Annotated in this window: 32 protein-coding genes and 1 pseudogene (1 of these 33 cut by a window edge); 12 read left to right on the forward strand and 21 right to left on the reverse strand. The window is 67.4% G+C overall.

Features of this window, described 5'->3' with window-relative positions:
* Positions 1–225, reverse strand: partial view of a 50S ribosomal protein L10 gene (gene rplJ, locus KBZ33_RS09465; RefSeq protein WP_254952640.1) — the beginning only. 303 nt of this gene lie to the left of the window's left edge; only the first 225 of its 528 coding nucleotides appear in the window; its start codon is at positions 223–225; the stop codon falls past the left edge of the window.
* 1,106 nt (positions 226–1,331) lie between these two features.
* On the opposite strand from rplJ, the gene KBZ33_RS09470 reads away from it, so the two are divergent.
* Positions 1,332–6,395 (forward strand): DUF4347 domain-containing protein, encoded by a 5,064-nt coding sequence (locus tag KBZ33_RS09470; RefSeq protein WP_254952639.1) that lies wholly within the window; start codon positions 1,332–1,334, stop codon positions 6,393–6,395.
* 980 nt (positions 6,396–7,375) lie between these two features.
* Here the strand turns inward: KBZ33_RS09470 and rplA are convergent.
* From rplA to gloA, 6 genes are all read right to left on the reverse strand, one after another.
* Positions 7,376–8,083: a 50S ribosomal protein L1 gene (rplA, locus tag KBZ33_RS09475; protein ID WP_254952638.1), complete on the reverse strand. Its 708-nt coding sequence runs from the start codon at positions 8,081–8,083 to the stop codon at positions 7,376–7,378.
* A gap of 82 nt (positions 8,084–8,165) precedes the next feature.
* A complete protein-coding gene (gene rplK, locus KBZ33_RS09480; RefSeq protein WP_254952637.1) occupies positions 8,166–8,591 on the reverse strand; it encodes a 50S ribosomal protein L11 in 426 nt (141 codons plus the stop codon).
* A 158-nt stretch (positions 8,592–8,749) separates the two neighbouring features.
* Positions 8,750–9,484: a transcription termination/antitermination protein NusG gene (nusG, locus tag KBZ33_RS09485; RefSeq protein WP_254952635.1), complete on the reverse strand. Its 735-nt coding sequence runs from the start codon at positions 9,482–9,484 to the stop codon at positions 8,750–8,752.
* Positions 9,484–9,777, reverse strand: a complete 294-nt coding sequence (secE, locus tag KBZ33_RS09490; protein WP_396108277.1) for a preprotein translocase subunit SecE — start codon at positions 9,775–9,777, stop codon at positions 9,484–9,486. Before secE ends, nusG begins: the two co-directional genes overlap by 1 nt.
* Positions 9,778–9,826: 49 nt before the next feature.
* Positions 9,827–12,676 carry an ATP-dependent Clp protease ATP-binding subunit gene (locus KBZ33_RS09495; RefSeq protein WP_254952634.1) on the reverse strand — a complete coding sequence of 950 codons (2,850 nt, stop codon included), beginning with the start codon at positions 12,674–12,676 and terminating at the stop codon, positions 9,827–9,829.
* Positions 12,666–13,067 carry a lactoylglutathione lyase gene (gene gloA, locus KBZ33_RS09500; RefSeq protein WP_254952633.1) on the reverse strand — a complete coding sequence of 134 codons (402 nt, stop codon included), beginning with the start codon at positions 13,065–13,067 and terminating at the stop codon, positions 12,666–12,668. Before gloA ends, KBZ33_RS09495 begins: the two co-directional genes overlap by 11 nt.
* 140 nt (positions 13,068–13,207) lie before the next feature.
* On the opposite strand from gloA, the gene eno reads away from it, so the two are divergent.
* Entirely contained in the window at positions 13,208–14,503 is a 1,296-nt protein-coding gene (gene eno, locus KBZ33_RS09505; RefSeq protein ID WP_254952632.1) for a phosphopyruvate hydratase, read from the forward strand.
* Between the two features lie 11 nt (positions 14,504–14,514).
* Here the strand turns inward: eno and KBZ33_RS09510 are convergent, their stop codons facing one another.
* The 4 genes from KBZ33_RS09510 to argJ are packed head-to-tail and all read right to left on the reverse strand — an operon-like array spanning position 14,515 to position 18,445.
* Positions 14,515–16,212, reverse strand: coding sequence for an AarF/ABC1/UbiB kinase family protein (locus tag KBZ33_RS09510; RefSeq protein ID WP_254952631.1), 1,698 nt, complete (start codon positions 16,210–16,212; stop codon positions 14,515–14,517).
* Positions 16,212–16,553, reverse strand: a complete 342-nt coding sequence (locus tag KBZ33_RS09515; protein WP_254952629.1) for a hypothetical protein — start codon at positions 16,551–16,553, stop codon at positions 16,212–16,214. Before KBZ33_RS09515 ends, KBZ33_RS09510 begins: the two co-directional genes overlap by 1 nt.
* Positions 16,554–16,587: 34 nt before the next feature.
* Positions 16,588–17,169, reverse strand: coding sequence for a hypothetical protein (locus KBZ33_RS09520; protein ID WP_255011671.1), 582 nt, complete (start codon positions 17,167–17,169; stop codon positions 16,588–16,590).
* 46 nt (positions 17,170–17,215) lie between these two features.
* Positions 17,216–18,445: a bifunctional glutamate N-acetyltransferase/amino-acid acetyltransferase ArgJ gene (gene argJ / locus KBZ33_RS09525; RefSeq protein WP_254952627.1), complete on the reverse strand. Its 1,230-nt coding sequence runs from the start codon at positions 18,443–18,445 to the stop codon at positions 17,216–17,218.
* Between the two features lie 9 nt (positions 18,446–18,454).
* Here argJ and coaE point away from each other — a divergent pair, with 9 nt between their 5' ends.
* Together coaE and KBZ33_RS09535 are read left to right on the forward strand one after the other, a co-directional pair.
* Complete coding sequence (coaE, locus tag KBZ33_RS09530) at positions 18,455–19,123, forward strand: dephospho-CoA kinase (protein ID WP_254952625.1); 669 nt, start codon at positions 18,455–18,457, stop codon at positions 19,121–19,123.
* A 205-nt stretch (positions 19,124–19,328) separates the two neighbouring features.
* Positions 19,329–20,459 (forward strand): alpha/beta hydrolase, encoded by a 1,131-nt coding sequence (locus KBZ33_RS09535; RefSeq protein WP_254952624.1) that lies wholly within the window; start codon positions 19,329–19,331, stop codon positions 20,457–20,459.
* An 18-nt stretch (positions 20,460–20,477) separates the two neighbouring features.
* Here the strand turns inward: KBZ33_RS09535 and gatB are convergent, their stop codons facing one another.
* Positions 20,478–21,959, reverse strand: a complete 1,482-nt coding sequence (gene gatB, locus KBZ33_RS09540; protein ID WP_254952622.1) for an Asp-tRNA(Asn)/Glu-tRNA(Gln) amidotransferase subunit GatB — start codon at positions 21,957–21,959, stop codon at positions 20,478–20,480.
* A 110-nt stretch (positions 21,960–22,069) separates the two neighbouring features.
* Between gatB and KBZ33_RS09545 the strand changes: the two genes are divergently transcribed.
* Positions 22,070–23,245 carry an FAD-dependent oxidoreductase gene (locus tag KBZ33_RS09545; protein ID WP_254952621.1) on the forward strand — a complete coding sequence of 392 codons (1,176 nt, stop codon included), beginning with the start codon at positions 22,070–22,072 and terminating at the stop codon, positions 23,243–23,245.
* A 28-nt stretch (positions 23,246–23,273) separates the two neighbouring features.
* Here the strand turns inward: KBZ33_RS09545 and KBZ33_RS09550 are convergent.
* From KBZ33_RS09550 to ndk, 4 genes and pseudogenes are all read right to left on the reverse strand, one after another.
* Positions 23,274–23,708: pseudogene (locus KBZ33_RS09550) on the reverse strand (adenylate/guanylate cyclase domain-containing protein); the annotation flags it as partial.
* Positions 23,605–25,023 carry a CHASE2 domain-containing protein gene (locus KBZ33_RS09555; RefSeq protein WP_254952619.1) on the reverse strand — a complete coding sequence of 473 codons (1,419 nt, stop codon included), beginning with the start codon at positions 25,021–25,023 and terminating at the stop codon, positions 23,605–23,607. The gene KBZ33_RS09555 and the pseudogene KBZ33_RS09550, both read right to left, overlap by 104 nt.
* Entirely contained in the window at positions 25,023–25,709 is a 687-nt protein-coding gene (locus KBZ33_RS09560; protein ID WP_254952618.1) for a FecR family protein, read from the reverse strand. Before KBZ33_RS09560 ends, KBZ33_RS09555 begins: the two co-directional genes overlap by 1 nt.
* A gap of 34 nt (positions 25,710–25,743) precedes the next feature.
* The gene (gene ndk / locus KBZ33_RS09565) at positions 25,744–26,202 is read right to left on the reverse strand and encodes a nucleoside-diphosphate kinase (protein WP_254952617.1); all 459 of its coding nucleotides are present in this window, start codon (positions 26,200–26,202) and stop codon (positions 25,744–25,746) included.
* A 128-nt stretch (positions 26,203–26,330) separates the two neighbouring features.
* Here ndk and speA point away from each other — a divergent pair, with 128 nt between their 5' ends.
* Positions 26,331–28,319 (forward strand): biosynthetic arginine decarboxylase, encoded by a 1,989-nt coding sequence (speA, locus tag KBZ33_RS09570; RefSeq protein WP_254952616.1) that lies wholly within the window; start codon positions 26,331–26,333, stop codon positions 28,317–28,319.
* A gap of 2 nt (positions 28,320–28,321) precedes the next feature.
* Here speA and KBZ33_RS09575 read toward each other — a convergent pair whose 3' ends face one another.
* The 4 genes from KBZ33_RS09575 to KBZ33_RS09590 are packed head-to-tail and all read right to left on the reverse strand — an operon-like array spanning position 28,322 to position 32,773.
* Entirely contained in the window at positions 28,322–30,202 is a 1,881-nt protein-coding gene (locus KBZ33_RS09575; RefSeq protein ID WP_254952615.1) for an adenylate/guanylate cyclase domain-containing protein, read from the reverse strand.
* Positions 30,202–31,284: a hypothetical protein gene (locus KBZ33_RS09580; RefSeq protein ID WP_254952614.1), complete on the reverse strand. Its 1,083-nt coding sequence runs from the start codon at positions 31,282–31,284 to the stop codon at positions 30,202–30,204. The genes KBZ33_RS09575 and KBZ33_RS09580 overlap by 1 nt, the downstream gene beginning before the upstream one ends.
* A gap of 7 nt (positions 31,285–31,291) precedes the next feature.
* Positions 31,292–32,011, reverse strand: a complete 720-nt coding sequence (locus KBZ33_RS09585; protein WP_254952613.1) for an iron dicitrate transport regulator FecR — start codon at positions 32,009–32,011, stop codon at positions 31,292–31,294.
* Positions 32,012–32,068: 57 nt separating this feature from the next.
* On the reverse strand, positions 32,069–32,773 hold the full coding sequence (locus KBZ33_RS09590) for an SIMPL domain-containing protein (protein WP_254952611.1): 705 nt from the start codon (positions 32,771–32,773) through the stop codon (positions 32,069–32,071).
* 87 nt (positions 32,774–32,860) lie between these two features.
* On the opposite strand from KBZ33_RS09590, the gene KBZ33_RS09595 reads away from it, so the two are divergent.
* The 6 genes from KBZ33_RS09595 (at position 32,861) to KBZ33_RS09620 (ending at position 41,641) form a co-directional block, all read left to right on the forward strand.
* Complete coding sequence (locus tag KBZ33_RS09595; RefSeq protein WP_254952610.1) at positions 32,861–34,342, forward strand: mechanosensitive ion channel family protein; 1,482 nt, start codon at positions 32,861–32,863, stop codon at positions 34,340–34,342.
* 319 nt (positions 34,343–34,661) lie between these two features.
* On the forward strand, positions 34,662–36,182 hold the full coding sequence (locus KBZ33_RS09600; protein WP_254952609.1) for an NAD(P)/FAD-dependent oxidoreductase: 1,521 nt from the start codon (positions 34,662–34,664) through the stop codon (positions 36,180–36,182).
* Positions 36,183–36,235: 53 nt separating this feature from the next.
* Complete coding sequence (locus tag KBZ33_RS09605) at positions 36,236–37,228, forward strand: glycosyltransferase family 2 protein (RefSeq protein WP_255011676.1); 993 nt, start codon at positions 36,236–36,238, stop codon at positions 37,226–37,228.
* Complete coding sequence (locus tag KBZ33_RS09610; protein WP_254952607.1) at positions 37,225–38,445, forward strand: glycosyltransferase family 87 protein; 1,221 nt, start codon at positions 37,225–37,227, stop codon at positions 38,443–38,445. Before KBZ33_RS09605 ends, KBZ33_RS09610 begins: the two co-directional genes overlap by 4 nt.
* A 107-nt stretch (positions 38,446–38,552) precedes the next feature.
* On the forward strand, positions 38,553–40,349 hold the full coding sequence (locus KBZ33_RS09615) for an ABC transporter ATP-binding protein (protein ID WP_255011680.1): 1,797 nt from the start codon (positions 38,553–38,555) through the stop codon (positions 40,347–40,349).
* Positions 40,346–41,641: an AGE family epimerase/isomerase gene (locus KBZ33_RS09620; protein ID WP_254952604.1), complete on the forward strand. Its 1,296-nt coding sequence runs from the start codon at positions 40,346–40,348 to the stop codon at positions 41,639–41,641. The genes KBZ33_RS09615 and KBZ33_RS09620 overlap by 4 nt, the downstream gene beginning before the upstream one ends.
* 36 nt (positions 41,642–41,677) lie before the next feature.
* Here KBZ33_RS09620 and KBZ33_RS09625 read toward each other — a convergent pair whose 3' ends face one another.
* Entirely contained in the window at positions 41,678–42,250 is a 573-nt protein-coding gene (locus KBZ33_RS09625) for a hypothetical protein (RefSeq protein ID WP_255011683.1), read from the reverse strand.
* Between the last annotated feature and the right edge of the window lie 152 nt (positions 42,251–42,402).

Raw genomic sequence — 42,402 nt, forward strand, 5'->3', positions numbered from 1 at the left:
GGAATCGAGATCCGACCAGGCGCTGTCACCATCAATGGCACGGCGCATCAAGGTGTTTTTGGTCACCTTGCACACACCGTTGCTGGCCTGCAGACGGGTCCGCAGATCAGTCATCTCCTTGATGGTCAGGCCCTTGAAATCCAGGACCAGCGCCATTTCGGCTTCACCGAGGAGCCCTTTGAGCTCTTCGACGATCTGTTGCTTGTTCTCCAGCGTGCGGCCCATAGGAGGTGGATCGGATCGGGGGAACAAGCCGGGAACGCGGCCCGGACGACCCCCCCCGGAAGGGAGGCTTCGAGGCCGCTCATCGCTCCGCTCCGATCTGAGGGTCTCCGGCGGAGACCCCAGCACAGGCAAAAACCAATCGCGTGAACCTCGGCAGGACTTACGTGAGAGAACGAGCGACCGAAATCGACGACCCTGACGACCTACTGTCTTGGGTGGGGCGCGTGCCCTTCTGACCGAAGTCAGTTAATTATTGTACACGACAGGGGAGGCCCAGGGCTGGACGACAGGAACAAGCCAGTGAAAAGCCCGAGAACTTAGTCTCATGCGACCCACTCTTAATATTTTTTTGGGGCTTCCGGCTTGTGAACGACAAAGCCAGCCCGATTCAACCCAAGGCGGGCGAACCCACCTCAGGTGCGCTTCCCCCAATGGTTTCTGCTTTTGTATGCGTTCAGGGATAGGGACAGCTCGGAGCGACCATGGCAACGGCTGAACCTCTGACAGCGGCGTGATTAACGCTTGCATCTCAGGCAGACAAAGCCTGAGATGCCGAGCCCTCCTACGGGGGGTTTGCAACACCCCCACTGGTTGGCGACGGTTAATTTGCCAGCCTAGGTGGTTGACACCAAAAAGGCGTTACCACGCCTCATCGATTAACGATTGACTCTACCGAAAAAATCAGACCACCTGACGCCCACTTCCATGGGGTTGATCACCGCTGTGGCGGCCCCGATGACGAGGTACCGGCCACGCTGCGCGCCGCGGCTGGGCGCAAACATTCAATCAGGCCTGGGCATCAGAGGGGGCCCGACCGACAGACGGATCGCCCGTCAGCCGAGGAGCAGCGAAGATATGCTCCGCTGTCATTTTAAGGGTTATCTTCACCGAGCCTGGATTCAACAATCGCACGGCTCCGGTGATGGTGAGCCTGAAGCTGGGGCTGATCACCGCCCCGGAAGCTTAAGAAAGACACACGATGTTTGTAGTCCCTGCTCACTAGAATCAGTGGTTTTGGATTACCTGACGGCACATTTGCCTCTAGTATTAATTTCTGTGGTTATCACCTGTTCGATAACGCTTTCGTTTCTCCTGCCGCCCACATGATGTCGTCTTACCACTTCGAAGGCCAACTTCTGCCCGAATCCCACCCATTGACTTCGGAGGCGGAGCATGGGTTGTTCCTCTTGAGCTCGGGAAGAGCGGCAATCCTGCCAGCAGAGCCTCAGCGTGAGGTGTTTTTCGTCATGGACGATGCAGGCGGAAGCTTGATGGGTCTGGGCCAGGGGCTGAGGGAAGCGCAGCATCTCGTTCGTCAGCTCAGCGCCGAGCAGGGACTGAACGATCTAGTCAATGATCTGGAAACTCTGGCGCCGGCAGGCGGATTCAAAGCGATCCACATTCTCTCCCACGGCACCGCAGGGGCGGTGCAGCTCGGCCGGGATATCCTGACCGGAGCAAGTCTCGATCACTACGCCAGCGAACTGGCTCGTCTTGGTGAGCTGCTATCCGCCGAAGGAGATCTACTGCTCTATGGCTGTGATGTCGGTCGGGGTGAGATCGGCGCGACGCTAATCCAGGGGATCGCGAAGGTCACCGGAGCGGATGTGGCCGCTTCCAGTGACACCACCGGCTTCGCAGAAGGCCAGAGCCTCTGGAACTGGGATCTAGAAGTGAACAGCGGGAACATCGACCTTGATCGCAGCGCCACGTTCGCAAGCCTGAACTGGCAGGGCTCCCTGGCAGCACCAGCGATCTTCGCAGGTCTGAAGTTTCTGGGTGAAGTGGTCGCCGGCGCATTTGCCGGTTATGCCGTGGAACAGGTTTTCAGCTCGAATGATCAGTCAGCTTCCAATTCAATTGTCCTGGCACCCAGTTTTGTTAATCCCAAAGAAGATGGCAGCAAGCCACCGCAGGTCAACACCGGCATCAAACCGGGAACCTTTGTCACCAGCGCTCTCTACCTTGACAGCACAGGTGACTTGGTGGACATCAAGCTGACGGGTAAAGGATCTTTCAAACTCGCCCTCGCCGGGGGCCTGACCAACCTCGCCGATGCCCTCAGCCTCGAACTCAAGGGCACAGACGCTAACTCGGGCTTGTCGATCTCCGTCACCCCAATCCAGCAGTCGATCAACGCCGGCTCAATCACATCCGCCAACAGCACAACGGGCTTGGCGCAGGTGAGCGGATTGTACAACCGAATGTACAGTCCCGGCTACACCAACCTCGATCGCATCTTCACGGGCGCGAGAAACGGTGCAATCGGCGACATCGAGCTGACAGCGGCGATAGTCAACAACATCGATCTCTCCGGTCACAGCATCGGCAGCATCGAGCTGGATACGGGTTATACACCCCTTGTAGACCGAGTGAATACCACCACGCTGGGTAGCTCTAGTGGCATCACCACCACGGTCACGGGCAACACGATCACGGGCAACACCACGGGCGATGGTGAGATCGTCGACTTCGCCATTATTGATGATGATGCCAACATCTCAGCCGGAGGAGGTGGCAACGCTTACAGGCCAACCACTGGCCTCATCGACCTCGGCAATGTAACTGCCAAGAGCATCGACAGACTGATTATCAATGGCAGTATCAGTGCCCCCACCGGTGACCCCAACGACAAAAGCGGCAACACCAACGACATCCGTGGAGTGGTCAACGTCAGCGGACGGATAGGCAGCATTGAAGCCAGACGCAGCCGCCTGGATGGCACCGTCCGGGCAGGGTCGATCGGCAATGTCGTACTGGGTCGCATCGACGGCACGGTCACAACAACCGACACCTCGCAGGCCCTGAGCCTGACACTGCCGGGCAATTTCAGCGGCTTCATCAATTCTGCTGGCCATCTCAACATGGCCTACACTTTTAGGCCGATCATCGGCGATCCCGACAAAGATCAGCAAAGCGGTCCAACCATTGGCAAGATCTCTTCCAAGGGTGGAATCTCGGGCATTCTGGCCAGCGAAACAGACACCATCTTCATCCCCACTGGCTACAAAGGCGTCGTCGAAAATACAAGCCAGGCGAAAGGTATTGCCGATATCAGCGTCAACGGCCAGCTGAGCTCTCGGTGGATTTCAAAATCCAGCATCGGCAACATCAAAGCCAATACCATTACAGCAGCCGCCATTATTGAAGCCGACAAAGATATCGGCACGGTCGAGGCCCTTCGCTATGTCAAAGTTCCGAAGCTAGTTGATGCTGATATTCCGAAGCTGGAGCCTGTCGAGCTGGATGGCACCTTTATTTCGCACAAAGGTAGTATTGGCAACATTCGCTCAGCCGCGGGAATTGATGCCAACTTTCGTGCCGGTATCAACATTGGCTCTATCACCGCACTCAATGGTGGCATCAATTCGAAGCTGATCGAAGCCGGGCAGAACATCGGTCTGATCAGCGCCCAGGTCCAGACTCTCAACAGCACCAAGGTAGTAGCCCAGAAAGGCAATATTGGAGGATTAAAAATCTACAATGGCGACTGGGGCGGCGTGATACGTGCAGGTGCAATGAATAGTGGGAATACCGGGAACATCGGGAACATCTACGTTGAAAAAGGTTCGCTTCAAAACGTCAGCCTGGCCGCCAAGGGAAGTGTCGGAAGTATCACGGTCAAGGGAAGCAGCACCATCGTCGGAGGTACCTACTCGGCGGGCACCAAAATGGGAACGATCACAGCCAGCGCCGCCAGAGGCGTCGCGATCCAGGGATCTCTGTTCCAGGCAGGTGATGAACGCGGTCAGTATGTGGATGACAAAGGGGTTCGCCAAACCAGCAGCATCAGGGGCTTCACGGTGGAAGCCCATGGAGCCACCCAGCTGCCCAGCGTGAGCCCTGGCCTGCCCGCTGAACCAGCCGTGGAAGCTGCCCACGGGCTGCAGAACGTTCAGATTCTCGCCGGTGCCATCATCGGTGATATTCGTTCACTGGCGAGAACAGGCACAGGCATCCTCAATACCGTGATTCATGCCAAGGTCGGCGACATCAGGAGCATCACCGGAATCGGCAATGGCCATGGAATGGCTGGTCTCACGGTGGTCGCCCAGCGCAACCTCGGTAATGTGACTGGCCTTTCAGAAATGAAAGGCCAGGGGATCGAGGCCTCCCGCTTCAACGCCAACGCTGGCTCCATCGGCAACGTGGTTGGCCGCGGCGGGGTCGCCGGCGGACATGGCATTCACGACAGCACCATTCAGGCCGCCGGTGAAATCAAGGGCCTGAAGGGAACCAGCAACGCGAACTCCGGGGACGGGATACGCCTACTCGATGCTCGGGCCGGAGTCTTCGGGAGCATCGCGGCAGAAGTTCTGGGTGGCAAAGGGGGCCGACCGACGAATCCACTCGGGGGCGGCATTGTGCTGTCGGAGTTTAAAGGTTATGCCGACACAACCGCAGAGTTCATCAGTTACGCCGACAAGCCCACCGACAAGGTCAAGAATCCTTATTACAAACGCAACGGCATAAACAGCATCATCGTCAATGTGCTCTCCATTTATGGCAGGGGAATTGACACCAGCGAGTTTGATGTCAAGGGAGGCATCGGCCTGATCAACAGCCGCGCCTTCGCCAACAGCGCCATCTTCGACAGCGAATTCACGGCCAATTATGGAAGTTTGCAGCAGATCGTGGCGGAGTCACTCAACGCCGGCAATGCCATTGATGGCAGCACCTTCATCGCCGCCAATGGAGCGATCGGCATTGGCAAACTGGGGCTCTCTGCCAAGGCTGGCGGACTGAGACCTATCGATCACGGCATCAACGCCTCCACCTTTGAGGCATCAGAAGACATCGGCTTGATTACGGCGAGCAGCAAGGGGGGCGCGGCGATCAACGGCTCAGATTTTGAAGCCGACAGTGATTTCGACAACATCGGCACCATCAAAAGCATCAAGGCCGTCAGCCTGGGTGAGAACATCCAGGATTCCCTTGCGATCCGGGGCTCAGATTTCATCGCCGCCAGAATCCAGGCAATTGAAGCGAAAGTCGAAGATTTTGATGGGGGTGCTGCCATCTCTGGATCCAGCTTCACCGCTCGCACAGCAACCTACAATCCAAGCAGTGGTGCCTTCAATAACCGGGGGACGATCAACAGCATCAAGGTCGTCAACTCATCGCGCGTGGGCAATGGAATTGAAACCAGCCAGTTCATCGCTGGGGCGGCTGGCAGCATCGGCAGCATTGATGTGGATGTCATCGGCAATAAGGCAGAGAGGTCGGTGAAGGAACCAGGGTTCAACCAGGGCGCCAGCGGACGCGCCATACATCGAAGCGAATTTAGGGCCAGTGCCCTCGATGCCGATCAAACCGAGCTGACCGGCAGAATCGGCTCGATCACCGTCAAAGCCGGCAGGGTGATCCCTGAGATTGTGCCCAACCTCCTGCTGCCACCGAATCGGATTCCCCCAAATGATCAGGCGACCCTGGAAGCATCAGGGATCAACGCCAGTTACTTCGCTGCCTATGGCGGCATCGGCCAGATCAAAGTTGGAACGATCGGCAGTGGTGTCGTCGGCTCGTCGTTCCTCGCCAACAGCGACCCACTCAATGGGGTGGCGGGATTCCTGGCCAATACGCTTGCTCAAAAGCGCGGTCGTGGTGATATCAAAGGGATCGAAGTGAAGAGCAGTGGCCTCAACGCCAGCGGCACACTGCTGAGCCTGTTTGCCGGTGCCTCCATCGGCAATGTGGAAGTTGCTGCCAATGGATTCCCTATTCCGAACCCCCAGGCGTGGATTCAGCAGCTCACGAATTTCGGCAATCTAGCTACTGCCCTGCAGTCGGGCCCTATCCTCCCCATCGTGCAGTCAGCCCTGCCTCAGCTGCTTGATTTCCTCACCCAGCCTCTGCCCATCAGCTCCTCACCGGTGACCCTGACCGGCTTTGTTGCCATCAAAGGCAACATCGGCTCCATCACATTCACCAACACCAGTCGCTACGGCAACTTCCCGTTCCTTGGATCCCTGGTCTATGCGCGCGGCTCCTACGGACCCGTGACCACCACGCCAGTAGCGGTGAAGGCGGGCGCCGATGCCCTGGCGGAAGGCTTCCTGGACTCTCTCGGCTTCCAGTCACCGAATGTGTTCACCCTCTACCCACTGCCGACCACCTTCATCGGCCGCTCACGGGGTGGCGGTAACCTTCCCCCCACTCTGCCGGCATGAGCCAGAGGGGCAGCGATCAGCTTCCCGAGCTGATTGAGCATGACCGCGGTCCATCCAAAGCAGGTCCCGCCTATGGATTCGCGGCATCCGTGAAAACCACCATGCTTGATGCTTGGCGTACAAGTAACTGTCCTTCGAAAGCCCGGGCTTCACGTTGGACAGTCACGGTCGCCGACACATCCACGGAGATGGTCTAGGGGCCCTGAAGGACTGTGGACACCAGGTTCTGCGGCTCGATTCGCAGGCAACACTGGGCGATGCAATCAACGCGGTGAGTCCCCACAAACCCAACCAAGGCTTTGTGGGGCACCACACCCTCCCATGAAGGAGAGGGCCCCTGCTGAAACGGTGGCACGGGAATCACCGCGATACAGACGCAGACCTGCTCAACCAGCTCGCTCAACTCAGCGAAAGCCGCCACACCGGGGAAGACATTCCGATCTACGGCTGCAGCGTGGCGTGCAGCGTTAAAGGCAACTCCACCCGATGTCAAACCACATAGGCGCCCGCGACTTCCTCATCAGCGCCGAACACTCTGATCCATCCTTCCTTTGCCTATGGCGCTCCAAAGAAGCCTTACAGGCTTTAGTGCAACTGGTGTGAGCCTGCAAGACGTTGCCAGGACCTGCGGTTGAGACAGAAGACAGGAATCACAGACCTATCTTCCGGCCGACTGAGAGACTATGACGCCCAGGTCACGGTCTATGCCCCCCGCGGTGGGTATCGCCCTGGCTCAAAAGGCCTACGACACCCACGATCCAGCGAGGAGGCAGTCCACAAGGAACAGCTGAGCACCCAGGAGAGCGAAGACCCCTTGATCCAGGCAAATTCCCTGCACAACCGCACAAGCATCTTTTCGATGCTGCCTCGCCCACGGGGCCGTGTGCCCCTTCCCGTCTCGCAGAAGGTTTCTCAGCAGGAGTAGGGCATCATCCACATACCATCGAGATGCACGCTGTTTAGGCCGACCGCCCAAAAGCTCAGCTGTCCTGCTTGATGTCCTGGAGCGCGGTGAAGTCGACCTGCACCGAGGGGCCCATGGTGGAGGCCAGATACAGGCTCCTCCAGTAGCGGCCTTTGGCTCCGCTGGGCTTGTGGCGGTCGATGGTTTCCTGCAGGGCCTTGAGGTTCTCCAGCAGCTTGGCGCTGGTGAAACTGGCCTTGCCGAAGCGCACGTGAACAATCCCGGCCCGGTCGGCCCGGAACTCCAGTTTGCCAGCCTTGAACTCGTTGATGGCACCTGCCAGATCGGTGGTCACCGTGCCCGCCTTGGGGTTCGGCATCAGGCCGCGGGGACCGAGCACCCGGCCGAGCTTGGCCACCTTCGGCATCATGTCGGGGGTGGCGATCAGCAGATCGAAGTCGATGGCGCCACCGGCGATCTGGTCGACCAGCTCGTCGTCACCGGCCAGGTCGGCACCGGCGGCCTTGGCTTCAGCCACCTTCTCACCCCGGGCGATCACCGCGATGCGTATGGACTGGCCGGTGCCGTTGGGCAGCGCCACGGTGGTGCGCAGCTGCTGGTCGGTGTACTTGGGATCGATGCCGAGGCGCACATGGGCTTCGATCGTCTCGTCAAAGCGCGCGGTGGCGGTGTCCTTGACCAGCTCGATGGCCTCGAGCGGTTCATAGGCGCGGTCCTCGACCTTGGCGGCGAGGGCCGTGAAGCGTTTGGAGATTTTTGTCATGGCAGGAAGGGGTGCGGACGACCGTGGACGATCTCCCCCAGGTAAGTGAATGGAAATGGACTGGAACGACGCCCGTAGAGGGTCAGTCGCTGACGGCAACGCCCATGTTGCGGGCGGTGCCTTCGATGATGCGCATGGCCGACTCGACGCTGGAGCAGTTGAGGTCGGGCAGTTTGGTCTTGGCGATCTCCTCGAGCTGGGCGCGGCTGATGGCACCCACCGCGCCCTTGGCGGACGTGGCGGCACCTTTGTCGATGCCGGCGGCCTTGGAGATCAGCACCGAGGCGGGCGGGGTCTTGGTGATGAAGGTGAAGCTGCGGTCTTCAAAGACCGAGATCTCCACCGGGATCACGTACCCGGCTTTCTCTTGGGTGCGGGCGTTGTACTCCTTGCAGAACGCCATGATGTTGACCCCGTGTTGACCGAGGGCAGGGCCCACCGGTGGTGCGGGGTTCGCTTTGCCGGCCTGGAGGGCCAGCTTGATCACAGCTACGACTTTCTTGGCCATCGTCTGGGCTAGGGGACGGAACTCCCTCGCGGGAGAGCGGGACGGAACTCCCTTGCGGGAGCACTGCGGATGGCCGGGGCGGTGGCCGGCCCGGCTGGGTGGCGGCCCTGTGAGGGACCACCCGGGGCCGCCCTCCGCAGGGAGGCGGCCGCCGCTGATCAGCTCTGTTTGCTGATCTGGGAGAACTCGAGCTCGACCGGGGTTTCCCTGCCGAAGATCGACAGGAGGGCCTTCAGCTTGCTGCGTTCCCCGGAGACCTCGATCACTTCGCCCTGGAAGTCCTTGAAGGGACCGGCCGTGACGAGGATCTGATCACCCTCGGTGAGGTCGACCTTGAGAACGGGCTTCTTCTCGGCGGCGCGCTTGAAGATCCGATCGACCTCCTGGCGGCTGAGGGGCCGGGGCCTGATGTGGCCCCGGGCCTTGCCGGTGGCGCGGCGTTCCTCCTGGCCGACGAAATTGATGACGTTGGGGGTGCTGCGCACCGCCATCATCGTGTCCTCATCGAGGACCATGCGCACCAGCACATAGCCGGGGAACACCTTCTCCTCGATGGACTGGCGGCTGCCGTCCTTCTTCAGCTTGACACCAGGGGTCTGGGGGATCTCGATCTCGAGGATCCGGTTGCTGACACCCAGGGTGACGGCCCGCTGCTCGAGGGTGGCCTTCACCTTCTTCTCGCAGCTGGAAGCCACCTGAACCGCGTACCAGCGCGCCACCTGGGGCTTGGCGGCTTCACCACCCTCGGCGCCAGCCTCCCCAACAAGCTCGCCCCCCTCGTTGGCAACTTCGATGGCAAGGGCCTGGCCTTCGCCAGGAAGCTCGAGCACCTCGGGGGCGTCCGGTTCGATCTCGGGCACGGTCTCGGGCACGGCAGGCAGGGGAGGGGTCATCAACGGAAGATCTGGGCCGATCCCCAGTGATAGAAGCGATCGATCGCGGCGATCGCCGCAGCCGAAAGACTCACCATCAGGATCACCGCCACCGACTCGCTGAACAGCTGCTGGCGGCTCGGCCAGACAACCTTTTGCAGCTCCGCGACAGTGACCGCGAGGAAACCGGTGGGGGTCTCCTTCTCAGCTCCAGGACCGTCCTGCCCAGCGTCGGATGCGGACAGGTCGTTCCTCTGGGCCAGGGGCCCGTCGGGACTGCTCGTGGTGGTGGTGGCGGGGGGGATGGGTTCCACGGCGTGGATTCCGATGGCTGCCGTTCTATCGGCAGACATCGGCAAACGATCACCCTACCGGACGTCCTTCCCCTGCCCCCTTCAGGGGAATGAAGCGAAAGCCCGCTTCCCCGGGGCCGGCGAGCTCCAGCCGCACCCCCCTGGCCCCACTGAAGTGATCCTCCAGCAATTCGGTGGCCAGGGGGTTCTCGACACGCCGGCGCAGCACCCGCCGCAGCGGACGGGCGCCGTACTCCGGCTCGTAGCCCTGTTGGGCCAGGGCCACCACGACGGCCTCGTCCAGTTCCAGCTCCAGGTGCTGCTCCCGCAGCAGGGCCGCCAGCTCCGCCAGCTGCAGCCGCACGATGCGCTCGAGATCGGTGCGGGCCAGGGGCCGGAAACGGATCACCTCATCAATGCGGTTGAGGAATTCCGGGCGGAACTGGCGCGACAGGGCCTCCTCCACCGCCAGATCCAGGGCCCGTTCCTGGGCCAGCTCCCCCTCCGAGGGGTGGGGATCCCGGCCGCCGTCGGGGGTGGAGCCAGCGCGGGCCCGCTCCAGGATCGCCCGGCTGGCCAGGTTGCTGGTCATGATCACCACCGTGTGGCGGAAGTCCACCGTGCGGCCCTGGGAATCGGTGAGGCGGCCGTCGTCGAGCACCTGCAGCAGCAGGTTGAACACATCGGGGTGGGCCTTTTCCACCTCATCGAGCAGCAGCACCGCATAGGGGCGGCGGCGCACGGCCTCGGTGAGCTGGCCCCCCTCCTCATACCCCACGTAGCCGGGAGGGGCCCCCACCAGGCGGGCGACGGCGTTGCGCTCCATGAACTCGCTCATGTCAAGCCGCACCAGCGCCTCCTCCTCATCGAACAGGGCCGCCGCCAGGGCCTTGGCCAGTTCCGTCTTGCCGACGCCCGTGGGCCCCAGGAACAGGAACGACCCCACCGGCCGGGTGGGGGCCTGCATCCCGGCCCGGGAACGGCGGATCGAGGCCGCCACCGCCGCCACCGCCTCCGGCTGGCCGATCACCCGCCCGGCGAGCCGCTGCTCCAGCTCCAGCAGCTTCTGGCGTTCCCCGGCCAGCAGCTGCTGCACGGGGATGCCGGTCGAGCGGGCCACCACATCGGCGATGTCCCCCTCCTCCACCTGCTCGCGCAGCATCGGATCGCTCTGCAGTTCAGCCTCGACGGCGGCGCGGCGCTGCTGCACCTTGTGCAGCTGGTCGTACTGGAGTCGGGCCGCCTCCTCCAGGTCCCCGTCCCGCTCCGCCTCGGCGATGGCGTGGCGCAGGTGCTCGTCCTGGTGCATGAGCTCGCGCAGTTCCCCAAGGCGCTCCCGCTCGCCCGCCCAGCGGCGCTGCAGCCGTTCGAGCTGCTCGTGGGCGAAGCGCCGCTGCTCCTGCAGCTGCAGGCGTTCCTCCAGGGGGGCCGCTTCAGCCGCCAGCAGCTCCAGCTCCACCTGCCGCAGGTCCGCCTCGGCCGCCTCCACCACCTGGGGCTTGGAGGTGGCCTCCATGCGCAGGTTGGCGGCGGCCTCGTCGATCAGGTCGATGGCCGAATCCGGCAGGCAGCGGTCACTGATGTAGCGGGCCGCGAGCCTTGAAGCGGCCACCAGCGCCCCATCGGTGATGGTGACGCCGTGGTGGAGCTCGTAGCGCTCCTTCAGCCCCCGCAGAATCTCGAGGCAGGTGGCGCCGTCGGGCTCACGGATCACCACCTGCTGGAAACGGCGCTCCAGGGCCGGGTCCTTTTCGATGCTGCGCCGGTAGTCCTCGGGGGTGGTGGCGCCGATGCAGCGCAGGTCGCCCCGGGCCAGCACCGGTTTGAGGATGCTGGCCGCATCGGTGCCGGAGCGGTCGCTGCCCACCACCGTGTGCAGCTCGTCGATGAACAGCACCACCCCGCCAGACCGGCCAACGCCCCTCTCCGCGCCACCAGCACCCCTCTCCGCGCCGCCAGCGCCATCGTTGTCACGGACCTCGGCCAGCACGCTGCGCAGGCGCTCCTCAAACTGGCCGCGGAACTTGGCCCCGGCGATCAGGGCCCCCAGATCCAGGGCCACCAGCCGCAGCCCCCGCAGCGCATCGGGCACCTCACCGGCCACGATCCGCTGGGCCAGGGATTCAGCCACGGCGGTCTTGCCGACGCCGGGCTCACCGATCAGCACGGGGTTGTTCTTGCTGCGGCGGGAGAGCACCTGGATCAGCCGGCGGATCTCCGGATCCCGTCCCACCACCGGATCGAGTTCTCCGGCCCGGGCAGCGGCGGTGAGATCACGGCCGTAGCGGGCCAGGGCACCGGGTTCGGGGTCCTCCTCCCGCTGCAGGGACAAGGTGGTGTCAGGCGTGGACGGCGGCCGCGGCCGAGCCGCGGGTGAGGGCAGCGCGACGGGTGGCGTGGCTGCGGGGGGCGTCGCCATGGGGGGCTCCGCAGCGGCCGGCAGCGGCCGCCATTGGCGCCGCAGCAGGTCCTCGCTCAGCCCTTCCTCCACCAGCAGGGACGCCCCGATCCGGGGTTCCACCAGCAGGGCCAGCAGCACATGGGGCACGTCCAGCAACCGGGATCCCCAGGCCGCCCGGCGACGATCGGCCTCCTCCAGCAGATCTTCCAGGGCATCGCCGATGTAAAGCGTGCCGCCGTCACCGCCGGACTGCTCAGCACAGAAGCTTTCCAGGCGGTCGAGCAGCCGGTCCTCGTCGAGGGGCAGCGGCGCCACCCAGCTCGCGAAACGCCGGTTCAGCAGCAGGGTGAGCAGCAGGTGCTCCACGTCCATGGCGCCGTGGCGCCAGCGTCTCGCCTGCTCCTGGGAGGCGATCAGCAGATCCCAGGCGGCGTCACTGAAGCGGTCGGGATCGCTGGTGAGGCTGGCGGGGGCGCCCGCCGGCCCCCGGTCGTCGCGCAGGCCGGAATCAGGGCACATCGGACCGGGACGGCGTCTGGATCAGTTCCACCTTGTAGCCGTCAGGATCTTCCACAAAGGCGATCACACTGGTGCCGTGCTGCTTCGGCCCGGGTTCGCGCACCACCCGGCCGCCCTTGGCGGCGATGGCCGCACAGGTGGCGTAGATGTCATCGACGCCGATGGCCAGATGGCCGAAGCCGGTGCCGAGTTCGTAGGTCTCGGTGCCCCAGTTATGGGTGAGTTCCAGCACGGTGGTGTCCCTCTCGTCGCCGTAGCCCACGAAGGCGAGGGTGTAGGAGCCACCGGGATAGTCCATGCGGCGCAGCAGCCTCATGCCGAGCACCTCGATGTAGAAGCGCAGGGAGCGCTCCAGATCGCCCACCCTGAGCATGGTGTGAAGCAGTCGCATCGTCGCTGGACCAGCTGGGGCCATTCTGACCAGGGGGCCGTGGGCCCGGGCTATTCGCGGGGCATTGCCGGGGGGTGGCGCAGGGAACACAGGCAGGGGCGGGGGAGTCCCCATAGGATTCGGCCACCAGCACACTGCCTGTGTACGACTCCCTCGACCTCGTCATCGACTCCATCGTCGCCCGCGAGGTGCTCGACTCCCGGGGCACCCCCACGGTGGAAGCGGAGGTGTATCTCGAAGGGGGCGCCAGCGGCCGCGCCATCGTGCCCAGCGGCGCCAGCACTGGCGCCCACGAGGCCCACGAGCTGCGCGATGGCGAGAAGGCCTACTTCGGCAAGGGGGTCACCAAGGCGGTGGAGAACATCGAGGAGCGCATTGCCCCGGCCCTTTGCGGCCTGAGTGCCCTCGACCAGGGCGCCGTGGACGAGGCCATGAACGAGCTCGACGGCAGCGACAACAAGTCGGCCCTCGGCGCCAACGCCATCCTGGCGGTGAGCCTGGCCACCGCCCACGCGGCCGCCAAGGCCCTGGGCCTGCCCCTCTACCGCTACCTGGGCGGCCCGATGGCCACCCTGTTGCCGGTGCCGCTGATGAACGTCATCAACGGTGGCGCCCACGCCTCCAACAACCTCGACTTCCAGGAATTCATGCTGGTGCCCCACGGGGCCGGCAGCTTCCGCGAGGCCCTGCGCATGGGCGCCGAGGTGTTCCACACCCTCAAGGGTCTGCTCAAGGACCAGGGGCTCTCCACGGCGGTGGGCGACGAGGGCGGCTTTGCCCCTGATTTGGACGGCAACGAAGCGGCCGGTGACCTGCTGATCCAGGCGATCGAGAAAGCCGGCTACCGCCCCGGCGACCAGATCTCCCTGGCCCTCGACGTGGCCAGCACGGAGTTCTATGCCGATGGGCGCTATGCCTTCGGTGGCGGCAGCTACACCAGCGCCGAGATGGTCGACCAGCTGGCGGCCCTGGCGGCCCGCTTCCCGATCGTCTCGATCGAGGATGGCCTGGCCGAGGACGACTGGGAGGGCTGGCGCCTGCTCACCGAGCGCCTGGGCAGCACGGTGCAGCTGGTGGGTGACGACCTGTTCGTGACCAACACCACCCGCCTGCAGCAGGGGATCGAGCAGGGCATCGCCAATTCGATCCTGATCAAGGTGAACCAGATTGGCTCGCTCACCGAGACACTTCAGGCCATCGATCTCGCTGGCCGCGCCGGCTACACCAGTGTGATCAGCCACCGCAGCGGCGAAACCGAGGACACCACCATCGCCGACCTGGCCGTCGCCACCCGCGCCGGTCAGATCAAAACCGGCTCGCTCAGCCGCAGCGATCGGGTCGCCAAATACAACCAGCTGCTGCGCATCGAAGACGAACTGGGCAGCCAGGCGATCTACGCCGGGGTGGAAGACCGGGGGCCACGGGGCCGGGGCTGAGGTCGCCCCCGCTACTCTCGCCGTGCCGGTGCGACGACGCCGGGCAGCTGGTCAAGGCGGCCATCGCGCTTGAGCCTTGATTGCAGCTTCAGCCAGGAGAGGCCCACCGGCAGCCCCAGCACCAGGGGCACGGCCACCAGGGCAGGGCGGCTGCTCGCCGCCAGCAGGGCCGCCGCCACCGCCAGAGCCCCCAGTAGAAACGACTGGGCAGTGCTCTGCTGGGCCAGGGCCAGGCGACGCAGCAGGCGATCGGTTTCGCCTGCCCTGATCAGCACCTGCAGATCCCCCTGTTCGATGCGAGCCAGGCTCTCGTCGAGGCGCCGCGGAATGCCGAAGGCCCGGCTGCCCACTTCGGCCGCCTGGCGGGAGAGCTCGCTGAACAATTCGTTGGGGCCGTTGCCGCTGGCGGTCATGAGGGGCAACAGGTAGGGACGGGCGATCGCGATCAGGCTAAAGCCCGGATCCAGACTGCGGCCCACCCCCTCGAAGGTGGACAGGGCCCGCATCACAAAGATGAGCTCCGGGGGCAGGCGAAACGGCTGGCCGTACACCAGCTCATAGAGGTCGCCCGAGAGCTTGTCGAGAACGTTGGCGCTGAACGGTGGTGTCAGCGCCTCCGTGAGCATCACCCGCACCAGGCGCCGCACCGGCCCGGGGTCGATGCCCTGGGCGATCACCCCCGCCTGCTGCAGTTCATCCACCAGGGCTGAGGCATCCCGCGCCGCCGCCGCCCGCACCATGCGCCCAAGCCGGCTGCGCAGCCGCTCGGAGATCTGGCCCATCATGCCGAAGTCGTAATAGATCAACGACCCATCCCCGGCGACCGCCAGGTTGCCCGGATGGGGATCGGCGTGGAAAAAACCGAAGCGGACCAGCTGCTGCAGATAGCTGGCGGCACCTTTTTCCGCCACCGCCGCCGGATCAATGCCGGCGCGGACAAGGGCCTCCCGGTCGTTGATCTTGATGCCGGGCACATAGTCGAGGCACAGCACCCGGCGGGAGCTGAGTTCCCAGATCACCGCTGGAATGCGAATGCCGGGATCGTCCAGGAACTGCTGGCGAAAGCGGGCGGCATGTTCTGCCTCCAGGCGGAAATCCAGTTCCCGCAGCAGCACCCGCCGGCATTCCTTGGCGATGCCCACCCAGTCGCGGCCGGCACCCCAGCGGGGATGGCGCTGCACCACGGCCGCCACTTGCTGCAGCACCTCCAGATCCAGCCGGAACAGCCGCTCCAGCCCCGGCCGCTGCACCTTGAACACCACCTGGCGGCCGCTGCGCAGGCTGGCCCGATGCACCTGCGCCAGGCTCGCCGAACCGAGCGGCTCCACCTCCAGATCGATGATCTCCGCCCGGCGTTCACCAAGCTCCTGCTCCAGCAGCGACTCCACCACGGGGAAGGGGAAGGCCGGCACCCGGTCCTGCAAATGGGCCAGCTCCTCCACCACGTCGGCGGGGAGTACATCGGGGCGGGCCGACAGCAGCTGCCCCAGCTTGATGAAGGCGGAACCGAGCTCCAGGAACTGGGACGTGAGCCAGCGGGCACGGCGCCGCTGGCGGGCAGCCTGGCGTTCGGGAGTGCGCCCCCCCGGGTAGGTCCAGGGACGGCCATCCCACCACAGGCCAGCCAGCAACTGGACGACAAGCCGCCAGATACGCAGGGGACGCCACAGGCGGGACAGCCGGTTCCCGGGGCTGGACGGGGCCGCCATCAGGCCTGCCCCTGAGACCGCGGCGGACCATCGGGGGAGGCCACAGGAAGCTGATCGAGGCGCCTGGACAGTTCAGCCACCTTCGCCCGCACGGCATCGATCCGTTCCTGGGGATCCTCAGCCGAGCCCCCCCGGGAGGTGGACGGAGCACTGCGGTCGTTCTCGATCCGTTCAGCTTCCATCGCCACCTCTTCCCAGAACAGGCTGAGTTCCTGCTGCACCCTCGCAGGCGCCTCCTGGGCGAGAACCGCCAGGGTGGCGGCCGCATCGGCCAGGCCGCTGCCCAGGCGGGCGGCCAGGCGGTTCATGGCCGCCATGGCGAGGGACTGCGGCGCGCTCATGACAAGGCCGGAGGGTTCACCGAACTGTGGCAGATCAGGGCTGGTTTCCGGGAGCCGGCGGAGCGCTCAGGGGAGGCGGGGCCATCGGCGCGGGGCCGGAAGCCTCCCGCTCGCGGGCTGGCGGCATCCGTGGCGGCGGCAGGGCGGGAGCGGCTGGGGGCTCGGCATCGGCGGCCCCGGGTGCTGCCGGCTGGTCGGCTTCGATGGGAGTCTCGGTCGGCTCGAGCAGCCGTTGGCGCTCCTGCGCCTCCCGCTGCTCCATGCCACGCCGCCGCTCCTCGAGGTCGGCCTCCTCCTGTTTCTGCTGCTGTTCCAGCTCAAGCAGGTCCAGATCTCCGCGGATCTCACGGGCGTCGCCACCGAAGCGCTGGCGCAGGGATTCCAGCGTCGTGCCGGGGGCAGCCTGGACATCGAAGCGCTGGCGGTTGCCCCGTTCCTCCTCACCGCCCAGACTCAGCAGGCGGAGGCTGGCGCCGTAGCCGAGCCCGAAGCAGAGCCCGACGATCCACCACACCCGCCAGTCCCAGCCAGAACGGGATCCGGCGCGGGCACGGGGGCCGCGGAGAGGGGAAGAGGGCCTGGCCGTGACCATCGACGTCAGCGCAATCGCTGCCATCTTGCCCAGCCGCGGCCGCGGCACCCATTCGCTGGGGCCGGTCGCCTCAGGTGGTGTAGTCGGCGTTGATGCGCACGTACTGATCCGAGAGGTCACAGCCCCAGGCGATGCCGCGGCCCGGGCCCTCCCCGACCCGCAGCCGGATCGCCACAGTGTCGTCGTCGAGATAGGAGCCCGCGGCCCGGGCCTTCAGGTAGGCGGAGGCCGCCGGACGATCGAAGGCCAGGGGCTGGCCCGCCGCCATCAGCTGGTGCTCCCCCAGCCAGAGGGCAACGGCCTGTGGATCAAAATCCACCCCGGCCCGGCCGGCGGCGGCCACAATCCGGCCCCAGTTAGGGTCGCGCCCATGGATGGCGCACTTCACCAGGGAGGAGCCGGCCACGGTGCGGGCGATGCGGCGGGCGGCCTCGTCGTCGGCACCTCCCTCGACGGCCACGGCGACCAGGCAGGTGGCCCCTTCGCCGTCGCGGGCCACGGCCCTGGCCAGATGCTGGGCCACGGCCGTGAGGCCTTCCTCCAGGGCTGCATGGTGTTCCTGGTCCAGGGGGTCTCCGGCCGCGAAGGCCAGAAAGGTGTCGTTGGTGCTGGTGTCCCCGTCGACGGTGATCGCATTGAACGAGCGCTCCACCGCCCGCTGCACCATCGCCTGCCACAGCTCCGCCGGTACGCCGGCATCGCAGCTGAGGTAGGCCAGCAAGGTGGCCATCGAGGGGTGAATCATTCCGGACCCCTTGGCCATGCCGCCGATCCGCACCAACCGCCCACCCAGCTCGGCCTCCAGGGCCATCTGCTTGTCGACCAGATCCGTGGTGAGGATCGCCCCGGCCGCAGCGGCACCGCCTTCGGCAGAGAGGGCCGCCACCAGTGGTCCGAGGCAGGCCAGAAGCGGCTGCATCGGGATCGGCACACCGATCACCCCGGTGGAGCAGATCAGCAGCTGCTCCTCAGGCAGGCCCAGCCGCTTCGCCAGGGCGGCCGTGGCCTGCAGGCTGTCGCTGCGGCCCCGCTCGCCGGTGCAGGCATTGGCCTGGCCGGAGTTGGTGAGAACGGCCCTGGCCCTGCCGCCTGTGGCGGCCAGCCGCTCGGCACAGAGGTCGACGCAGGCGGCCCGCACCCGGTTGGTGGTGAAGCTGCCGGCGCAGACAGCCCCCTCCGGCGCCAGCAACAGGCACAGATCGGGCTTTCCGGAGGGTTTCAGTCCGGCTGTGAGGCCCGCGGCCAGGAAGCCCCTGGGCGCGGTGATGCCACCGGAGATGGGCTGCCAGGAAGGGGTCACGGGGACGGGGTGCGCGGCGACTCCGAGCCTGACCCAACGCTCGCCATTGATCAAGACACCCCTCTCCACCAGCGGCGCATCGGCCTCACCGGCGGCATCGCCAGCGGCAAAAGCACGGTGGCGACCCTGCTGGAGAGGCGCTTCGGCCTGCCGGTGCTGGATGCGGACCACTTCGCCCGCGAGGCCCTCGCCCCCGGCAGCCCCGGAGCGAAGGCGGTGCTGGCGCGCTACGGCGAACGGGTGCGGACGCCCGGGACTGCAGACCCGAGCCTGGATCGGGCCGCCCTCGGGCGGATCGTGTTCGCCGATGCGGCCGAGCGGGCCTGGCTGGAGGGGCTGGTGCACCCCCAGGTACGGGCCCGTTTCGCCATCGAGCTGGAACGGCTCCAGGAGCTGCCCGCCGTTGTCCTGATGATCCCGCTGCTGTTTGAGGCGGGACTGGAAACCCTCTGCAGTGAAGTGTGGCTGGTGGATTGCGACGAGGCCGAGCAGCTCCGACGCCTGATGGCTCGCGACGGACTCGATGCTGGGGAAGCCGCCGCCCGCATGCGCGCCCAGTGGCCACTAGCAAACAAACGGGCCCTGGCCAATGCGGTGATCGATAACTCCCGGGCCAGCAGCGACCTTCCCGCACAGCTCAGCAACCTGCTCCAGTCCCCACATCTCGGAACGATCTGAGGATTTCAAGCGACAGGGAACGGGCACGGGTCGCCATCCGCGTGGTGCTCTGGCCGTTGTCCCCTGGCTGATCACTTCAGGGACGATCGATCACGACAAGAGGCACACAACATCCTCTTGAGGTAAAGATTCTTGCAGAGATCTCCCAGCGTCAACATGAGCACCGAGATTAAGACGAAAATAGCGACCCTCAGAAATAACTTGAATGTCCCGCACCATTCGTTACTTCGCCACCAACCGCGATCGCGAAAAGCTGGGGCGGGCTTTTGATAAGGATCAGCGGATCAAGCTGCAGCGCGGTGGTTACCACTGGATCGACACCGAGACCTGCATGTCCCAGTACCTTGGCAGCACCAATCCCTCCAGCATCCCGATTGAGGCGGTGGTCGCCGGGGCAGAGCGCGAGCAGCTCAGAAACTTCCTCGCCAAACCTTGCATCCGAATGGTGGTGATCGGCATTCACGGCTTCAATGTGCCGCTGCACGGTGCCATCACCTCCTTTTCCATGCTGGCCGAGCTGCTGAAGCAGCAACTGGCCCAGCAGGGCCGTTCACTACTGATGGGGCCGGAGACCATCGACGAAAGCAAGGAACACATCGCCTTCATTGGTTTCTCGTGGCCATCCGATGGCAGCGTGCTGGCCTATCAGTCGGATCGCAACGAAGCCTCCAATTCCGCTGCCGCACTGGCCAACACCATCGCCACGATCCGGACGGTGAATCCCAACGCCAGTATCGCGATTGTCGCCCACAGCATGGGCAATTACCTCACCTGCCACATGCTGGCCAACCTTCTCAATCAGGAGAGCTGGCCGAAGCAAGCCTTCAGCGGCGACGAGGCCGGTGATCGGCTGACGGGCCGCCTGTCACGCCGGGAAAACAATGGCGGCGAATCCTTTGTGGATCAGTTCATCATGCTGGCCCCCGATGTGGAACGGCGGGAAGTCACCCAGTGTCTCAACGTGCAGATCGGATCCAAAGGATTGCACTATCTCGGGCCCTTCCACGATGGGCTCAAGCACCTGGTGGGCCACACCCACCTTTTCTACTCACGCCACGACAACGCTCTTCAGGCTTCGGTCCTGGAGAAGGAAGCCCTGCGCGAACCGATTGAGAAACTCAAGCAGCGGCTCACGGGCCCCGAGCTGACCAAACGCTGGGAAAGCAGCCTTGGTCTCAATCCCCTGCCCTCGCTGGCGCCAGCCAACATGGCGGGGTACAATGCCACCCGCCTGACCAATCGCCCCATCGACCACGGCGATTACTTCGACGCCTCAGCGATCATCAGCACCATCGCCGATCTGCTGATCCAACAGCCGAGCACCACGCAACCCTGACCACGGAGGCGGCGCAGATCAGCCCTTCAACTGCTCGCTGAGGATCCGGTTGGCCAGCTTGGGGTCGGCGCGGCCGCCGGTGCGCTTCATCAGCTGCCCCACGAAGAAGCCCTGCAGCTTGGTCTTGCCGCCGCGGAAGGCCTCCACCTCCTCGGGGTGGGCCGCCACCAGCTCCGCCACGATGGCGGCGATCGCCGCCGGGTCGGAGATCATGCCCAGCCCACGGGACTCCACGATCGCAGCCACGGAACCGCCCTTTTCGAGCAGTTCCGGCAGCAGATCCTTGGCGATCTTGCCGCTGATCGTGCCCGTCTCGATCAGCTGCACCATCTCGGCCAGCTGCTCGGGCCCCAGGGGCAACTCGGTGATCGACAGCCGGTTGGCGTTGACATGGGCGGCGATGTCACCCGTCACCCAGTTGGCCACGGCCTTGGGGTCGCCGCCGGCGGCCACCGCCGCCTCGAAGTACTCCGCCATGGCTCGCTCATCGGTGAGCACGCGGGCGTCGTAGATCGAAAGCCCCAGGCTTTCGGCATAGCGGTGGCGCTTGGCGGCCGGCAGTTCGGGAAGCTCGGCGCGCCAGCTTTCCCGCTGGGCCGGTGTCACCTCGATCGGGCCCAGATCGGGCTCGGGGAAGTAGCGATAGTCGCTGGCCCCCTCCTTGCTGCGCATGCTCTTGGTGAGCTGCTTGCCCTCATCCCAGAGGCGCGTTTCCTGCACCACCGGCTCGCCGGTTTCGTAAGCCTTGATCTGGCGGGCGATCTCGAAATCGATGGCCTTCTGAATCGCTGAGAAGGAGTTCATGTTCTTGATCTCCACCTTCACGCCGAAGGGGGCGTCGGGCCCGCGGCGCACGGAGATATTGACGTCGCAGCGCAGGGAACCCTCCTGCATGTTGCCGTCGCTGACGCCCAGGTAGCGCATGATGCGGCGGATCTCCGAGGCGTACTCGGCCGCCTCCCGGCCCGTGCGCAGATCCGGCTTGGAGACGATCTCGGCCAGGGCCACCCCGGCCCGGTTGTAATCCACCAGCGAATGGGTGGAGCCGGCGAGGCGGTCGCTGCCGGCGTGCACCAACTTGCCGGCGTCCTCCTCCATGTGCAGCCGCTCGATGCCAACTTTTTTGAGATAGGTGTCCTTGCCCTTCTCGGCCACCTCCACCTCGATCCAGCCGTCCTCGGCGATCGGCTGGTCGTACTGGGAGATCTGGTAGTTCTTGGGCAGGTCGGGATAGAAGTACTGCTTGCGGTCGAACTTGCTGTGCTCCGCCACCTGCAGGTTGAGGGCCAACGACGCCTTGACCGCGTACTCGAGCACCTTCTGGTTGAGCACCGGCAGGGTGCCGGGCAGGCCGCACACCACCGGGTCGATGTGGGTGTTGGGATCGTCGCCGAAGCTGGTGGAGGCGCTCGTGAAGATCTTGCTGGCGGTGCCCAGCTGCACGTGGGTCTCCAGGCCGATCACAGCCTCCCAGGCAGCCTGTTCCTTTGCTTCAGCCATGGTCGCGAGTCCTGCCGGCGCTGTCGGCCCCCCGCGCTCGGCCGGAGGCAGTGGGGGCGATCCTAGGCAGCGGCGGGCAGCCGCTTGAATGGGGGCCTTCCGAGCTGGAGATGAGCGCCCTGGCTGGCCCCCCTCCCGACGCCGAACCCGTCCTGATCCTCGGTGGCGGCCTGATGGGCCTCGCCATCGCCCACCAGCTGGCCCGTCTCGGCCGGACCGTGACCGTGCTCAGCCGCCGCCGCAGCGAGGCGGCGGGCTTCGTGGCCGCCGGCATGCTGGCGCCGCACGCCGAGGGTCTCAGTGGGCCGATGCTGGCCCTGGGCCAGGCCAGCCTGGAGCGCGTTCCGGCCTGGGTGGCCCGCATTGAGGCCGACAGCGGCCTCGGCTGCGGCCTGCGCCCCTGCGGCATCGTCGTCCCCTTCACCAGCGCCGCCGAGCGGGATGCCTACCCCACCGCCCCCTTTGGCGAGCCCCTCGACCGCGCCGGCCTGGAGCGGGAGCTGCCGGGCCTCGGCCCGGCCTGGCGCTACGGGCTGCTGTTTGCCCAGGACGGCCAGATCGACAACCGCCGCCGCCTGATGCGCGCCCTGGAGCGGGCCTGCGTCGCGCACGGGGTGCGCTTCGAGGAGGGCACCGAGGTGCTGGAGCTGCTCACCGGGGACGGCGGGCGCCTGCGGGGGGTGCGGCTGCGCCGGGCGGAAGGGGGCGAGCACACGATCGCCACCAGCACGGCCGTGCTCGCCTGCGGCGCCTGGAGTGGCCGGCTGCTGCCCTCGCTGCCGGTGCATCCGGTGAAGGGGCAGATGCTGTCGCTTCAGGGCCCCAGGGCCAGCCTGGAGCGGGTCGTGTTCGGGCCCGGCACCTACCTGGTGCCGCGGCAGGACGGCCTGCTGGTGGTGGGCGCCACCAGCGAACCGCAGGCCGGCTTCGACGACGGCCTCACCCCCGAAGGCCAGAAGCAACTGCAGGCGGGCATCGCCGCCCTGCTGCCGGAAGCGGCCCTGTGGCCGCCGATGGAGCGCTGGTGGGGCTTCCGGCCCGGCACCCCCGACAACATGCCGCTGCTGGGCCCAGGGCCGATCGAGGGGCTCTGGCTGGCCACGGGCCACCACCGCAACGGCGTGCTGCTGGCGGCCATCACCGCGGAACTGATCGCCGAGGCGGTCACTGCGGCTGATCAACGCTCCAGGGCGAGCTCCGAACTGCTGGCACCGTTTCGCTGGGACCGGCCGCAGCCTGCAGCCCCTGGAGCGCATACACCTGCAGGGGCACGGGCCAGCCCTTGAGGGCGTGGCTGCCCAGCGGCAGCACCGCCAGTTCCCCAGGCAGCAGCTCCAGCAGATCGCCGCTGATCAGGATCGGGTGCTCGGGGAACAGTCGCGTCAGTCCCTCCAGGCGGCTGGTCACGTTGACGCTGGCCCCCACCACCGTGAACTCCAGGCGCTGGGAGGAGCCCAGGTTGCCGGCCATCACCTCACCGAAGTGCAAGCCGATCCCGTGCCGCAGCGGCGGTGCGCCCGCCGCGGCCAGCTCAAGGTTCAGGGCCTCCAGCCGCTCCTGCATCGCCAGGGCGGCCCGCACCGCGGCCCGGGCCTCCTGGGCATCCCCCCGGCTGCGGGGCACCCCGAACTCCGCCATCACCGCATCACCGATGAACTTGTCGAGCAGGCCCTCCTGCTCCAGCACCGCCGCGGCCATGGCCTCGAAGTAGCGGTTGAGCAGGGCGAACAGCTCGGTCGGCTCCAGCACGGCACTCAGGGGTGTGAATCCCACCAGGTCGCTGAACAGCACGGCGCAGCGGGCCCGGCTGCCCACGGCCTGGTTCCACACCGGCCCCGGGCTGCGCAGGATGTCGCGCAGCAGGGTGGGGGAGATGCGCCGGCTCAGCACCTGGTGCAGGTAGGCCCGCTCCCGGCTCTCCGCCAGCCCCTGGCCCACGGCCCGCACCCCACCCCCGGCGACGGGGGCCAGCAGCAGGGCGGCCAGGGGCAGACGTATCCATGCCAGGACCCACAGGGCCCAGCCGGCGACCAGAACCGACGCCCCCAGGAGCAGCACCACCTGCAGGGTGCCGCCGGCACTGGCGGGTCGTCGCAGCAGCACCCCGATCAGCCCAGCCCAGCCCAGCCCAGCCCAGCAACAGCAGAGCGTCCCCAGCCAGGGGCAGCTGGGTCAGGCCCCGGTTCTGCAGCACGTTGGCGAGGGCCACCGCCTGAATCTCCGTACCGCCCATGGGGCCCACAGGCGTCTCCTGCAGGTCCCCCAGACCCGGTGCGGTGACGCCGATCAGCACGCTGCGTCCCCGCCAGGTGGCGGCCGGCACCTCCAGCAGCCGCCAGGCCGGCACCCGGGGCATGGTGCCGGCGGGGCCGGGATAGTCGAGGCCCATCGGTGCCAGCGGCGGCGGCGCCGCACGCGCCAGGAAGGCCATCGACCGGGGCAGGGGAGGCGGGAACGCGGCCAGCCGGGAGCGGATCCAGTCCTGGCCCGGCACCGCCTCCACCACCCCCCGGGGGGACTGGAGCAGGGTGGTCAGACCGGGGGCACCCAGCGGGTGGATCGGCAGGCGCAGCCGGCTCTGCTCCAGTCCTCCCTCCTGGCGCACGTCGTAGTGGGCAGCCAGGTGCACCCGCTGGCGCCAGGGGGCGAGGCTGGCGGCGAAGGCCCGATCATCGGCGGGGCCGAAGCGGCTGGGCTGGCTGTACTCGATATTGAACAGCACCCGGGCGGCCCCCTGCTCCAGCACATGGGCCGCCAGCCGGGCCTGGAGGGCCCGCGGCCAGGGCCAGGGGCCCATCTGGCGCCACAACGGCGACGCCTGGCGTTCGGCCGGGGCCAGCAGTTCCCCCAGCTCCAGGGAGTCGGCGTCGATGGCCAGGATCAGCGGATCGGGGGGGACGGGGCGCGGCCCCCGCAGCAGGAAGAAGGCCTGCAGAAGCTGGTCGTCGAGAAGCCGCGGCCCCTGGCCCAGGGGGGTGAGGGGCGCCCGGTCGAGACCCGCCAGCAGGGGGAGAGCCAGGGCCAGCCACCAGAGCCGGCGCCCCAGGCCAGGCCAGGGGGGCATCAGGGGCTGAGCCCGAGTTCCCGTTCGATCACCGGCAGGGTCTGCATCGGCACCTGGAAGCCATTGAGCAGCTCGCTGCTGCGCCGCCGCTTCCGCACTTCCGCCGCGTCCATGCGGTGGGGGCCCTTCCAGCCCTGGGGCGTGGCCTCCAGGCGCTGGCCACTGGTCAGCCGGTACGCGGTGCCGTCAGCGGCGCGCACCTCCACGTTCCCCTCCCAGCTCAGGAACAGCACCGTGTCGGCGGTGGCCTCGATGAAGACCGTGGTGCCCTGGATCGAGGCGGTGCCCACCCGGGTGCGGACCCGCAGGGGCGTGGTGCCCTTCGATCCCGGATCGATCCAGGCGATGATCCGCCCCCGGACCAGGTCGAGCAGGGTCGGCTCGATCCGCAGCAGGGCGTTGCCCCCCAGCCGGAAGCTGCGCCCATCGGCCAGCAGGATCTGAAGCCTGCCGGGGTTTTCGGTGCGCAGCACGGTGGATGGCCCGAGCACCTGGCCCACCAGGGCTGGCCGCTCGGGGGCCGCCTGCGGCCTCACGAACGCCGGGCGGGAGGGCACATCGACCACCCGCGGCACCCGGGGAGCCGCCGTTCCCCCCGGCAGGACGAAGGCCAGGCTGGACGCCAGCAGGGCCGCCGCCGCCAGGGTCAGCGTTCTGGGATGACGGAGGCTCCTGCGCAGCGCCATGGCCCGAGGACGCGAAGGTCCCCAGGATGGCTGCTCAGGGCTCGACCCGCCACACCTGGTCGGCGGGCGTCCAGTCGCAGAGCTCGGAGGCCGCGAACCAGAGGCCGATCTCGAACATGGCCGTTTCCGGCGCATCGGAGCCATGGATGACGTTGCGGCCGATGTTCACGGCCAGATCACCGCGGATGGTGCCGGGCTCGGCCTCCAGGGGCTTGGTGGCGCCGATCAGCTTGCGGGCACTGGCGATGACGCCATCGCCTTCCCACACCATGGCCACCACCGGCCCGCTGGTGATGAAGTCCACCAGACCGGCGAAGAAGGGGCGCTCCCGGTGCACGCCGTAATGGCTTTCGGCCAGTTCGCGGCTGGGCACCAGCTGCTTCAGACCCACCAGCTTGAATCCCTTGGTCTCAAAGCGGCCGAGGATCTCGCCCACCAGGCCCCGCTGCACCCCGTCGGGCTTGATGGCGAGGAAGGTGCGTTCGGTGGCCATGACAAAGGGAAAGGGGATCGGGCCATCGTCCGCGCTGGGCCTGCCGCTTGGCAAGCGGCCACACCACAGCGGCCCGCCTGGAGCAGCTGACTAGATTCCAACGGCAGTGCAGAGCCACCCAGCGCCCCATGGTGCTCGCCGATTCCCCCAGCGGCCTGCGCGCCGACAGCTGGAGCGCCGCCGACGGGGCCGCCCTGTACGGACTCGACCGCTGGGGCGAGCCTTACTTCAGTGTCGGCGCCCGGGGCCATGTGATGGTGCAGCCCCGCGGCGACCGCGGCGGCTCCCTCGATCTGGTGGAGCTGGTGCGGGAGCTGCAGGGGCGCGACCTGACCCTGCCGCTGCTGATCCGCTTCGACGACATCCTCGAGGACCGGCTGGAACGGCTCCACGGCGCCTTCGAGCGGGCCATCACCCAGTACTGCTACGAGGGCCGCTATCAGGGCGTGTTCCCGGTGAAGTGCAACCAGCAGCGCCACGTGGTGGAGCAGCTGGTGGAGAGCGGCCGCCGCTGGCATTTCGGCCTGGAGGCCGGCAGCAAGGCCGAGCTACTGATCGCCTTGTCGTTGCTCGATGACCCCGACGCCCTGCTGATCTGCAACGGCTACAAGGACCGGCGCTACATCGAGACGGCGATTCTGGCCCGGCGCCTGGGGCGCCAGCCGGTGGTGGTGATCGAGCAGGCCGACGAGGTGGAGCGGATCATCGCCGCCAGCAGCGCCCTGGGCGGGGCCCCGTTCATCGGCATCCGCGCCAAGCTCTCGGCCCGCAGCACCGGGCGCTGGGGCAGCTCGGTGGGGGAGAGGGCCAAATTCGGCCTCTCGATCCCCGACGTGCTCACCACGGTGGAGCGGCTGCGGCAGGCCGGCCTGCTCGACGACCTGCGCCTGCTGCACTTCCACGTCGGCAGCCAGATCAACGACATCGCCGTCCTCAAGGACGCCCTGCAGGAGGCCGGCCAGATCTACGCCGAGCTCAACCGCCTGGGGGCCCCGATGGGCTTCCTCGACGTGGGCGGCGGCCTTGGCATCGATTACGACGGCAGCCGCACCGCCACCGCCGCCTCCACCAACTACTCGCTGCAGAACTACGCCAACGACGTTGTCGCCACCATCAAGGAATGCTGCGAGCCCCACGGCATCCGGCCCCCCACGCTGGTGAGCGAGAGCGGCCGGGCGCTGGCCAGCCACTTCAGCGTGCTGGTGTTCGACGTGCTCGGAGCCGGCGGCCAGACCGAGGCGGTGCCACCGCAAGCCGAAGGCGAGGCGCTGATCCTGCGCAACCTGCGGGACACCCATGCGCTGATCACGGCGATCGCTGCGGGGGGAAGCCTCGAAGGGGAGGACGGGGACGGGCGGGCGGTGGTGGAGCGGCTGCAGGAGGCCTGGAACGATGCCCTCAAATTCAAGGAGGACGCCCTCACCGCCTTCCGGCTCGGCTACCTGAGCCTGCCGGAGCGGGCCACGGCTGAGCGGCTCACCTGGGCAAGCTGCCAGGCGATCGCCCGCCAGCTGGAGGGCCTGGCCACAGGCACCGTGATCCCCCAGGAGCTGCAAGCCCTGCCCGCCGCGCTGGCCGGCACCTACTACGCCAACCTCTCGGTGTTCCGTTCGGCACCCGACACCTGGGCGATCGACCAGCTCTTCCCGGTGCTGCCGATCCACCGGCTCGACGAGCGCCCCACCCGGCTGGGCAGCTTCGCCGACCTCACCTGCGACTCCGACGGCAAGATCGCCCGCTTCATCGATCGGGGCCAGGTCAAGCCCCTGCTGGAACTCCACAACCTGCGGCCCGGCGAGCCCTACTGGATCGGCCTGTTCCTCGGCGGCGCCTACCAGGAGGTGATGGGCAACCTGCACAACCTGTTCGGCAGCACCAACGCCGTGCACATCCGGCTGGCGGCCGGCGGCGGCTACCGGGTCGAGCACGTGGTGCGGGGCCACACCAACGCCGAGGTGCTCGAGGCGATGGAGCACGACCCTGCCCTGCTGCTGGAGCGGCTGCGCCTGGCCAGCGAGCAGGCCATCGGCCGCGGCGACCTGGCCATCAGCGACGCCCGGCGCCTGCTGGCCCACCTGCGGGCCAGCCTGGAGCAGACGACTTACCTGGAGGCCTGACCTTACCTGGAGGCCTGATCCCGCAGCGACACCGTGAAGATCTCCACCTCCCCCAGGCTCTTGACGGGCTGGGCCCCCAGGGAGCGGCAGGCGAGGCCCGCATCGGCCTGAATCAGGCTGGCGGTCTGGGCGTCACAAACCACCGCCGCATCCACAGTCCGGGTGGCCGACTCCAGCCGCGCCGACAGGTTCACCGTGTCGCCGATCACGGTGAATTCCATCCGGCGGGGGCTGCCGATCTGGCCCACCATCACCTGGCCGCTGGCCAGACCGATGCCGTTGTCGAGGGTGGCGATGCCGCGGCGTCCCCAGTCCTCGTTGAGGCCGGCCAGGGCTTCTCGCATCGCCAGGGCACAGCGCACCGCCTGGCTGGCCTCCTCGGCCACCCCCCGGCTCACCGGTGATCCGAAGACGGCCATCACCGCATCGCCGATGAACTTGTCGACGGTGCCGCCATGGGCCATCACCACCTCCACCATGGCGCCCAGGTACTCATTGAGTTGGCGCACGTGCAGTTCGCTCTGGCCTTCGCCGCTGCGCTGCTTGGTGAGCACGGTGAACCCCTTGATGTCGGTCATCAGCACGGTCACCTCCAGCAGGCGGCCGCGCAGGATGCCCTGGGCCGATTCCGGGTCGGAGAGAATCTCCGCCACCACACCGGGCGCCACGTAGCGCTCGAAGGTGCGGCGCAACCGCCGCCGCTCCCGCCCCTCCCGCAGGTAGGCATCCCCCCCGTAGAGCAGACCCAGCAGGGTCAGGCCGGAAACCGGCGCCAGCAGCGGCAGCCAGCGGTGAGCCTGCTGCAACGCCACGGCGACGGCGGCGCCCTGGAGCACGAGCATCAGGGCCACCAACACCAGCCGCCCGCGCAGGTTCTGCCGTCCGCGGGCGGCCCCCAGTACGATCAGCAGCGGCAGCAGGGCCAGCAGGGCCCTGGCCGGCGCGCTGCGGGGCCAGGGCTGCAGCCCGTCCCCCTGCAGCGAATTGGCGGTGGCGGTGGCCAGCACCTCCAGCCCCGACAGGCTGCCGAAGGGGGTGGGGTAGCCATCGGCCCCCTGGGCGACGACGGGGCCGAGCAGCACCACCGCACCGGCCAGGTTCTTGCGCAGGGGATGGTTCGTCCAGCGCGCAGGGTCGAGCACTTCCCAGGCCGGCAGACGCTGAAAGCTGCCTTCCGGTCCATAGAAATTCAGGGCGCTGAGACGGTCGTCCTGGCGACTGCGGTGCCCCCCCAGCCGCAGCAGGGTGGAGGAGAGGGCGTTGTGGCCCTCGGCGCCCCGGGCGGGGAGCACACCGCTGGCATAGGCCTCCGGATGGCGGCTGGCCTCGCTGGAGGTGCCGGCGAGGATGTTGGTGAGCCCGAGGGCGCCGGTGCCGCCGATGGCCGCCAGGAAGCGCTCCGGCCGCACGTAGCTGAGGGAGCCGGCCCCCTGGGTGTCGCTGGATTCGAGCATCTCGGCCGCCAGGGCGACCCGGCCGGGGTAGCGCCGCAGCCGCAGCTCGAGGGCCCCATCATCGGCCTCCCCCTTGCCGCTGGCACCGGCGAAAACCACATTCACGGCCACGGCCCTGGCGCCCGCCTGCAGCAGCTTCTCCGCCACCATCCCGTAGGTGGCGCGGGGCCAGGGGAGGCTGCCGACACCCCTGGCCCATTCCGGGATCCGGCCCCCGTCCTCGAACCAGTCGCCCTGCTGCAGGGTCGCATCGTCAACCGTGACCAGCACCACGTTCGACGGGGGGCGCCGCGGGCCGCGCAGCAGCAACAGCTGCTGCTCCACGCCCCGTTCCCAGACCCTCATCCGGGGCCCCGGCCAGCCGGAGCTGACCCCCACCCAGGCCAGCACAGCCAGCACGAGAACGCTGAAGCTGCGGCGTCGCGCCATCATCGTGGCACCGGGCTCCAGAGGGTGCAGATGGCCGCGGCCCGGCCCGAGCGCTCCAGGCGCACGCAGTCGATGGCCCGGGCCTTCGGACGGTTGATCAGGATCTGGTTGTGCAGGGCTGAGCCCATCCAGCGGGACACGATGAGCTCAGGATTCCAGGCGCCGGCCGGCATCGGGCAGGCGATCACCTCACTGGTGGGCATCAGGTTGCCCGACGCCGCCATGCGGTTCTGGAAGCCATCCCAGAGGGAACGGTCGTGGTCACAGTCGCCGCTGGCCAGCACGCGCTCCAGCACCGGTGCCAGATAGGTGGCGTTCCGGGCGGCCAGGGCTGCCGGCAGGGGTTGCAGGGCGGGGCGCCCGCCCTGGGCCCGGTAGCGGTTGATGGTCTCCACCAAGGGGTCACGGCTGACCGCCGGCCTGGGCGGGGCGGCGATCACCCCGGGGAAGCGGCGCTGCACGAAGGCCTCCAGCGCCGCCAGGCCGGGCAGGGGAGCCGTGAACCCCTGAAACAGGGGTCCCTGGAGGATCGCGGCGTAGTCGGCGGCGGTGAGGGGCCGCTGCCAGAGCAGGGCCCCCTGGCTGGAGAGACGCACCCTGTTGCCCCCGGCCACCAGAATCGGCGCCTCGTTCAGCGGCCGTCCCTCGGCCAGACGCTGGATCTCAAGCGCTCCCTCCAGCACCACCAGCTCGGAGTCGCCGCCATCGAGCAAGGTGACCAGGTAGTTGGTGCCGCGGGTGCTCAGCCGCGAGGAACGGGTGCAACCGTTCTGCGGACCGGAGACCAGGATCTGGCCGCTGCTGAGCAGAAAGCAGGTGCTGCCGAGGCGCAGCTGGGTGAAGCGGTTGAGGCGGCCGGCAGCACCACCGACAAAGCCCAGCTGGCCACGGCTGTTCTGGGTCCGGACCAGTTCAGGCGTGAAGGCCTTCTCCTTCAGGCGGGCCTGACGCCGTTCGATGAAGAGCTCCTTGCCATCGAGCATCTCCTGGACGACCGCTGATCCCGCAGGGCTGGCCGCACCGGGGCCGGGCCAGGCCAGGGCCACCGCCAAGGCCGTCCATAGGAGCCGGTGCGATCGCATCAGCGACTCAGAAGAAGCGCGGCAGACCGAAGGGCAGCGACGGCGGACTGATCGGCACGGGCAGGTTCACCCCCGGCACCCTGGAGCGGATGTAACTCTCCAGGGAGCCATAGGCCGGCAGGGGCACCCGGAACCCCTGGAACAGGGGGCCGCCGAGGATGGTGTTGTAGTCGCTCACGCTGAGCCCCAGGAGCGCCAGCACCACCCCGCTGGCCGAGAGCCGCAGCTTGTTGCCCGCCTCCACCGTGGTGGCAGGTGTGCCGGTGGGCTCCCCGTCGACGAGGGGTTCCACCTCCACGGACCCCTCCAGCACGGAGATCTCCGCTTCGCCCGTCTCGCTGACATCAATCAGGTAATTGGTGCCGCGCACGCTGAGGCGGGCCGAACGGGTGCAGCCGCTCTGCTTGCCCGACACCAGAATCTGGCCCTGTTCGATCAGGAAGCAGCCCTGGCCGAGCTTGAGCAGGGCGAAGCGGTTGAGGCGGCCGGCGGCGCCGCTGTCGAAACGGATCTGGCCACGACTGTTCTGGGTGCTGACCTTCTGGGGGGCGACGGCCTTCTGCTTCACCTTGGCCGTCTTGTCGTCGATGAACAGTTCGTTGCCATCGAGGATCTCCTGGACCACAGCGCTCTCGGACGCCTCCACCGGCAGCGTTCCGAGGGCCGGACCCGCCAGCAGGATCAGGATCGGCAGAAACGACAGGCTCGGCAGGCGGCGGCGGCGCATTCGCTCGAGGCTCCGGGTCCGGGTCGTCGCATTCTGCTCGCTGGGCCCCAAACTGCATCAGCGCGCGCAGAACCGCACCGTCAGGCTCAGGCGATCCTTCGGCAGCGCCAGCTCGGCCGGATCGAAGGGCGGGGCGGCATCGGCGGCGCTGGCGCGCATCATCACCGGCCGCAGCTCGTTGCCGTCGATCTGCACCTCCAGGGGGTTGAGCTGGCTCAGGCCCACGGCGGCGGCCACCTCCCTGGCCTGGGCGAGGGCGTCCTGGTAAGCCCCCCGCAGCAGCTGGCGCCGCACCGCCCCATCCAGGCCGCGATCGGCCTCGGTGCCCACCGGCGCCAGACGCACCCCGGGCAGGGCGCCCACCTCCCGGATCAGGGCCTGCAGCCGCTGGGGCAACAGCCGGCCGCTGACCTGCAGGCTGGCCGTCACCGCCGCCGGCCGGTTGCGCTCGGCCTCGCGCCGCCAGGTGCTCGGCGAGGTGACCCGCAGCTCCTCCACCTGCTGCCCCTGCAGCGCCCGCCGCACCGCCGCCAGACGCTCCTGCAGGCTCTGGAGGGCCCCATCGGCCGTGGCGGCCTCCGCCTCCAGCGACAGCGAAAACGACAGCCTGCGGGTGGGCCGTTCCTGTTCCGCGCTACCCCTGGCCTCCAGCAAGGTGCCCTCGCAACGCAGCTGCACCTGGCCGACAGCGGCGCCTGGCCAGACACCGACCGCCGCCAGACCCAGCAGGGCGGCAAAAGAGCGCAGGCAGATCGGGCGCATCGACGGGGAGCGGCTACCCCCAGCCTGCTCTCCCCAGGAGCCGAAGACCAGGGTCAGCGGCAGGATGGGTCGATCGAAGCGAGTGCCTTGGCCCTGCTGCAGATCTGGATCAGCGCCCTGCTCGCCACGACCGGGCTGCTGGTGCTGGCCCGCCTCTGCCGCCACAGACAGCTGCCAGCGGTGCCGCTGCGGTTGCCGCTGCTGGCCATCGCCGCCTGGGCCCTGCTGAGTTCCCTGCCGCTGCAGGGGTTGCCGCCGGCCTACCGGGTGTGGGTGCTGATCACCGACGACCTGCTGCTCACCTACGCCGCCATCCTCCTCACCCTCTGGGCCACCCTGCAGGTGCCCGCCCACCTGGGGCTGTGGCGTCCTCCACCGCAGCTGCTGCTGCAACTGCTCACCCTCGGCAGCGGTGCCCTGGCCACGGTGGTGCTGGTGCGGCAGTCGGCACGGTTCGATCTGGTGGGACTGGTGACCACCTCCGCCGTGCTCACCGCCGTGATCGGCCTGGCGGCCCAGGAGTCCCTCAAGGACCTGTTCGCAGGTCTGGAGCTGCAGCTGGGGGATGACTTCACCGAAGGGGATTTTCTGGAGCTGGACCAGGGGGTGCGCGGGGTGGTGGTGCAGGTGAGCTGGCGCGACACCATGCTCCGCAACATGGACGGCCAGCTGGTGGTGGTCCCCAACAGCCTCGTCACCGAGAGGGTGCTGCGCAACCTGGGCCGCTCCGGGGCCGTCAGCAACCGTTTCACTGTCGGCCTCGACTACGACCTGCCGCCGGCCCAGGCCAGGGCCCTGCTGGAGAAGGTGGTGCGGCAGCATCCCAGGGTGCTGCAGGAACCGGCCCCCCGGATCCGGGTGCAGGAGTTCCAGGACAGCGCCATCGCCTACGAGCTGCAGGTGTGGCAGCGGGAACTGGGGGACGGCGCCATCGGCGATCTGCGCAGCGACCTGCTGGAGCAGATCTGGTACGCCCTGGCCAGGGAGGGGCAGAGCATTCCCTTCCCGGTGCGGGAACTTCAGCCGCGCCGCCCCCGCGACCGTCCCCAGCGGCCCAGCCGCCCCTCCCCCCAGCAGTGCTGCCAGATCCTGGCCAGCGTGGGGATCTTCACCGAGCTGAGTGGCGAGCAGCTCGAGACGCTGGTGGAAGGCAGCCACCAGGTGGCCTATGGCCCCGGCGAAGCGGTGGTGCAGGAGGGGGCCGAGGGGCGCTCGATGTTCCACGTGCTGCGGGGAACCGTGGAGATCCTCAAGCAGCTGGAGCCGGGCCACACCGTGGCCGTACGCCAGCTGGGGCCGGGTGAGGTGTTCGGCGAGATGACCCTCTTCCTCGACGCCCCGCGCAGCGCCACGGTGCGGGCCACCGAGGAATGCCTGCTGCTGGAGGTGGACCGGGACAGCATCAAGGGGCTGCTGGACGAGAACCCGGACCTGCTGGAGCGCTTCGCCGCCATGGTGCACGAGCGGCAGGCGGAGCTGAACAGCCTGGATCGCGAACAGCACACGGAACACTCCAATGCTCTGCTGGACACGATGAAACGGCTCTTCTTCGCCTTCAAGGGCACCTGATGGACGGCAAGAAAGGGCCCGGATCAGCGCTGTCCTCCCTGCTGGCCAGCCGGCCGCATTATGAGACAGCGGCGATGACGGCGGATGCCGACATCAAAACGCCACGCAACTGAACGGGCCCCGGAATGGAAGCCGCCCAGAGAGATCCTGTAAGGTGCCCGTCAGCCACCTTGCGGACAAAGTGCCCCCGGCCCACATCAATGTTTCGGGTGTCACGATTAAGGCTCGGGCCGCCAGAGCTCCGCTGGACATCATTGCCCTGTGGGCCAACCTTCCGGCTGCTGGCTAACGCTCAGCACCTAATCAGAGCCTTCCACAGTTGCAGCCTCCTTCCGTCGGGATCATCGGTGCAGGCCCTGCAGGCCTCACAGCGGCCTATCTGCTGGCCAAGCAGGGATGCAGGGTGGATGTGTGGGAAGCCGATCCCACCTACGTGGGCGGCATTTCCCGCACGGTGGTGCACAAGGGATTTCGCTTTGATATCGGCGGCCATCGCTTCTTCTCCAAATCCGGCGAAGTGGAAGCGTTCTGGACCGAAATCCTGGGCGACGACATGCTCACCCGGAATCGCCTGTCGCGCATCTTCTACGACGGCAAGTTCTATAACTATCCCCTAGAAGCCAGCGAAGTCGTCAGAAATCTGGGGAAGCGGGAATCCTTGCTGAGCGTGGGCTCCTACCTCAGCAAAAAGCTGTTCCCCGTTCACCAACCCGCCAACCTGGAAGAGTGGGTCACCAACAAGTTCGGCGCCCGGCTCTACGCCAAGTTTTTCAAGTCGTACACGGAGAAGGTCTGGGGAGTGCCCTGCCGCGAGATCGCCGCAGACTGGGCCGCCCAGCGCATCAAGGGGCTGTCGCTCACCCGGGCCGCCCTGGCGGCGTTCTGGTCTCCCCCCGCCACCGAGGCCGGCAGCGATCGCTCCAAGGTGATCAAATCGCTGATCGCCTCCTTCCGGTACCCCAGGCTCGGGCCCGGGATGATGTGGGAAGCCACGGCGGAGCACGTGCGCGCGCTGGGGGGACAGGTGACGCTCGGCGCCCGGGTCACGCAGCTCATCCGGGAGGACGGGGCCGCGGAAGAGGCCACCGAGGGAATGGCGAGAGGCGAGAAGGCGGCGGCGTGCTGGCAGCTGGAGGTGGAAGGCCCAGGGCTGGGGGCGGCGGGCCTGGCGGCTGGCACCAGGACCTACGACCAGATCATCTGCTCGGCGCCACTCAGCTGGCTGGTGCGCTCCATCCGGCCGGGCCTGGCGGCGGAGGCCCTGGCGGCCGCCGCCGCCCTCAAGTACCGCGACTTCATCACCGTGGCCTTGATGCTCAGAACCAGCAAGGACTTTCCCGATCACTGGATCTACATCCATGATCCGGGCATCCGGGCCGGGAGAATTCAGAATTTCGCCAATTGGTCACCGGAGATGGTGCCCGACTCCGCCATCACCTGCCTGGGCCTGGAATACTTCTGCTTCCAGGGGGATGATCTCTGGTCCATGGCCGACGACGAGCTCATCGCGCTGGCCGCCCGTGAACTGGAGGCCCTGGGGCTGGCAGGCAACGAACCGATCGTGGATGGAGCGGTGGTGCGCCAGCCCAAGGCCTATCCCGTCTACGACGACACCTACAAAACCCACATCCAATCGATACAGGCGGCACTGATGAGCGCCGGTGAAGGCTTGCAGGTGGTAGGCAGAAACGGCATGCACAAGTACAACAACCAGGACCATTCCATGATGACGGCCATGCTGGCCGTCAAGAACATCCTCAGCAACCAGCCCATCTATGACACCTGGAAGGTGAACCAGGACGCCGAATACATCGAGACCACAGGCGAGGCCACGCCATGACATCCCGCCACCGAGCGGCTGGCGCGGGCAGTGGGCTCACCTGCTCGGTGGTGATGCCCACCGTCGCCTGGGACGGGTGCTTCGAGGACTGCGCCCAACGGGTGCTGGAGCTGCTGGAGAGGCCCGAGGTCCAAGCCGACAGCTTCCTGGTGGTGTTCGACGGCGTGCCGCCCGCAACGCCGACCTGGCTGACGCAATCGCCGGCGCAGCTGCTGGCCACCGGCCACCGCTCCGGACCGGCGGTGGCCCGCAACCTGGCGGCCGAGCGCGCCGCAGGCGACATCCTGGTGTTCGTGGATGCCGATGTGCAGCTGCACCACGACGCCCTCGGGCGCATCCGCCGGCACTTCGAGGTCGACCCGCGGCTCGATGCCGTGTTCGGCAGCTACGACGACCGCCCTGCCGCCCCCGGGCTGGTGAGTCAGTTCCGCAACCTGCTGCACCACCACACCCACACCAGCCATCCCGGCCCGGCCTGCACCTTCTGGGCCGGCTGCGGAGCCATGCGGCGCAGCCGCTTCCTGGCCCTCGGCGGCTTCGATCGCCGCTACGAACGCCCCAGCATCGAAGACATCGAACTGGGCATGCGGCTGGCGGCGGCGGGAGGCAGGCTGCTGCTCGATCCCGCCATCCTCTGCACCCACCACAAGCGCTGGAGCCTGCGCTCGATGGTGGTCACCGACATCCGCCAGCGGGCCCTGCCGTGGAGCCGCCTGCTGCGCCGCCGCCCGCACGGGACGGTGGGTCTCAACCTGACACCCGCCGCCCGGTTCAGCGGCCTGCTCACGCTGCTGCTGGTGGCCTGCCTGCTGGCCCTGCCCTGGGCGGCGCCGGCCGGCTGGGGCGCCCTGGCCTGCCTGCTGGCCCTGCTGGGGCTGAACCGACGCTTCTACGCCTGCTGCCTGCGGGTGCGGGGGCCGGGGTTCCTGCTGGCGGCGATCCCGCTGCACCTGCTCTATTTCTCCTATTCCTCGCTCACCTACGCGCTGGTGGCCGTGGAGCACTGCTGGCGGCCGGCGCGGGCCCCGCAGCCGGCGGCCCCATGAGCGGGCCCAACCGCCCCCGGCTACGGGCGCTGGGATTGGCGCTCCTGGCGCTGCTGGCCGTGGCCGCCCTGCTGAACGGCCTGCTGTTCGCCTGGCTGTCCCCCGGCGGCGACATGTACCTGCGGCTGAACGAATACAGCTACTTCCGCACGGGCGTGTTCCCCCATCCGCAGCTGGCCCTGCGCAAGGGGCTGGAGATCACCGCCTTCAGCGTCTATCCGCCCTATGCCATGCCGATGTTCGCCCCGTTCTTCCACCCGGGCGGCGCCGTGCAGGGGCGGCTGGTGATCCAGGCGCTGAGCCTGCTGAGCCTGGGCCTGATCGGCTGGGTGGGCCAGCGGCTGCTGCGGGGAGCCGGTGCGGCCGCCGGCGTACTCGGAGCCCTGGCCGGCGCCGCCATCTCCGGCAACAGCAATGCGCTCGCCCAGGGCCAGTTCTCACTGATCTGCATGGGGCTGATCACGGCCCAATGGCTGCTGCTGGCGCGCCAGCAGCAGCTTCCGGCGGGCCTGTGCTGGGCCCTGGCGATGATCAAACCCCAGATCGCCCTACCTTTCGCCCTGCCCTTCCTGCGGGCGCGGCGGCTGCGCGGGCTGGTGGTGGGGGTCGCCCTGCTGCTCGCCCTCAGCGCCGTGGCCTTCTGGCACACAGGCGTCACGCCGCTCGATTACCTGCAGATTTGGACGCGGCCCCAGTCGATGGATTTCATCCGCGGCGGCAGCCAGTCGTCGGCGGGGGATCTGGCGGACAGCTTCGGCCTGAGCGCCGCCGCCAGCCAGCTGCTGGTGGCCGGGCTCACGGCCGCCGCCGTCAGCCTGTGGTGGTGGTGCCGACGCCAACAACCGGAAGACCCGCTGCAGACCGCCGCGGTGTGTGCCGCGGCCAGCGCCGTGGGCTTCTATCACCTCAACTACGACAACATCCTGTTGTTTCCGGCCCTGCTGATGACGCTGCGGCTGGCGATCACGCGGCAGCGCCCCCAATGGCGCCTCCTGGCGGTGGCCATGGCGCTGTCGCTGTGGACGCCGCAGCGGATCATCGAGCGCGTGCCACTGGGCGGGCAGGCCCAGCTGCTGCTGTGGCTGCTGGTGGGGATGGTGCTGGCCCTGCAGGCGCCGGAGCTGGATGCGGGCGGCGCACCGCTGGAGTCACGGTCCTCAGGCAGCGAGCCAGTGGCTCCCATGGACGCAGCCGCTGAGCCGGGAGCGCGGCCGTGAGGCGCGCCCATCCAGCCGCTGCGCCGCCCACCCCGCCACTGGCAATCGGACGCCGGGAGCGAGGCGCCCGCCACTGGTGGGCCAAACGGTGCACCACTCTCCGTGCGGTGGGCATTCCCTTCGTGGCCACCACGCCAGTGGCGCGCATGATCCGCGCCACGGCGCGCCAGCAGTGGCGACTGCTGGCCGTGAACGTGGTCTCCACGGTGCTGCTGGCCGTCACGGAGTTCGGCAGCTTCGCGGTGATCTTCCGAGCGGCGGGCCTGCTGGCCGGGGCTCCCCCTTCCGGCCCCTGGGGGCTGGCCACCCTGCCCCAGGACACCCTGTTCCTCGTGTATCTCAGCGCCGCCCTGGTGCTGCAGCTGCTGGCCAGCGGCAGCCGCTACCTGAACGGGATCACGGCCGGCTACTTCGCCGCCCGCTGCCAGGCCTGCATCACGCCGGAGCTGCACCGCCACATCCTGAGCCTGAGCTATGCCTGCGCCAGCCGCTTCAAGGTGGGCGACCTGGTGCACCGGGCCACGGTGTCGCCCCAGGCGGTGCAGTTGGAGATCGAGCAGCTCGGGCGGATCTGCTCCAACCTGATGCTGGTGCTGGCCTATGTGGCCATCCTGGCGGTGCTGTCGCCGGCGCTGCTGCTGGTGGCGATCGCGCTGGGCGGGGCAGTGGCGGCGCTGCAACGCACCATCCGCCCCCGGCTGGCCCGGGCCAGCGGCGTGCTGGAGGGGAGGCGGCGCGAGGTGGCGGCCCGCATCACCGAAGACATCCAGTTGCTGCGGCTGCTGCACAGCAGCGCCGCCACAGGCGGTGCCCAGCGGCAGGTGGCCGCTCAGATGGCGAGCCTGGAGGCGCCGATGCGGCAGCTGAGCCGCCTGATGAGCATCCAGGAGCCGGTCAGCGACCTGCTGCCTGTGGTGGCCGCGCTGCTGATCGTGGGGCTCAGCTGGCAGCTGTTCGGCGGCAGCGCCGAAACGTTGATTCCCAAGCTGGTCACCTTTGTGCTGGCCCTGCAGCGGCTCAATCTGCGCCTTATCCAAACCGCTGCCAGCTTCAACCAACTGGCCGAGAACAGCGGCCGGATCGAGCAGCTCGACGACCTGCTGCAGACCGGCGACAAGAGCTTCCGGCGCCAGGGCGGCAGCCCCTTCACGGGCCTGCGGCACGGGGTGCGCTTCGAGGCGGTCGGGCTGCGCTTCGAGGCCCGCGCCGAGCCCAGCCTCACGGCTATCGACCTGTGGATTCCGGCCGGCAGCACCGTGGCCCTGGTGGGGCCGTCCGGGGCGGGAAAGTCGTCGTTGGTGGATCTGCTGGTGGGCCTGCAGGATCCCAGCAGCGGCCGGGTGCTGATCGACAACGTTGACCTGTGCAGCCTCGATCTCGACAGCTGGCAGCGGCAACTGGGCGTGGTGAGCCAGGACGTGCTTCTGCTGAATGCCTCGATCCGCGACAACATCGCCTTCGGCAGCGCGGATAGCAACGTAGCCGCGATCGAAGCGGCCGCCCGCATCGCCGGCGCCCACGGCTTCATCAAGGAACTCCCCCACGGCTACGCCACCGCCATCGGCGAGCGGGGCTACCGGCTGAGCGGCGGGCAGCGGCAGCGGCTGTCACTGGCGCGCGCCCTGCTGCGCGACCCGCAGCTGCTGATCCTCGATGAAGCCACCAGCGCCCTCGACAGCCACAGCGAGCACGGCATCCAGCAGGCGCTGGCCGCCTTCCAGGGGCCGCGCACGGTGCTCACGGTCGCGCACCGGCTCAGTTCGATCGTGCAGGCCGATCAGATCGTGGTGATCGAGCAGGGGCGGATCGTGGAACAGGGGCGCCACCAGGAGCTGCTGGCGACCGGCGGTGCCTACGCCCGCCTCTGGCTGCGGCAGAGCCGGGCCGGGCAACGGGCGGAATGACCGCGCCAGCGGCCGCCTGGCGCGATCCGGTGGCACGGCTGGAGGCGGCCCTGCCGGCCTTGGCGCGAAACCTGAACGAGGCCGTGCTGCCGTTCTGGTACCCGCACGTGCTGGACCAGCGACACGGCGGTTACACCGTGGCGCTTGCTGCCGCGGGGCGGCCGGGGCCGCAGCCGACGAAATCACTGGTGACCCAGGCACGCCTGCTGTGGCTGTTCGCCCGCCTGGCCTACAGCGAGCAACCGGCGGCGGCCATGCGGGAGGCGGCGGAGCACGGCTACCGCTTTCTTGTCGATCGCTTCCAGGACCCGGTGCACGGCGGCTACGTGTGGACGGTGGACGCCAGCGGCAGGTGCGTGGTGGATGGCACGAAGGTGATCTACGGCCAGGCCTTCGCGCTGTTCGCCCTCTCCGGCTACGTTCGCGCCACGGGCGATCCCGAGGCCCTGGCCCATGCCGGCGAGCTGTTTGATCACATCGATCGCCACGGCCATGACGCCGTCTACGGCGGGTATCACGAACTGTTCGGCGTGGATTGGTCGGCGCCAGCGGCGCGGCGGACTTCGCCGATCGGCGGTCCGGCAGGCGCCAAGCTCACCAACACACACCTGCACCTGCTGGAGGCGCTGGCTGAGTACGTGCGCGCCAGCGGCTCCCTGCGGGCACGGCAGCGGCTGTTGGAGCTGATCACCATCCTGGGCAACACCGTGGTGCGGCAGGAGCTGGGCGCCTGCACCGATCAGCACCAGCGCGACTGGACGCCGATCCTCAGGGGTGGAGGGGCCCTGGTGTCCTACGGGCACGACCTGGAAACCATCTGGTTGCTGGCGGACGCGATCGAAACCGCCGGGCGGTCGAACGCGACCTGGCTCGATGTCTATGGCCGCCTGTTCGATTATTCCTATCGCCACGGCTGGGATGGCGCCCGGGGCGGCTTCTTCTACAGCGGTGGCTTCCACCGCAAGGCGCAGGACCGCCGCAAGGTGTGGTGGGTGCAGGCCGAGGCGCTGATGAGCAGCCTCACCCTGTTCCGGCTGACACGGGAAACACGGTATGTGCAAGTGTTCGAGCAGACCCTGCAGTGGGTGATGGAGCAGCAGACCGACTGGACGGAAGGGGAATGGCACGCCGAAGTGCACCCGGATGGGTCCGTCAACGGTGCCAAGGCCGACCAGTGGAAGGAGGCTTACCACAACGGCAGGGCACTGATCTTCAGCATCGAGATCATCAACAGCCTGCGGAATGCCCTGAGCAACGACGGGCAAGCGAGGAGTGAGCAAGATCAACGCTAACTCCGGCTGCGAAAAAGCTGGGAGCGCCAAAGTGCTTCACCAATCATGATTCACTTCATATCCCAACCGAATCAGCGCATCATCAAAACAACCGATGAACAGAGCCTTCAGGCGTTCATCAAATACCTGAGCCCATTGTTTAGCGCGGCCATCCCTGACATGCCCCAGGCAATCGGCACCACCGCGAAAGATACTCACACCTCTGACAATAGCCAAAAGCTCGGGCAAGGCATCCTGCGAATAACCCAAGAAAGAAAAGATGTCAGCCATGCACTTCATCCCCTCGCCGCCAGCAATTGCTTCATACTTGACTTCAAGAATCAAGGGGTTCGAGTAGGTCCAAGACAACATCTCTCGAATCGTACGCCCACCCTCATGGCGCATTTCAAAAGCAATGGCATCAGCCAGAGAACGGCATCCGCGGATCGCCTGCTGATAGCTCCGTCCTAACAACCTCGCCTGCCGAACATGGAGCCACGCCTCGCCAGAGCGACCGTGATAGTGGGCACCCGAGATCAATACGTCCCTGGGATCGCGAATCAGATGAAGACCTCGATAGGGCCTGGGCAGATCAGAGAATACAAAACGACTATGATCTTGAAGGAACACATGAGCATCAGCTGGCAACCCATTTCTTGATTACCCATAAGCCTCCGCGAGCCTCAGTGCCCACTCCGGGCAGGGCTTACAGCAGCAGACCGCATTCGCAATCCGCTCAGTCATCCTCGCCAACACAAAGCGTCTGTTGAAGCGGAAGCAGA

The sequence above is a fragment of the Cyanobium sp. Cruz-8D1 genome, assembly GCF_024345975.1.
Classification (GTDB): domain Bacteria; phylum Cyanobacteriota; class Cyanobacteriia; order PCC-6307; family Cyanobiaceae; genus Cyanobium.

Bases quoted from the DNA above. Each gene is read 5' to 3' on its own strand.
- KBZ33_RS09520 (WP_255011671.1), bottom strand. From the start codon at position 17,169: ATGGCAGCGATTGCGCTGACGTCGATGGTCACGGCCAGGCCCTCTTCC.
- KBZ33_RS09555 (WP_254952619.1), bottom strand. From the start codon at position 25,023: ATGCCCCCCTGGCCTGGCCTGGGGCGCCGGCTCTGGTGGCTGGCCCTG.
- gatB (WP_254952622.1), bottom strand. From the start codon at position 21,959: ATGGCTGAAGCAAAGGAACAGGCTGCCTGGGAGGCTGTGATCGGCCTG.
- KBZ33_RS09545 (WP_254952621.1), top strand. From the start codon at position 22,070: ATGAGCGCCCTGGCTGGCCCCCCTCCCGACGCCGAACCCGTCCTGATC.
- rplK (WP_254952637.1), bottom strand. From the start codon at position 8,591: ATGGCCAAGAAAGTCGTAGCTGTGATCAAGCTGGCCCTCCAGGCCGGC.
- KBZ33_RS09605 (WP_255011676.1), top strand. From the start codon at position 36,236: ATGCCCACCGTCGCCTGGGACGGGTGCTTCGAGGACTGCGCCCAACGG.
- gloA (WP_254952633.1), bottom strand. From the start codon at position 13,067: ATGCGACTGCTTCACACCATGCTCAGGGTGGGCGATCTGGAGCGCTCC.
- KBZ33_RS09585 (WP_254952613.1), bottom strand. From the start codon at position 32,011: ATGCGCCGCCGCCGCCTGCCGAGCCTGTCGTTTCTGCCGATCCTGATC.
- KBZ33_RS09575 (WP_254952615.1), bottom strand. From the start codon at position 30,202: ATGGCGCGACGCCGCAGCTTCAGCGTTCTCGTGCTGGCTGTGCTGGCC.
- KBZ33_RS09560 (WP_254952618.1), bottom strand. From the start codon at position 25,709: ATGGCGCTGCGCAGGAGCCTCCGTCATCCCAGAACGCTGACCCTGGCG.
- ndk (WP_254952617.1), bottom strand. From the start codon at position 26,202: ATGGCCACCGAACGCACCTTCCTCGCCATCAAGCCCGACGGGGTGCAG.
- KBZ33_RS09515 (WP_254952629.1), bottom strand. From the start codon at position 16,553: ATGAGCGCGCCGCAGTCCCTCGCCATGGCGGCCATGAACCGCCTGGCC.
- KBZ33_RS09580 (WP_254952614.1), bottom strand. From the start codon at position 31,284: ATGCGATCGCACCGGCTCCTATGGACGGCCTTGGCGGTGGCCCTGGCC.
- rplA (WP_254952638.1), bottom strand. From the start codon at position 8,083: ATGACAAAAATCTCCAAACGCTTCACGGCCCTCGCCGCCAAGGTCGAG.
- KBZ33_RS09535 (WP_254952624.1), top strand. From the start codon at position 19,329: ATGTCCCGCACCATTCGTTACTTCGCCACCAACCGCGATCGCGAAAAG.
- KBZ33_RS09495 (WP_254952634.1), bottom strand. From the start codon at position 12,676: ATGTGCCCTGATTCCGGCCTGCGCGACGACCGGGGGCCGGCGGGCGCC.
- speA (WP_254952616.1), top strand. From the start codon at position 26,331: ATGGTGCTCGCCGATTCCCCCAGCGGCCTGCGCGCCGACAGCTGGAGC.
- KBZ33_RS09590 (WP_254952611.1), bottom strand. From the start codon at position 32,773: ATGCGCCCGATCTGCCTGCGCTCTTTTGCCGCCCTGCTGGGTCTGGCG.
- KBZ33_RS09470 (WP_254952639.1), top strand. From the start codon at position 1,332: ATGTCGTCTTACCACTTCGAAGGCCAACTTCTGCCCGAATCCCACCCA.
- KBZ33_RS09510 (WP_254952631.1), bottom strand. From the start codon at position 16,212: ATGGCGGCCCCGTCCAGCCCCGGGAACCGGCTGTCCCGCCTGTGGCGT.
- KBZ33_RS09620 (WP_254952604.1), top strand. From the start codon at position 40,346: ATGACCGCGCCAGCGGCCGCCTGGCGCGATCCGGTGGCACGGCTGGAG.
- nusG (WP_254952635.1), bottom strand. From the start codon at position 9,484: ATGACCCCTCCCCTGCCTGCCGTGCCCGAGACCGTGCCCGAGATCGAA.
- KBZ33_RS09610 (WP_254952607.1), top strand. From the start codon at position 37,225: ATGAGCGGGCCCAACCGCCCCCGGCTACGGGCGCTGGGATTGGCGCTC.